87 protein-coding genes and 2 pseudogenes (1 of these 89 cut by a window edge) are annotated in these 49,405 nt (G+C 72.8%); 70 read left to right on the plus strand and 19 right to left on the minus strand.

Features of this window, described 5'->3' with window-relative positions; all coding sequences use genetic code 11:
* Positions 1–736: pseudogene (locus BM242_RS17770) on the minus strand (DUF3631 domain-containing protein); the annotation flags it as partial.
* A 236-nt stretch (positions 737–972) separates the two neighbouring features.
* Positions 973–1,203 carry a hypothetical protein gene (locus BM242_RS17775; protein WP_175541468.1) on the minus strand — a complete coding sequence of 77 codons (231 nt, stop codon included), beginning with the start codon at positions 1,201–1,203 and terminating at the stop codon, positions 973–975.
* Positions 1,204–1,295: 92 nt separating this feature from the next.
* Between BM242_RS17775 and BM242_RS17780 the strand changes: the two genes are divergently transcribed.
* From BM242_RS17780 to BM242_RS17795, 5 genes are all read left to right on the plus strand, one after another.
* Positions 1,296–1,997, plus strand: a complete 702-nt coding sequence (locus tag BM242_RS17780; RefSeq protein ID WP_093839856.1) for a helix-turn-helix domain-containing protein — start codon at positions 1,296–1,298, stop codon at positions 1,995–1,997.
* Positions 1,994–3,538, plus strand: a complete 1,545-nt coding sequence (locus BM242_RS17785; RefSeq protein WP_093839857.1) for a site-specific integrase — start codon at positions 1,994–1,996, stop codon at positions 3,536–3,538. The genes BM242_RS17780 and BM242_RS17785 overlap by 4 nt, the downstream gene beginning before the upstream one ends.
* A gap of 134 nt (positions 3,539–3,672) precedes the next feature.
* Positions 3,673–4,173: a hypothetical protein gene (locus BM242_RS30360; protein WP_245834243.1), complete on the plus strand. Its 501-nt coding sequence runs from the start codon at positions 3,673–3,675 to the stop codon at positions 4,171–4,173.
* Positions 4,174–4,186: 13 nt separating this feature from the next.
* Positions 4,187–4,312, plus strand: a complete 126-nt coding sequence (locus BM242_RS30870; protein WP_281254695.1) for a hypothetical protein — start codon at positions 4,187–4,189, stop codon at positions 4,310–4,312.
* Positions 4,309–4,614, plus strand: a complete 306-nt coding sequence (locus tag BM242_RS17795) for a hypothetical protein (RefSeq protein ID WP_093839858.1) — start codon at positions 4,309–4,311, stop codon at positions 4,612–4,614. The genes BM242_RS30870 and BM242_RS17795 overlap by 4 nt, the downstream gene beginning before the upstream one ends.
* 105 nt (positions 4,615–4,719) lie before the next feature.
* Here the strand turns inward: BM242_RS17795 and BM242_RS28940 are convergent, their stop codons facing one another.
* The 12 genes and pseudogenes from BM242_RS28940 to BM242_RS29485 all read right to left on the minus strand — a co-directional run bounded on the left by BM242_RS28940 (position 4,720) and on the right by BM242_RS29485 (position 10,496).
* The gene (locus BM242_RS28940) at positions 4,720–4,917 is read right to left on the minus strand and encodes a hypothetical protein (RefSeq protein ID WP_139238353.1); all 198 of its coding nucleotides are present in this window, start codon (positions 4,915–4,917) and stop codon (positions 4,720–4,722) included.
* 17 nt (positions 4,918–4,934) lie between these two features.
* Positions 4,935–5,441: a glycine-rich domain-containing protein gene (locus BM242_RS17800; RefSeq protein ID WP_245834245.1), complete on the minus strand. Its 507-nt coding sequence runs from the start codon at positions 5,439–5,441 to the stop codon at positions 4,935–4,937.
* Between the two features lie 152 nt (positions 5,442–5,593).
* Positions 5,594–5,833: a hypothetical protein gene (locus BM242_RS17805; RefSeq protein ID WP_093839859.1), complete on the minus strand. Its 240-nt coding sequence runs from the start codon at positions 5,831–5,833 to the stop codon at positions 5,594–5,596.
* Positions 5,830–6,090, minus strand: a complete 261-nt coding sequence (locus BM242_RS17810) for a hypothetical protein (RefSeq protein ID WP_093839860.1) — start codon at positions 6,088–6,090, stop codon at positions 5,830–5,832. Before BM242_RS17810 ends, BM242_RS17805 begins: the two co-directional genes overlap by 4 nt.
* A gap of 285 nt (positions 6,091–6,375) precedes the next feature.
* A complete protein-coding gene (locus BM242_RS17815; RefSeq protein WP_245834247.1) occupies positions 6,376–7,344 on the minus strand; it encodes a transcriptional regulator in 969 nt (322 codons plus the stop codon).
* Between the two features lie 18 nt (positions 7,345–7,362).
* Positions 7,363–7,539, minus strand: a pseudogene (locus BM242_RS31200) (helix-turn-helix transcriptional regulator); the annotation flags it as partial.
* A 234-nt stretch (positions 7,540–7,773) separates the two neighbouring features.
* A complete protein-coding gene (locus BM242_RS17820) occupies positions 7,774–8,412 on the minus strand; it encodes a hypothetical protein (RefSeq protein ID WP_093839862.1) in 639 nt (212 codons plus the stop codon).
* Positions 8,409–8,909 (minus strand): hypothetical protein, encoded by a 501-nt coding sequence (locus BM242_RS17825; protein WP_093839863.1) that lies wholly within the window; start codon positions 8,907–8,909, stop codon positions 8,409–8,411. The genes BM242_RS17820 and BM242_RS17825 overlap by 4 nt, the downstream gene beginning before the upstream one ends.
* 12 nt (positions 8,910–8,921) lie before the next feature.
* Positions 8,922–9,068: a hypothetical protein gene (locus BM242_RS29480; RefSeq protein ID WP_175541469.1), complete on the minus strand. Its 147-nt coding sequence runs from the start codon at positions 9,066–9,068 to the stop codon at positions 8,922–8,924.
* 86 nt (positions 9,069–9,154) lie between these two features.
* Positions 9,155–9,889 (minus strand): hypothetical protein, encoded by a 735-nt coding sequence (locus BM242_RS17830; protein WP_245834249.1) that lies wholly within the window; start codon positions 9,887–9,889, stop codon positions 9,155–9,157.
* Positions 9,886–10,233, minus strand: coding sequence for a hypothetical protein (locus BM242_RS17835; protein ID WP_093839864.1), 348 nt, complete (start codon positions 10,231–10,233; stop codon positions 9,886–9,888). Before BM242_RS17835 ends, BM242_RS17830 begins: the two co-directional genes overlap by 4 nt.
* Complete coding sequence (locus BM242_RS29485) at positions 10,230–10,496, minus strand: hypothetical protein (protein ID WP_175541470.1); 267 nt, start codon at positions 10,494–10,496, stop codon at positions 10,230–10,232. Before BM242_RS29485 ends, BM242_RS17835 begins: the two co-directional genes overlap by 4 nt.
* Positions 10,497–10,666: 170 nt before the next feature.
* Between BM242_RS29485 and BM242_RS17845 the strand changes: the two genes are divergently transcribed.
* The gene (locus BM242_RS17845) at positions 10,667–10,873 is read left to right on the plus strand and encodes a hypothetical protein (protein ID WP_093839866.1); all 207 of its coding nucleotides are present in this window, start codon (positions 10,667–10,669) and stop codon (positions 10,871–10,873) included.
* A gap of 369 nt (positions 10,874–11,242) precedes the next feature.
* Here the strand turns inward: BM242_RS17845 and BM242_RS17850 are convergent, their stop codons facing one another.
* The 3 genes from BM242_RS17850 to BM242_RS17860 all read right to left on the minus strand — a co-directional run bounded on the left by BM242_RS17850 (position 11,243) and on the right by BM242_RS17860 (position 13,623).
* The gene (locus tag BM242_RS17850) at positions 11,243–12,814 is read right to left on the minus strand and encodes a site-specific integrase (RefSeq protein ID WP_093839867.1); all 1,572 of its coding nucleotides are present in this window, start codon (positions 12,812–12,814) and stop codon (positions 11,243–11,245) included.
* A gap of 1 nt (position 12,815) precedes the next feature.
* Positions 12,816–13,034, minus strand: coding sequence for a hypothetical protein (locus tag BM242_RS17855; RefSeq protein WP_093839868.1), 219 nt, complete (start codon positions 13,032–13,034; stop codon positions 12,816–12,818).
* 151 nt (positions 13,035–13,185) lie between these two features.
* The gene (locus tag BM242_RS17860; protein ID WP_217652524.1) at positions 13,186–13,623 is read right to left on the minus strand and encodes a helix-turn-helix domain-containing protein; all 438 of its coding nucleotides are present in this window, start codon (positions 13,621–13,623) and stop codon (positions 13,186–13,188) included.
* A 271-nt stretch (positions 13,624–13,894) separates the two neighbouring features.
* Here BM242_RS17860 and BM242_RS17865 point away from each other — a divergent pair, with 271 nt between their 5' ends.
* The 28 genes from BM242_RS17865 (at position 13,895) to BM242_RS17995 (ending at position 28,765) form a co-directional block, all read left to right on the plus strand.
* Positions 13,895–14,188, plus strand: a complete 294-nt coding sequence (locus tag BM242_RS17865; RefSeq protein ID WP_245834251.1) for a helix-turn-helix domain-containing protein — start codon at positions 13,895–13,897, stop codon at positions 14,186–14,188.
* Positions 14,185–14,448, plus strand: coding sequence for a hypothetical protein (locus BM242_RS17870; protein WP_093839871.1), 264 nt, complete (start codon positions 14,185–14,187; stop codon positions 14,446–14,448). Before BM242_RS17865 ends, BM242_RS17870 begins: the two co-directional genes overlap by 4 nt.
* A gap of 88 nt (positions 14,449–14,536) precedes the next feature.
* The gene (locus BM242_RS17875) at positions 14,537–14,971 is read left to right on the plus strand and encodes a hypothetical protein (protein WP_139238354.1); all 435 of its coding nucleotides are present in this window, start codon (positions 14,537–14,539) and stop codon (positions 14,969–14,971) included.
* A 142-nt stretch (positions 14,972–15,113) separates the two neighbouring features.
* Positions 15,114–15,608, plus strand: a complete 495-nt coding sequence (locus tag BM242_RS17880) for a hypothetical protein (RefSeq protein ID WP_093839873.1) — start codon at positions 15,114–15,116, stop codon at positions 15,606–15,608.
* Entirely contained in the window at positions 15,605–15,853 is a 249-nt protein-coding gene (locus BM242_RS17885; protein ID WP_093839874.1) for a hypothetical protein, read from the plus strand. The genes BM242_RS17880 and BM242_RS17885 overlap by 4 nt, the downstream gene beginning before the upstream one ends.
* The gene (locus BM242_RS17890) at positions 15,850–16,731 is read left to right on the plus strand and encodes a PD-(D/E)XK nuclease-like domain-containing protein (RefSeq protein ID WP_093839875.1); all 882 of its coding nucleotides are present in this window, start codon (positions 15,850–15,852) and stop codon (positions 16,729–16,731) included. Before BM242_RS17885 ends, BM242_RS17890 begins: the two co-directional genes overlap by 4 nt.
* On the plus strand, positions 16,728–17,693 hold the full coding sequence (locus BM242_RS17895) for an AAA family ATPase (RefSeq protein WP_093839876.1): 966 nt from the start codon (positions 16,728–16,730) through the stop codon (positions 17,691–17,693). Before BM242_RS17890 ends, BM242_RS17895 begins: the two co-directional genes overlap by 4 nt.
* Positions 17,693–18,082, plus strand: coding sequence for a hypothetical protein (locus tag BM242_RS17900; protein WP_139238355.1), 390 nt, complete (start codon positions 17,693–17,695; stop codon positions 18,080–18,082). The genes BM242_RS17895 and BM242_RS17900 overlap by 1 nt, the downstream gene beginning before the upstream one ends.
* Positions 18,079–18,477 carry a hypothetical protein gene (locus tag BM242_RS29490; protein WP_093839878.1) on the plus strand — a complete coding sequence of 133 codons (399 nt, stop codon included), beginning with the start codon at positions 18,079–18,081 and terminating at the stop codon, positions 18,475–18,477. Before BM242_RS17900 ends, BM242_RS29490 begins: the two co-directional genes overlap by 4 nt.
* Entirely contained in the window at positions 18,474–18,746 is a 273-nt protein-coding gene (locus tag BM242_RS29495) for a hypothetical protein (protein ID WP_093839879.1), read from the plus strand. Before BM242_RS29490 ends, BM242_RS29495 begins: the two co-directional genes overlap by 4 nt.
* Positions 18,747–18,851: 105 nt before the next feature.
* Positions 18,852–19,463 carry a hypothetical protein gene (locus BM242_RS17915; RefSeq protein ID WP_093839880.1) on the plus strand — a complete coding sequence of 204 codons (612 nt, stop codon included), beginning with the start codon at positions 18,852–18,854 and terminating at the stop codon, positions 19,461–19,463.
* The gene (locus tag BM242_RS17920; RefSeq protein ID WP_093839881.1) at positions 19,460–19,870 is read left to right on the plus strand and encodes a hypothetical protein; all 411 of its coding nucleotides are present in this window, start codon (positions 19,460–19,462) and stop codon (positions 19,868–19,870) included. Before BM242_RS17915 ends, BM242_RS17920 begins: the two co-directional genes overlap by 4 nt.
* Positions 19,867–19,995 carry a hypothetical protein gene (locus BM242_RS30875; RefSeq protein ID WP_281254696.1) on the plus strand — a complete coding sequence of 43 codons (129 nt, stop codon included), beginning with the start codon at positions 19,867–19,869 and terminating at the stop codon, positions 19,993–19,995. The genes BM242_RS17920 and BM242_RS30875 overlap by 4 nt, the downstream gene beginning before the upstream one ends.
* Entirely contained in the window at positions 19,992–20,477 is a 486-nt protein-coding gene (locus BM242_RS30880; RefSeq protein ID WP_093839882.1) for a hypothetical protein, read from the plus strand. The genes BM242_RS30875 and BM242_RS30880 overlap by 4 nt, the downstream gene beginning before the upstream one ends.
* A 28-nt stretch (positions 20,478–20,505) precedes the next feature.
* On the plus strand, positions 20,506–20,739 hold the full coding sequence (locus tag BM242_RS17930; RefSeq protein ID WP_093839883.1) for a hypothetical protein: 234 nt from the start codon (positions 20,506–20,508) through the stop codon (positions 20,737–20,739).
* Positions 20,736–21,563, plus strand: coding sequence for a DNA-methyltransferase (locus tag BM242_RS30370; protein WP_093839884.1), 828 nt, complete (start codon positions 20,736–20,738; stop codon positions 21,561–21,563). The genes BM242_RS17930 and BM242_RS30370 overlap by 4 nt, the downstream gene beginning before the upstream one ends.
* Before the next feature lie 84 nt (positions 21,564–21,647).
* The gene (locus BM242_RS17940; protein WP_093839885.1) at positions 21,648–22,121 is read left to right on the plus strand and encodes a hypothetical protein; all 474 of its coding nucleotides are present in this window, start codon (positions 21,648–21,650) and stop codon (positions 22,119–22,121) included.
* A 20-nt stretch (positions 22,122–22,141) separates the two neighbouring features.
* Positions 22,142–22,534, plus strand: a complete 393-nt coding sequence (locus BM242_RS17945) for a hypothetical protein (protein WP_093839886.1) — start codon at positions 22,142–22,144, stop codon at positions 22,532–22,534.
* Positions 22,531–22,866 carry a hypothetical protein gene (locus BM242_RS17950; protein WP_093839887.1) on the plus strand — a complete coding sequence of 112 codons (336 nt, stop codon included), beginning with the start codon at positions 22,531–22,533 and terminating at the stop codon, positions 22,864–22,866. Before BM242_RS17945 ends, BM242_RS17950 begins: the two co-directional genes overlap by 4 nt.
* The gene (locus tag BM242_RS29890) at positions 22,863–23,678 is read left to right on the plus strand and encodes a hypothetical protein (protein WP_217652527.1); all 816 of its coding nucleotides are present in this window, start codon (positions 22,863–22,865) and stop codon (positions 23,676–23,678) included. Before BM242_RS17950 ends, BM242_RS29890 begins: the two co-directional genes overlap by 4 nt.
* Positions 23,678–24,028 carry a hypothetical protein gene (locus BM242_RS17960; RefSeq protein ID WP_093839888.1) on the plus strand — a complete coding sequence of 117 codons (351 nt, stop codon included), beginning with the start codon at positions 23,678–23,680 and terminating at the stop codon, positions 24,026–24,028. The genes BM242_RS29890 and BM242_RS17960 overlap by 1 nt, the downstream gene beginning before the upstream one ends.
* A gap of 173 nt (positions 24,029–24,201) precedes the next feature.
* On the plus strand, positions 24,202–24,384 hold the full coding sequence (locus BM242_RS17965) for a hypothetical protein (RefSeq protein WP_093839889.1): 183 nt from the start codon (positions 24,202–24,204) through the stop codon (positions 24,382–24,384).
* 9 nt (positions 24,385–24,393) lie between these two features.
* Positions 24,394–25,386 (plus strand): DUF5131 family protein, encoded by a 993-nt coding sequence (locus tag BM242_RS17970; protein ID WP_093839890.1) that lies wholly within the window; start codon positions 24,394–24,396, stop codon positions 25,384–25,386.
* Between the two features lie 71 nt (positions 25,387–25,457).
* Entirely contained in the window at positions 25,458–26,108 is a 651-nt protein-coding gene (locus tag BM242_RS17975; RefSeq protein ID WP_093839891.1) for a 3'-5' exonuclease, read from the plus strand.
* A complete protein-coding gene (locus BM242_RS17980) occupies positions 26,105–26,500 on the plus strand; it encodes a hypothetical protein (RefSeq protein WP_093839892.1) in 396 nt (131 codons plus the stop codon). The genes BM242_RS17975 and BM242_RS17980 overlap by 4 nt, the downstream gene beginning before the upstream one ends.
* The gene (locus BM242_RS17985; RefSeq protein WP_093839893.1) at positions 26,500–27,018 is read left to right on the plus strand and encodes a hypothetical protein; all 519 of its coding nucleotides are present in this window, start codon (positions 26,500–26,502) and stop codon (positions 27,016–27,018) included. Before BM242_RS17980 ends, BM242_RS17985 begins: the two co-directional genes overlap by 1 nt.
* A complete protein-coding gene (locus tag BM242_RS17990; protein WP_175541472.1) occupies positions 27,018–28,514 on the plus strand; it encodes a DNA cytosine methyltransferase in 1,497 nt (498 codons plus the stop codon). Before BM242_RS17985 ends, BM242_RS17990 begins: the two co-directional genes overlap by 1 nt.
* The gene (locus BM242_RS17995; protein ID WP_093839894.1) at positions 28,511–28,765 is read left to right on the plus strand and encodes a hypothetical protein; all 255 of its coding nucleotides are present in this window, start codon (positions 28,511–28,513) and stop codon (positions 28,763–28,765) included. Before BM242_RS17990 ends, BM242_RS17995 begins: the two co-directional genes overlap by 4 nt.
* A gap of 2 nt (positions 28,766–28,767) precedes the next feature.
* On the opposite strand, the gene BM242_RS18000 is transcribed toward BM242_RS17995, so the two are convergent.
* Positions 28,768–29,070, minus strand: a complete 303-nt coding sequence (locus BM242_RS18000) for a type II toxin-antitoxin system prevent-host-death family antitoxin (RefSeq protein ID WP_093839895.1) — start codon at positions 29,068–29,070, stop codon at positions 28,768–28,770.
* A 701-nt stretch (positions 29,071–29,771) separates the two neighbouring features.
* Here BM242_RS18000 and BM242_RS18010 point away from each other — a divergent pair.
* The 22 genes from BM242_RS18010 (at position 29,772) to BM242_RS18105 (ending at position 40,542) form a co-directional block, all read left to right on the plus strand.
* The gene (locus BM242_RS18010; protein WP_093839897.1) at positions 29,772–30,128 is read left to right on the plus strand and encodes a hypothetical protein; all 357 of its coding nucleotides are present in this window, start codon (positions 29,772–29,774) and stop codon (positions 30,126–30,128) included.
* Complete coding sequence (locus tag BM242_RS18015) at positions 30,125–31,567, plus strand: replicative DNA helicase (protein ID WP_093839898.1); 1,443 nt, start codon at positions 30,125–30,127, stop codon at positions 31,565–31,567. The genes BM242_RS18010 and BM242_RS18015 overlap by 4 nt, the downstream gene beginning before the upstream one ends.
* A complete protein-coding gene (locus BM242_RS18020) occupies positions 31,564–31,974 on the plus strand; it encodes a hypothetical protein (protein ID WP_093839899.1) in 411 nt (136 codons plus the stop codon). The genes BM242_RS18015 and BM242_RS18020 overlap by 4 nt, the downstream gene beginning before the upstream one ends.
* On the plus strand, positions 31,971–32,165 hold the full coding sequence (locus BM242_RS18025; RefSeq protein WP_093839900.1) for a hypothetical protein: 195 nt from the start codon (positions 31,971–31,973) through the stop codon (positions 32,163–32,165). Before BM242_RS18020 ends, BM242_RS18025 begins: the two co-directional genes overlap by 4 nt.
* A complete protein-coding gene (locus BM242_RS18030) occupies positions 32,165–32,425 on the plus strand; it encodes a hypothetical protein (protein WP_093839901.1) in 261 nt (86 codons plus the stop codon). The genes BM242_RS18025 and BM242_RS18030 overlap by 1 nt, the downstream gene beginning before the upstream one ends.
* The gene (locus BM242_RS18035; RefSeq protein WP_093839902.1) at positions 32,425–32,622 is read left to right on the plus strand and encodes a hypothetical protein; all 198 of its coding nucleotides are present in this window, start codon (positions 32,425–32,427) and stop codon (positions 32,620–32,622) included. The genes BM242_RS18030 and BM242_RS18035 overlap by 1 nt, the downstream gene beginning before the upstream one ends.
* Positions 32,622–33,002, plus strand: coding sequence for a hypothetical protein (locus BM242_RS18040; protein ID WP_093839903.1), 381 nt, complete (start codon positions 32,622–32,624; stop codon positions 33,000–33,002). Before BM242_RS18035 ends, BM242_RS18040 begins: the two co-directional genes overlap by 1 nt.
* Entirely contained in the window at positions 32,999–33,835 is an 837-nt protein-coding gene (locus BM242_RS18045; protein ID WP_093839904.1) for a DNA adenine methylase, read from the plus strand. Before BM242_RS18040 ends, BM242_RS18045 begins: the two co-directional genes overlap by 4 nt.
* Positions 33,832–34,848 (plus strand): DUF6085 family protein, encoded by a 1,017-nt coding sequence (locus tag BM242_RS18050; RefSeq protein ID WP_093839905.1) that lies wholly within the window; start codon positions 33,832–33,834, stop codon positions 34,846–34,848. The genes BM242_RS18045 and BM242_RS18050 overlap by 4 nt, the downstream gene beginning before the upstream one ends.
* A complete protein-coding gene (locus BM242_RS18055; RefSeq protein ID WP_139238356.1) occupies positions 34,841–35,392 on the plus strand; it encodes a hypothetical protein in 552 nt (183 codons plus the stop codon). Before BM242_RS18050 ends, BM242_RS18055 begins: the two co-directional genes overlap by 8 nt.
* Positions 35,385–35,612, plus strand: a complete 228-nt coding sequence (locus BM242_RS18060) for a hypothetical protein (protein ID WP_093839907.1) — start codon at positions 35,385–35,387, stop codon at positions 35,610–35,612. The genes BM242_RS18055 and BM242_RS18060 overlap by 8 nt, the downstream gene beginning before the upstream one ends.
* Positions 35,609–36,043: an SLOG family protein gene (locus BM242_RS18065; protein ID WP_093839908.1), complete on the plus strand. Its 435-nt coding sequence runs from the start codon at positions 35,609–35,611 to the stop codon at positions 36,041–36,043. Before BM242_RS18060 ends, BM242_RS18065 begins: the two co-directional genes overlap by 4 nt.
* Positions 36,040–36,282, plus strand: a complete 243-nt coding sequence (locus BM242_RS29500; RefSeq protein ID WP_175541473.1) for a DUF6011 domain-containing protein — start codon at positions 36,040–36,042, stop codon at positions 36,280–36,282. Before BM242_RS18065 ends, BM242_RS29500 begins: the two co-directional genes overlap by 4 nt.
* Positions 36,279–36,713 carry a response regulator transcription factor gene (locus tag BM242_RS29505; RefSeq protein ID WP_175541474.1) on the plus strand — a complete coding sequence of 145 codons (435 nt, stop codon included), beginning with the start codon at positions 36,279–36,281 and terminating at the stop codon, positions 36,711–36,713. Before BM242_RS29500 ends, BM242_RS29505 begins: the two co-directional genes overlap by 4 nt.
* Positions 36,710–37,111: a hypothetical protein gene (locus tag BM242_RS18075; RefSeq protein WP_093839910.1), complete on the plus strand. Its 402-nt coding sequence runs from the start codon at positions 36,710–36,712 to the stop codon at positions 37,109–37,111. Before BM242_RS29505 ends, BM242_RS18075 begins: the two co-directional genes overlap by 4 nt.
* Complete coding sequence (locus tag BM242_RS30375) at positions 37,108–37,548, plus strand: hypothetical protein (protein WP_245834253.1); 441 nt, start codon at positions 37,108–37,110, stop codon at positions 37,546–37,548. The genes BM242_RS18075 and BM242_RS30375 overlap by 4 nt, the downstream gene beginning before the upstream one ends.
* A complete protein-coding gene (locus tag BM242_RS18085; protein WP_093839911.1) occupies positions 37,545–38,228 on the plus strand; it encodes a hypothetical protein in 684 nt (227 codons plus the stop codon). The genes BM242_RS30375 and BM242_RS18085 overlap by 4 nt, the downstream gene beginning before the upstream one ends.
* Positions 38,225–38,437, plus strand: a complete 213-nt coding sequence (locus BM242_RS18090; protein ID WP_093839912.1) for a hypothetical protein — start codon at positions 38,225–38,227, stop codon at positions 38,435–38,437. Before BM242_RS18085 ends, BM242_RS18090 begins: the two co-directional genes overlap by 4 nt.
* Positions 38,434–39,351 carry a hypothetical protein gene (locus BM242_RS18095; RefSeq protein ID WP_093839913.1) on the plus strand — a complete coding sequence of 306 codons (918 nt, stop codon included), beginning with the start codon at positions 38,434–38,436 and terminating at the stop codon, positions 39,349–39,351. The genes BM242_RS18090 and BM242_RS18095 overlap by 4 nt, the downstream gene beginning before the upstream one ends.
* A gap of 3 nt (positions 39,352–39,354) precedes the next feature.
* A complete protein-coding gene (locus BM242_RS18100; RefSeq protein ID WP_093839914.1) occupies positions 39,355–39,540 on the plus strand; it encodes a hypothetical protein in 186 nt (61 codons plus the stop codon).
* Positions 39,537–39,677, plus strand: coding sequence for a hypothetical protein (locus tag BM242_RS29510; protein ID WP_175541475.1), 141 nt, complete (start codon positions 39,537–39,539; stop codon positions 39,675–39,677). Before BM242_RS18100 ends, BM242_RS29510 begins: the two co-directional genes overlap by 4 nt.
* A gap of 70 nt (positions 39,678–39,747) precedes the next feature.
* The gene (locus BM242_RS18105; protein WP_093839915.1) at positions 39,748–40,542 is read left to right on the plus strand and encodes a hypothetical protein; all 795 of its coding nucleotides are present in this window, start codon (positions 39,748–39,750) and stop codon (positions 40,540–40,542) included.
* Between the two features lie 75 nt (positions 40,543–40,617).
* Here the strand turns inward: BM242_RS18105 and BM242_RS31205 are convergent, their stop codons facing one another.
* A complete protein-coding gene (locus BM242_RS31205; RefSeq protein WP_425443879.1) occupies positions 40,618–41,175 on the minus strand; it encodes a DUF6907 domain-containing protein in 558 nt (185 codons plus the stop codon).
* A 615-nt stretch (positions 41,176–41,790) separates the two neighbouring features.
* Here BM242_RS31205 and BM242_RS18115 point away from each other — a divergent pair.
* From BM242_RS18115 to BM242_RS29520, 14 genes are all read left to right on the plus strand, one after another.
* Complete coding sequence (locus BM242_RS18115) at positions 41,791–42,540, plus strand: GntR family transcriptional regulator (RefSeq protein ID WP_093839917.1); 750 nt, start codon at positions 41,791–41,793, stop codon at positions 42,538–42,540.
* 187 nt (positions 42,541–42,727) lie between these two features.
* Positions 42,728–42,940 (plus strand): helix-turn-helix domain-containing protein, encoded by a 213-nt coding sequence (locus BM242_RS18120; RefSeq protein WP_245834255.1) that lies wholly within the window; start codon positions 42,728–42,730, stop codon positions 42,938–42,940.
* An 81-nt stretch (positions 42,941–43,021) separates the two neighbouring features.
* Positions 43,022–43,411, plus strand: a complete 390-nt coding sequence (locus BM242_RS18125) for a hypothetical protein (protein ID WP_093839919.1) — start codon at positions 43,022–43,024, stop codon at positions 43,409–43,411.
* A complete protein-coding gene (locus BM242_RS18130) occupies positions 43,408–43,596 on the plus strand; it encodes a hypothetical protein (RefSeq protein WP_093839920.1) in 189 nt (62 codons plus the stop codon). Before BM242_RS18125 ends, BM242_RS18130 begins: the two co-directional genes overlap by 4 nt.
* The gene (locus BM242_RS18135; RefSeq protein ID WP_093839921.1) at positions 43,593–43,868 is read left to right on the plus strand and encodes a hypothetical protein; all 276 of its coding nucleotides are present in this window, start codon (positions 43,593–43,595) and stop codon (positions 43,866–43,868) included. Before BM242_RS18130 ends, BM242_RS18135 begins: the two co-directional genes overlap by 4 nt.
* The gene (locus tag BM242_RS18140; RefSeq protein ID WP_093839922.1) at positions 43,865–44,104 is read left to right on the plus strand and encodes a hypothetical protein; all 240 of its coding nucleotides are present in this window, start codon (positions 43,865–43,867) and stop codon (positions 44,102–44,104) included. Before BM242_RS18135 ends, BM242_RS18140 begins: the two co-directional genes overlap by 4 nt.
* Positions 44,101–44,328, plus strand: a complete 228-nt coding sequence (locus tag BM242_RS18145; RefSeq protein WP_093839923.1) for a hypothetical protein — start codon at positions 44,101–44,103, stop codon at positions 44,326–44,328. Before BM242_RS18140 ends, BM242_RS18145 begins: the two co-directional genes overlap by 4 nt.
* Before the next feature lie 157 nt (positions 44,329–44,485).
* Positions 44,486–44,677, plus strand: a complete 192-nt coding sequence (locus tag BM242_RS18150) for a hypothetical protein (RefSeq protein ID WP_093839924.1) — start codon at positions 44,486–44,488, stop codon at positions 44,675–44,677.
* Entirely contained in the window at positions 44,674–44,934 is a 261-nt protein-coding gene (locus tag BM242_RS29515; RefSeq protein ID WP_175541467.1) for a hypothetical protein, read from the plus strand. The genes BM242_RS18150 and BM242_RS29515 overlap by 4 nt, the downstream gene beginning before the upstream one ends.
* On the plus strand, positions 44,931–46,238 hold the full coding sequence (locus tag BM242_RS18160) for a hypothetical protein (protein ID WP_093839926.1): 1,308 nt from the start codon (positions 44,931–44,933) through the stop codon (positions 46,236–46,238). The genes BM242_RS29515 and BM242_RS18160 overlap by 4 nt, the downstream gene beginning before the upstream one ends.
* Positions 46,235–46,432, plus strand: coding sequence for a hypothetical protein (locus tag BM242_RS18165; protein WP_093839927.1), 198 nt, complete (start codon positions 46,235–46,237; stop codon positions 46,430–46,432). The genes BM242_RS18160 and BM242_RS18165 overlap by 4 nt, the downstream gene beginning before the upstream one ends.
* 15 nt (positions 46,433–46,447) lie before the next feature.
* A complete protein-coding gene (locus BM242_RS18170; RefSeq protein WP_093839928.1) occupies positions 46,448–48,565 on the plus strand; it encodes a P-loop NTPase family protein in 2,118 nt (705 codons plus the stop codon).
* A 200-nt stretch (positions 48,566–48,765) separates the two neighbouring features.
* On the plus strand, positions 48,766–49,290 hold the full coding sequence (locus BM242_RS18175; protein ID WP_093839929.1) for a hypothetical protein: 525 nt from the start codon (positions 48,766–48,768) through the stop codon (positions 49,288–49,290).
* A 10-nt stretch (positions 49,291–49,300) separates the two neighbouring features.
* On the plus strand, positions 49,301–49,405 hold the 5' portion of the coding sequence (locus BM242_RS29520; RefSeq protein WP_175541476.1) for a hypothetical protein. 63 nt of this gene lie beyond the right edge of the window; only the first 105 of its 168 coding nucleotides appear in the window; its start codon is at positions 49,301–49,303; the stop codon falls past the right edge of the window.

Genomic DNA, 49,405 nt, shown 5'->3' on the forward strand with positions numbered 1-49,405 from the left:
GCAGCAGGGGGGCGTCGGTGGCGAAGCGGAAGGACTCCACACTCTCGCCCTGGGCACGGCGGCGCATGCGGATGACGATGGAGCGGTCCATGATCGTGTCGGGCAGGTCGCCGATCCCGGCCAGTGCCGCCATGGCGAAGGTGGCGAACTTCACCGGGGTGTGCTCGTTGCCGACGACCCGCAGGGCGGGCCGGTTGCGCTGGTGTCCGGCGTTGAGCAGGCCGCGCAGTTCCTCGTTGCGCTCGGCCGCACGCGGGGAGCCGAAGAGGGTGTCGACTTCATCCACCAGGAGGGTGGGCGGGTTCTTGGCGTCGATGGAGCGGAAGATGGCCGCGGGGCTGGCGTTGACGGTGATCAGCGGGTCGTGCACCGTCTCGATCAGCACTTCCAGCAGGCGGGACTTCCCGCACCGCTTGAGCGGGCCGACCACCGCCAGACGCGGCGCGTGCTGCCACGCCGGCTGCAGATGGGTGGCGGCCACCCACAGCGTCACCGCCGACAGCGCCTCAGCGCTGGGCAGCACCACATACCGCCGCACCAGCGCGGCCAGATCATCCAGCACCCGCGCCCCATCGGCGGCGGCAACGCCTCCGTCCGGCGCCTGACCGCCGAGCTGGTCCGCCTCTTCCGGAGCGCCTTCGGCGGCGTTCGTCACAGGTCCGGCGTCTGCCGGGGCGGGGGAAGGGGCTGGGTGTATGTCGCTGGTATGCGGGACGCCAGGAGGCGTAGGTTGCACAGGGCAGCTCCTTGTCTGGCGGCAGGGTTTGCGCACCCGTGCCGCTTGCTTCGTGGGTTTCGGGCCATGCAGGGGTTTGCCGGGCCTCCGGCGTTGCGCCGCCGGAGGCCCGCCTCTTCTTCTCGACCGCGTCGCCGGAGTGCGGGCGGCGGACCAGGGACAGTACGGTCGGCGCTCGCCACAGTCCAGCGAATCTGTGTCAGCTCAGCGCAGAATCCTGAGCACCGGTCTGCCGGTTACGCGGCCAGCCCCAGCAGGGCGAGCAGGTCGGCCGTGATCACGCGATAGGTGTTGCCCAGGCGCAGGACCTTGCAGGGATACTGGCCCCGCTTGGCCAGCTCGTATCCCTTGCTCCGCCCCAGCCCGAGAGCCCGGTTGCCGGTCTCCAGGTCAACGGTGGCAGGCAGCGCCAGCAACTCCTCGCGGCCCATGCCCCGTGTCCAGCGTGTGCCAGACCTGTCGGTCATACGTGCTCCTCACAACTGAGCCCTCGGCGAACGTGGCCCTCACGTCCGTCTCCAGGCGTCGTAACTACTGTGAATAGAGCTACTGTGTCTTCATGACACAGTCACGCTTGGACGATGGAAGTGATGACGAAGACGATGTTCCGGAGTGGGCGGACCAGGTCCACGCCACGGTGGCCCGCGAGGTGCGGCGGCGCAGGAAGGAACTGGGCATGAGTGCTCAGGACCTGGCCAACGCGTGCGACGAGATCGGATATCCCATCCCGCGCAACGTGATCGCCAACATGGAGTCGGGCAGGCGGGCGTCCATCCCCCTGGTCGAGCTCATGGTCCTGGCGAGAGCGCTGCACACGTATCCGATCTGCCTGCTCTACCCGGTCGGGTATGTCGAGGAGGTCCAGCGCCTGCCGTTCCTCTATCCGGAGCCGACCTGGGAGGCCATGCAGTGGTTCACCGGGGACGCCACGCGCGAGGTGCACACGGAGGACGAGATGCTGCGCTGGTTCCGGGACCACATCGACCACCAGCGCATCGCCCTCGCCGCGTTGGAGAACGCGGAACGCGAGCAGTGGCGGGCCGAGACCGCGAGCAACCCGGTCCAGCGCGAAGAAGCGCTGCGCGCCCAGGCGCAGTACGCGGAACGGGCCACCCTCGCCAAGTACCGGCTCCGTCGCCTCCGCGCCTTCATCCGCGAGGACGGCGGAACCCCACCACCCCTGCCGGCAGCCCTCGCCGACGTCGACCCCCTCACCGTCGACCCCTTCACCCCTGAAACCAGCCTGGAGGACCGCCTTTGAAGGGCTCCACCCACCGCCGCTGCTACTGCCGCGATCCCAGGACCGGGAAGCCGCTCGGCAAGAAGTGCCCCAAACTCGCCAGCCGCAAGCACGGCTACTACTCCATCCGCCAGGAGCTGCCTCCCCGCGAGGACGGCACCCGCCGGTCCTTCAGCCGCGCCGGGTACGAGACGCTCAAGGCGGCCCAGGCCGACCTCAACCACCTCCGGGCCCTTCTCAATCTCCCGGACCCCGAGGATCCCGAGGACATTGCCCGGCTCGTGGCGCTGCTGGAGGAAGTCGCGGAGAAGAAGGCGCCTTTGCCGGATGTCGAGGAGACACGTCGGCGTCTACGGGCCGGCCTGGACCTCACGGGCCGGCACACGGTGGGCGAGTGGCTGGACCAGTGGCTGGCGTCCAAGAAGACCCGCAGGACGACCACCAACGGCTACGCCTCCCACGTCCGTGTCCACCTCAAGCCGCAACTCGGCAACATACGCCTCGACCGACTCAACGTCGGCCACCTCGTGCGAATGTTCGACGCCATAGCCGACGCCAACGAGGTGATCGCGGCCGAGAACCTCGCCCGCCGGGAACAGATCGCGAGGTGCAAGCCCAGCAAGCCGGGACGTCCCGTGGCGACGGAGCGCGCGCGGCTCGCGGCCGAACGGGCCAAGCTCGCCACGATGCCCCCGTTCCGCCGGACAACCGGCCCCGCCACCCGCCAGGCCATCCGACGCACCCTGCGGGCAGCGCTCAACGCGGCGATCAGCCGACAGCTCATCACCTTCAACCCGGCGGCCCACGTCGAGCTGGAGTCCGGCAAGCGCCCCAAGCCCTTGCTGTGGACCGAGCAGCGGGTGGCTCGCTGGCGTATCACCGGCGAGAAACCCTCAGCCGTGATGGTCTGGACACCGGAGCAGTTCGGTGCCTTCCTCGACGCGGCCCAGGACGACCGCCTGTACGCGTTCTTCCACCTCTCCGGCACACGTGGCCTGCGGCGCGGCGAAGCAGTGGGCCAGGACTGGACCGATGTCGACCTGGACGCGGGACTGATCACGCCATCCAAGGAGATCGTCGTCGACGGCTGGGACCCCTACGAATCCGCCCCCAAAACGGACGGCAGCGCCAGCACCATCGCCCTCGACAGCCTGAATGTCGCCGTGCTCCGCGAACACCGCAGGCGCCAGCTCAGGGAGAAGGAGGAGTGGGGGCCGGCCTGGCAGGACACCGGCAAGGTGTTCACGCGAGAAGACGGCTCCTGGCTCCACCCGGAGATGGTCTCGGACACCTTCCGCCGCATCCTCGCGGGCACCGACCTGCCACCCATCACCCTGCGCGACCTCCGGCACGTCTCCGCGACACTCACCCACGCCGGCGGCGGTGACCTGCACACGATCAAGGAGACGCTCCGGCACTCCACGATCACCCTGACCTCGGACACTTACACCAGCCTGCTCCCCGAGGTCGACCGGAACGCCGCCGAAGCCGCAGCCCGTCTGATCCCCCGCTCCCGGCCACCCGCAGACGAAACGGACGACGAAGAAAGCCAGTCGGCGTAAACCCTCGGTGGGGGGAGCGTCCGGGAAGCCGGGCGCTCCCCCCACCGGGGTCGGCACCAAGCCGTCCGCCACCGAGAAGCACCACTTGCCCGGTTCCCGCACCCTGCGCCATCCCGCCGTGACACCCTCGGTGCGTGGGACGAAACAGTCAACGCCGCCGCAATGCCCGCGCTGGGCGGAGCACCGCCGTCAGCGCCCCGGATCTCTCCGAGATCTCCCGTGTCCGAACGGCCAAACGCCTGCGGGCCGATATAGCCACCTGGCTCCAGAACCCGGAACAGGGACCAGGGGCGTCCTTCCTCGACGAAGAAGGCCCCTCCGACCCCCTGATGGTCTTCAGCACCCTCATCCACTGGCTCGTCGCGGCCCGCGAACAGATCACCGAGGAGCAGGCCCGGGAGGCCGTCCAGTGGGTCTCGGACACGCTCAGGGTCGCGCAGGACGACCTCGTGTACGCCGCCGGGCTCATCGGGCACCCCGACGCGCCTCCGGTCACCCTCAACGAGGGCATGGAGCACTACGGCGAGAACCCGTTGACCTTCGTGCTGTACATGCTGCTGCTGAGCGGCGCCCTGGTGGCCACGGTCGGCGACGGCAACCCGGACTGGCTCCGGCAGTTCGATCTGGCCGGCTGACTCCGCCGCCGGCGTGGCCGCGCTCGCCACAGTGCTGACCGCCGTGGCCGCCTCCGGCGCCGGACCGGACGGCCCGGGCCTGACCGAGACCGCGGTACCCCGCGCGTCCCGGCTGCGCGGCTACCTGGACCGGCGGTGACCGAGGCCGGGGAGGGCAGGATCGCGCAGGAGCTGGGCCGAGTCCATGACGTCCTCGATGTCCTCCGCGAGGCCGTGGGGGAGGTCAAGACGCTGTGCGCGGTACTCGTGTCCCGGTCGGATCGCACCGAGCGGGATGTTCGTGACCTCCGGCGCGAAATGGAGGAGGAGACCGGCGCGATCCGCCAGGAGATGGAGGAGCTGAAGCGGGGCCAGTGGATACGCGTCGGATGGGCTGCCGGCGCGGGGACCGTGTTCGGCGGCGTCGGGACCTACGTCGTACAGGCTGTGCTGGGCGCCTGAACGCCCTACAGTGGCACCTCCGGGGGTCAGCCGGCGGGGTCCAACCCCGAACGCCCCCCTGTCCTCCTTCGGGAGAGCAGGGGGGCGCTTTTCGTGTGCCCGGGCTCAGTCGGCGCCGCCACCGCAGCACAGGCACGGGATGGACACCGGGCCGTCCTTGGTGGCCATGACGGTGACGCCGCCGCCGGGGCACCAGCCGCGGCCCGGCTGGGGCTTCCGCCGCTTCTTCTTCACCTGGTGCAGTCGGGCGCGCATCTCAGCGGCGGCGGCCGACCGCTGCTCAGGCCCTGGGCTGGTGCTCATGCTCGCAGCCTACGGGCCTAGTGGCCCGGTCCGGACCCGTTCGAGCTGGAGTCACACTGCGGGGTCTCGCACGGGTGGTCCTCGCATTTCGGCGGGAGGTGCTGGCAGTCTGCGGACACCGTGATGGTGGTGTCCGTGGACGGGCGCCACAGCTCCGGGTCCGGCGGGTAGCCGGCGGCCTCCATGGCGGCGCGGGTGCGCTCCAGGATGTCCGTCGGGCCCGAGGCGTCACCGGGCTGCGGGACATGGTGCACATGCCGGCCGAGGTCCGCGCACAGCTGGGCGTAGGTGCGGGTGTGCAGGATCAGGGCGTGCCAGCCCTCATCGACCACCCGGGAAGGGGCCATGGTGTGCTCGGTCACCGCCGAGGTGGCCACGAACTTCAGGGCCTCGGCCACGATCCGCTCGGCGGTCTCCTGGTCCAGGCCCGGGTTGGCGCGCAGCACGGTGCCGACGACGGCCGCGAACTCCTCGGCGGTGATGAGTGCCCGGGGGTCGGCCCGGTCTACGGTAGGTGTGCTCACTGCATCCTCCTCGTGAGATGTGGTGATGCACCGCCCCGGCGCCTGTTCCTGGCAGGGAGAGCGCCGGGGCGGCACGGTGCCCGTGCCGGACTTGGCACGGGAGCTGAAGGGCCGCCCGCCCGCGCCCCAGTGCAGCGGGCGGACGGCCCGGTCTATCGGGGGATGGCCGCGTCGCGGTCGCGCTCGGCGAGCTGCTGCTCGCCTGCGCGCGCCAGCCGTTCGGCGCACTCGGCGCAGACCAGCAGAGCGGCGGTGCCCTGGGGCAGCATCAGCGGGCCGAGCCAGTGCAGGGCGGCGGCCGTCCGGCCGCACCACAGCATGCAGGGGCCGGTCTGCTGCATGTCGGCGCCCGGCGGGCGCAGCGACGTGCGGACCCGGGCCGCGGTGCTCATGACGCGGCCGGCCCGGGCCCGGGGCTGACGGACTCCGTGGCGCCCCGGTGTGCGTCGAACAGCACGCGGGCGACGGGGCAGCCGGGTCCGTCGGTGGTGCCGCGGCAGGGGTCGCAGCGCAGGGTGTGGTCCATCAGCGCGGCCCACAGCCCGGCCCGGTCCAGGTACCGGGCCGCGTCCTCGGGGCAGGTGTAGACGGTCCAGCCCGGCCCGCTGTTCTGATGCACGCTGCCGACCGCGATCGGGGTGTCGGTCATCTCCTTGCAGTGCGCGCACATCCGGCGGCCGGGAACCACGGGACGGGCGGGGTCGTGGCCCTCGGGGCCGTCACCGGCGGCAGCATCCGCGAGGAGTGCGCGCCGGGCGGCCTGGCCGGGTGACCGGCCGGGAAGAGATCGGGGAGACATGGGGACGCTCCAGTGATGGGACGTGTACGGTCCGTCTCCACCGACCGTATGGGCGGCGCGAGCCACGTCTCAATGGCCAGCCGATAGCAGTCTGACCAGACCTCACGCCGAAGTGCTACAACGCCTGTTCGCGGCTCAGGCCCGAAGCCTGACCGCCCGGGCCAGCGCCTGCATCTGAGGCGTCAGTCTGCGCCGCCTGGCCACCACCTCGGCCATGATGTCCGTGGCATACCGCTGCTGGGACAGCCACTCAGGCGCCTGCTCCCAGATTTCCCACAGGGTTCCCACCGCCTCGTCCCGCTGCCGAAGCTGCGCCTGGGCGCTGGCGACGTCCAGCAGGTGACGCCGACCCGAGTTGCCGTTCTTGGCATCCCGGGGGATGCCCTCGGCGATGGACAGCACCTGCTCCGGCCGTTCTCGGACAGCTGCGCACTCGGCGGCCTTGTACTGCACGTTGATGACGCTGAACGTCAACTCGGGGTCCTCCGGGTGCCCTTCCATGGCCTCGGCAGCCACCCGAGCCCACCGAAGGGCGGTACGGACTTCGCCGCGGCGGTTGTCGCGGGCCGCCGCAGCGGCGACGTACATGAGCATCCAGCCCCAGGCGGCCAACTCCTCCGGGGTGGCCCGCGTGATACGTCGCGGCTCGATCTCATCGGCCCAGCGGACCGCGAGTTCTCGGGCCTCGGCGAGCTGCCCGCGGCGGAGGTGCAGCCAGCACTGGTTCTTGACGATGGTGGCGGCCTGGGTGTGCGACTGGGCAGCGTCCAGGGTGGATTCCACGACGGTTTCGGCGATGTCGAATTGCCGGTGCTGCACGAGCACACTGCCGACGAGCTGCATCAGCCGGGTGTGCACCGCCTGCCCCTCTGGCTCCAGGCCGGCCAGCGTCTGGGCGTCACGGATGAGCGGCGGGAGGGCGGCGGCCAGCTCGGCGTATTCGGCATGCCGCGAGTGCAGTACGGCCGCCCGGAGTGCCTGCCGAACTCCGGCGACCGAGGGGGGTTCGTCCACCGGGTCCTCGGGGCGGGTCAGTGCCCGGATCGTGGGCTGCCACATCTGTGTCGTGTCCAGGTCGGCGCCGTGCTCTGGGCCCTGGGTCATCAGCCGGGTGGTGGGGATGCGGAGCGCTCGGGCAAGTCGGTGCGCGGTCTCCAGCCTGGCGGTGCTGTGGGCTCCTTGCTCCAGCTTCCGGACGGTCGCCACGGAAACCCCGGCTGCCCTCGCCAGTTCCGTTTGCGTCAGGCCGGCGATGACTCGCGCATTGCGCAGACGCTCTCCAAAGGTGTTGCCGGGCATGGTTCAATGCCTCTCGTCTGACCGTTCGTGGCTCGCACTTCGGACGGTACCGCCGGAGTACGGCCGGCGGGTAGCGAACGGCCCCCGCGGGATCACCCGCAGGGGCCGTTGCGCTGCGTCCGGTATAGGCGGTATAGGCGTTTCAGCCGTGGCGGTGGCGTTCGGGGTACCACCAGCCGCACACCTGGCAGTAGAACGTCTCCCAGGCCCGGCGGACGGCGGTGAAGCGGCGGTTCATGCGCTCTTCAACCCCTCTCGCTCGCCACTCTCGGCCCGAGAACTCCGCTGGTCAGGGCCGCTCTCGGTGGCCTGGGAGGGGCAACTCTCGCCCGGGGGAGGGGAGGCGTTGAGCAGCTGCTCGACGGCCGCCCGTCGGACGCCGGACCGGCCCGCCACACCGGCCACCGTCAGGGACCGCTCCACAGGCACGCCGTAGTGCGCCAGGGCGGCGCGCAGCTCGGGGTCCGACAGGTGCGCGAGGGCGGGCCGATCACGCAGCCGCGCGTACAGCGGTCTCAGGTGGATGCCGTTGGCCTGGCCGATCTCGGCGAGCAGCCACCGCAGCAGCACCCGCCGGCGGGCGGCGCAGGGCACGGTCTCGGCGCGCTCCTGGCCGTCGTCCTGCGGCCAGGCTCCGGCGCGCCAGCACGCCGCCGCGTACAGGGTGGTGGCCGGCCACATCAGGGCGGGGGCGTAGTGCGCGGTGGCCAGCGCTGCCCACGCCAGGCCCAGCACGGCGGGTGAGCGGACCAGGCCGGGCGGTACCCGGTGGCCGGGCAGCCGCCCGGGCGCGGCCCAGTCCCCCAGGGCGGCCCACAGCTCGGCGTGCCCGTCCGCCAGCCGGTCCGCGGCCCGGCGGTGCCAGGCGGTCACAGCAGGCCCGCGATCAGGTCGCCGGGGATGTTCACGGCCGGGGCCAGCACCACCGCGGCCCATCCGGCGATCCCGCCGGACAGCCCCAGGCAGATGCCGGTGATGATGCCGGCCGGGACGCGCCGCCCGCGCAGCTTCCCCGAGAACTTCCAGATGCCGGCCAGCACGACCGTGGCGAGGAGGACCAGGACGTGGCCGCCGGGGGTGAGGGTGAGCGGGGAGGAGCGGGTGACGTCCGGCGCGGTGCCCCCGACGCCGTACTCAAGGGCCGCCGCCCCGGCGGTGTTGCCGCCCCACAGGGCGACTCCGGCGACGGCGCCGAGCAGGCCGCCGGTGGACAGCACGATCAGGATGCCGTAGCAGGCGGACAGCAGGTAGGGGGCGATCGCGGCGGGCTTGTGCTTGTCGCGCATCCACCAGGCCGTCAGGGTCCAGGCCAGGATGCACAGTCCGATGGTGACGCCGCCGAGGCCGACGGCGCGGGTGGTGAAGTCCATGAGGGTGCTGCCTTAAGGGAGTACGGCCGCGATACCGGCGGCGCAGAGCAGGATGAAGACGGTCGTGGCGAGGACGGGGGCGACGGCGGTGCGCTCCACGGCGGCCAGGCCCAGCAGCCCGGCCGCTGCGGTCAGCGCCCACCCGATGGCGGGCCACACGGGCTACCGCCCGGCGAGCACGGCGCGACGGACCCGCCGGCCGTAGGAGTCCGAGGCGCCCAGGCGCGCACCGATGGCGGTTCCGGTCAGTTCCGGCTCCTCGGCGAGCCAGTTCCGGGCGCGCTCGACGTGGGCGCGGAAGCGGGTGTTCTCGCTCGGCTCGGACTCGATATCGGCGGCCCCGGAACCCGGCGCGGTTCCGCCGGTTCCGGACGTGGTTCCGGACGCGGTTCCGCCGGTTCCGGACGTGGTTCCGCACCGGTTCCGGCCGGAACCGGCGGGCGGGAAACGGCCTGGCCGAGGGCGGTTCCGCCGAAGGCCGGAGGCAGTTCCGGCAGGGGCGAGAACTCGCCCAGCACCGGCGCCTGGGCGCGCTCCAGCCGCACCGCCGGAGCCCCGGCCGGGGGCACCACCGGCAGCAGCCGCGCACCGGGCGGAACCACCGGAACCGCCACGGGTTCCGCCGGTTCCGACACCGGCCGCCCGCCGGTTCCGGCCGGAACCTCCCGCAGGGCGTGGACCCGCCACAGCACCAGCGGAGCGATCGCCGAGACGGCAGTCACCAGGTGCCAGGTGACCGGGATCAGCCCGGCCGCCACCAGGTGCGCCGCCGCGTTCACGCCGATCATCGCCAGCACCACCGCGAACACATCCCGGTGGGCGCGCAGCGCGCGGACGGCGTAGATGTCCAGCGCCGCCGGCACCCCGGCCGCCACGATGGGACCGAACCCGCACGCACGGGCGAGCTGGTACTCCGCCGACGCCGTCACCACGATCGCCGCACCGAGAGCGGCCCAGCCCAGCCAGTCACGGCCCTTCACCGCTCCTCCCCGGCCTGCTGGTCGAACAGGTAGCTGCCGTGGTGGATGCAGACGGGCACGCCGTCCACTTCCGTCTCGGCGGTCAGGCTCCGGTACGGCAGCCGGCCGTCGGTGACGGACTCCTCCACCGCGGCGCCGAGGAGCGCCGCCCAGGCGTGCACGTTGTCGTCGTCGGCGGCGTGGATGTCCAGCACGGTGCAATTGCGGACGGCGTCCCGGAAGGGCCCCATCGCGTAGACGGGCATGTCGGGGTGTTCGGCGATCAGGCGCCGGGCGAGGGTGCCGATGCGGAACAGCTCCACCTCGGCGGCCAGCAGGCCGGCCAGCGGGTCGCGCTCGCTCATCGGCCCTCACCGACCCAGACGGAGGGCGGCAGCTCCAGGGCGGCCCGCAGCGCGGCCGTGGCGTCCTGGTCCCGGCCCCCGGGCCCGGTGGTCAGCCGGACGTCGCACAGCTCGGCGAACAGCCGGGCGGCGTGCGGCACGCACCCGTCCACCTCGGTGCCTCCGGCGTCCACCACCGTCACGGCGTCCGGGACGCCCAGGCACGGGGTGGGGTCACTCTCGTGCGCTGCCGAGCAGCGCTCGGGCATGGCAAGATCAGCCATAGCCGTCTCTCCTTGCTGTGATCAGGGAGGTTCGGTCAGGCCCCGGCCGGTGGTGAGGTCACCGAGCCGGGGCCGTCGCGCGTCCGGCGCCGTGAGGTGGCGCCGGGTGGCACTCCACCACAGTAGCGCGCTGCCTAGACGGTGGCAATCCACCATGCGAAGATGGCCGCATGCCCCACGGAGTCCACAGGAAGCAGGCGCGGACCTACCGCCCCGACTCGCCCGAGCTGTACGAGCGAGCCAAGGAGGCGGCGGCGGCCGTGGGCTCGGACATGAACAGCCATCTGAACGCGTTCCTGCGGTGGCTCACGCGCGAGACGGACGAGCTTCCGCCCCGGCCGCCGGCACCCGGCGCGGGGGAGAGTCCCGAATCATGATCGTTTGCACTTCGAGTGAGCATCGAGTGAGCTAACGATCTTCGACACCCCTCAGGGACCACGAAAGCCCCGGCTCAGATTCACTGAGCTGGGGCTTAGCGGTAGGCCGTGTGGGACTCGAACCCACAACCAACGGATTAAAAGTCCTCACCACCCCGAGAAGGGTGCGTATTGCTCAGTGTGGGTGAGTGTGGGGGCAGGTGGAACAAGCTGGTCACGGCGCATGAGCCGGTACGTGCCGTCACCACGGTACCCGGACGCGTATGGCTCAGTGTGGGTGAGTGTGGGGGCGTTCGGCCGAGCATTGGCCGAGCAAAAGGGCCCCACCACCTGCGGTGATGGGGCCCTCCGGCTGCACTCCAGTGTAGATCAGGCAGCCTCTTCCGGCGCTGCCGGCGGCTGGCCCGGCGGCGACGTCCCGGACCGCGGCACCACCGCCGCGGCCCTCTCGGTCAGCTCCTCCTCGTACTCGGCGAACAACTCCGTATAGGTGTCGGCGGTCAGGGTGACGCTGCTGTGCCGGAGCTTCTTCTGCGCGTCATGGATGTCCCCGCCGCCGGCCTTGACCAAGGACGCCGCCCCGTGCCGCAGATCCCGCAGGCTGATCGGCGGCAGCCCGGCCCGCCGCGTCACCCGCCGATGCGCGTCGCTCAGCTCCTCCGGGTGGATCGGCTGTCCGTCCGGCCGTGTGAGCACCTTGCCGGAGTCCGTCCAGCCCGGCGTCTCCTCCTGCTCCGCCAGCTGCCGCTTGCGGTGCTCCCGGTAGGCGGCCACGGTGCCCGCGTCGATCGCGATCTCCGCCCGGCTGTCCTCCGTCTTGGGGTCGTCGTCGTAGGGCTCCCAGCCGTCCACGGTGCGCGCCGTCGTGACCGCGATCCGGCGCCGGGACAGGTGGACGTCCGCCCATGCCTGGCCGCACATTTCTCCGCGGCGTGGCCCGTGGTAGGCCATGACGTGCAGCCCCAGGTACAGCCGCTCCTCCTGGGCGGCGTCGAGGTAGGCGCCGAGCTGCTGGGGCGTCCAGACCATGACCGGGCTGGGCACCTCGCCCGTCTCCCGCCAGTGGGCCACCCGCTCGTCGGTCCACAGCAGCCCCTTCGGGCGCCGGTGCGTAGCCAGCTCGACATGCCGCGCGGGGTTATGCGTCATGCCGGTCTCCTGCTGCCTGGCCACGCCCCAGTTGAGCGCTGCCCGCAGGGTGCGCAGAATCGCCTGCTTCGTGCCGGGCCCGGTGGTCTTCCGGTACGGCGGCATCTCCGCCAGCTTCGCCCGCTCCTCCGCCAGCCGCTTGCGCTCCTTGTCCGGCGGCCGGCCCGGCTTCCCCCACCGGGCCCGCTCCTCCTGCGCCCTGCGCTCCTCGTTCTCCGCCTGGATAATCTCGTTGTGGTCGTCGATGTCGTCGAACAGCTTCTGGCAGGCCGCGACGGACAGCCGGTCCGCGCGGTAGTCGCCGAGGGCCGGTTTCAGGTGCAGGCGGATGTGGCCTTCGTAGCCGCGGAGCGTGGTGCGCCGCCGGTCGGCGCGCCGCTTGGCCGCCACGAAGGCGTCCAGCAGCTCGGCGACGGTCCAATGGCTGTCCAGGGCCGCGCCGCCCAGGCGTGCCCGCACCTCCTCCGGCGTGGGTATCGGGTCCCGGGCCGGCATCAGGCCCATGAGGAGGTCGCCGACCCGGCGCCGGGTGGCGTCGTCGTCTTTCTTGACGAGCTCCAGGAGCGCCCGGACCTTGCCGAGGTCCGTCTCGGCGTCGTCCTTCGTGGCGTAGCCGGTGCGCCGCCACCGGCGGCGCTTTCCCTCGGCGTCCTCCGGGAGTTCCTGGTGTATCTCGAACCGCGCGTGACCCCGGCGGGACAGCTTCGGGCACTTCGTGCCGAGGCGTTTTCCGTCCGGGCCGCGGCACTCGCATCGCCTGTTGACGCCGCCGCCGCGGCGTGATCCGGGCATTTCAGTTGATCTCCTCTCGCATGCTCCAGTGGCCTTCGGGGCCGGTCTGGAGGTCCGCAATACGGTTGAGGGCGTCGGCCAGGGCTTCGGTCATGTGATCGGGTCGCACGGCGAGGACGAGGCCGTCATCGGTGGTGATAGCAACGACGAGAACCCCTGGCGGGAGGTCGCTGCGGAAAGTGAACCGGCACGTGGCTCTGTAGCTGCTCTTTGTCGACACGCCTGCCTCCCTCGGGCGCGCTGCGGCTGTGCAGGGTGAGCCGCAGCACGGGTGTGCTGTTGAGGCGCCCCCCCAGGCGGATCAGACATATTGCCGCTGTGACACGTGTCACACAAGAGGTTTGTCCGAACCTTACGCTCCGTGCGCTCTGTCAGCCCTCGTCGCTTTCGTCGCCCTCGCGCGGTCTCGGTGCCAACAGTCGCGCGAGCCGCAGGACTTGCTCTAGCGCTTCGTCGTCCAGCCGCTCCAGGTCCGGGACGATGATGCGTACTCGCTGTTGCGGCTCCCATAGAGAGGTCACCCCGTAGAACTGTGCGGCCGTAGCCGTCCGCAGCTCCTCCATGTCGAGTTCCAGCGCAACGCTCAGTCCGCGCAGCCGCCACAGCTCTGGCGGAGGGGTGCGGCCGTGCTCCAGGTCGTGCACCCAGCTCGACTTGACCCGGCGGCCAGTCTTGGGGTCGATCGCCAGCTCTTCCAGCTTGGCGAGGGATAGACCAAGGGCGCGTCGTCGTGCGCGCACGAGATCGGAGAGATCCCGGCGGTCTGTGCGCGCGGCCGGCGTGCCGTCCCGGTCGGTCATGAGGTTCATCCTGCCACTCCGTGGGCGTGGGGTGTCCATGGGGCGGGGGTGAGATGGGGTGCGTCCCCGCAGGTCGCGCGCATCCGCCTTTGCATGCGCTGGACAGAGTGTCCAGGAATTAGGACGGCCTAACAAGGGCGCACGGGCGCACGGGGGGCGACCGGCATAACTCCCCCATGGGATCCATCCGAACTTCTGGACAGAGCGTCCGGGATTTGCCATGCTTCTACTGTCCGGATTTTCGGATGACTCATCGCTTCAACCGGATGCCGAGGTTCCCGTGAGCACACCCACACCCAGATACCGGCTGGTCAGCCCGGACCGGCTGCGGATGCTGATGGAGCGCACCGCCACCGGCGGCCCCATGAGCGTCCGGCAGCTCGCCGACGCGGCCGGCGTGCAGAAGAGCACGATCGACGGCCTCCTGCACCAGCGACAGGAGACGGTCAGCGCTGACCGGGCGCATGCGATCGCCGAGGCGATCGGCGTGGATCTCCTCGTCGTCTGGCAGCCGGTCGGCCGGGTCACGGGGGATGCGCGGATCGCCTCGGCGCCGAGCGAGGTCCCGGCGTGAACCGGCCGGAGATGACCGTCGGCGAGCTGCTGGCGCTGCCCGCGATGGTCGAGGTCTGGCCGACCGTCGGCCGGATCTACGGCATCTCCCGCTGGCAGACGTACTACCTCGCCCGCACGGACGGCCTGCCCGTGCCGGTGCACCGGGTCGGCGAGCGGACCCTGCGCGTGCGCACCGCCGACCTGGTCGCGGATCTGGGGCTGGACTCGCTGGCCGCCATCAAGGCCGCAGCCGAGCCGGACGCGGCCGACGCCGCCTGACACATGCAGATGGGCCCGCCGTGCGAGGGCGGGCCCGGGGTGACCCCACCCCACTCCACCAACCAGGAAGAGAGAGAGGTAAGGCCAGATGGCTGAGCTTACCCAGAAGACTCCGCCGGGGGACCGCCCGGCGCCGGACATGCAGGGCCTGCTCGGCGTGCTGGGCTGCGCGCTGGACATGACGGCCGGCATCCCGGAGGTGCAGGACCCGGACCGGGCGGCCTGGTCGATCGGCTATCGGCCGGTCGCCGGGATCTGCGTGGAGGTGACCTTGCATGACCCGGTGTCTGTGGAGCTGCTGGAGCGGATCGCCGCCGCGCTGGGCGGTGGCGAGGTCCGGGACACGGGCACCGTGTCCGGCGCCGTGCGGCTGCACGAGGTGGCGGGGCGGCTGGGTGACATCCCGGTGCGGGTGTCCGGCTGGGTGCCGCTGCCGAGCGAGCGTGAGGCGCTGCTGGCGCGGCTGGCGGAGCTGGACGCGCGGGAGGCGGCCGGCGACGCCGGGGCGGGGGTGTCCCGGTGATGCCGTCGTGGGACGTGGTCGGGCGGAATCCGGAGGGCCGGGCGCGCCGGTCTTCGGCGGGGACGCGCCGGAAGAAGACGAAGCGGGCCCGCGCCCGCCAGCTCGTGGCCAGCACGCAGCAGCGGGGACAGGAGGTGTCCCGGTGAGTGAGCTGAGCGAGCGGGTGGCGGCCCGGCTGTACGGGCCCGACTGGCAGGCCCACCGGACGCTCCGGGTGGCGCACGGCGCGCTGGAGCTGGCGGAGCTGGCCGGGTTCCTGATCGACCCGGAGGAGGCGGAGCGGATCCGCGCGGAGGCGGTGCAGGACCTGCGGGACCAGCTCGCCGCCGCGCGCCGGACGGTGGAGGAGCAGCAGCGGGAGTTGTCCGCGCTGCGCCCCCCGCACCGGCCGGACGGCGACGCCGCGGTCTGGCGCCTGGAGCAGAACGAACACCTCGTGGTCTGCCGCCGCACCCGGGCGGAGGCGCGCGCCGATGGCGAGTACCTGCTGGCCAAGGCCGGTGTCGCGCCGGGCGCGTCCGTGCGGTGGCGGCAGGTCGACGGCCGCACTGAGGTGCTGGAACACGTCATCGAGGGCGGCGACTGGGTGGAGACCGCGTGGCGGATCGTGTGCGAGGCGCCGGAGGTGCGGCCGTGATCCGCGAAGGGCTGGTCCCGCTGCTGGCCGGGGGCGGGGCGGCCGTCGTGCTGGCCGCCGAGGCGCTGCTGATCCCGCAGACGGACCGCATCAAGGCCGCCTGCGGCCGGGCCGCCGCCGGGGTGTCCCGGGCCGTGCGCACCGCCGTCGGCCTGCTGCTGTTCGAGGCCGCCGTGTTCCGGCTCGCCCACCCCGTCCACCGCCCGGCCGGCCCGGGCCACCACCGCCGAGGAGGCACACGATGACGGACACCGCGCCGGCCGGGGCCACCACGGCCCCGGCCGCCGGGCCGGTCCAGCCCGGCCAGTACGACATCCCCGCCGAGCAGTACCACGCTGACCCGGTCCCGGGCGGCTCCCTGTCCTCCAGCGGAGCGCGCCAGTTGCTGGCGGAGTGCCCGGCGAAGTTCGCGCACGACCGGGCCCACGGCAGCACCGGCACGCGGGCCATGGAGTTCGGCACCGCCGCCCACACCGCCATCCTTGGCATCGGCCCGGACATCGTCCGCGTCGACGCCAAGGACTGGCGCACCAAGCAGGCCCAGCAGCAGCGCGACGCCGCCCGCGCCGAGGGCGCGGTGCCGCTGCTGGCCGCCGAGTACGACCGGCTGCTCGCCATGGCCGACGCGCTCCAGGCGCACCCCCGGGCAGCGGAGCTGTTCGCGCCGGGCGGGGAACCGGAGCAGACGTTCATCTGGCAGGACGGCGAGACCGGGGTGTGGTGCCGCTCCCGGGTGGACTGGCTGCCTCCGGTGGGCGGCGGCCGGCTGACGCTCACGGACTACAAGACCACGGTCAGCGCGTCGCCGAGGGCGATCGCGGAGGCGGTCTACCGGTGCGGCTACCACCAGCAGGCCGCGTTCTACCTCGACGGCATCCGCGCGGTGCTGGGCGTGGACGCGGTGTTCGAGTTCGTGTTTCAGGAGAAGACGCCGCCCTACGTGGTGACGGTGGCGCGGCTGGACCTGGAGACGCTCCAGCTCGGCGCCGCCCGGAACCGGCGCGCCCGCCACATCTTCGCCGAGTGCCAGCGCACCGGCATCTGGCCCGACTGGGGCCCCGACACCCACTTCCTGTCCCTGCCGCCGTGGGCGGCGTTCCGCGACGCCGAGGAGTACCTGTGACCCTGCCTCCCCCCAAGCGTGCCGCCCAGCAGGCGGCCGACAGCAGCGAGTTCGACGGCGGCACCTTCACCTTCCAGGCCGCCACGAAGGAACAGACCAAGGCCCGCGTGGCGCTGATGGGCGTCTCCGGGTCGGGCAAGACCTGGACCGGGCTGGCCGTCTGTCACGGCCTGGCCGCCGGCGGCCGGTTCGCCGTCATCGACACCGAGCGGGGCGCCGCAGCGAAGTACGTCGGCATCAACGGCATCACCTTCGACGCCTTGCAGATGCACCGCTACGACCCGCGCGACCTGGTCAAGGCGCTGGCCGCCGCCGCCAAGGCGGGATACCCGGTGGTGATGGTCGACTCCCTGTCCCACTTCTGGAAGGGCACGGACGGCACCCTCGACCAGGTTGAGAAGGCCAAGCGGAAGTACGGCGGCAACAGCTTCGCGGGGTGGAAGGACGGCACCCCGATGCAGAACGACATGGTCGACGCCCTGCTGACCTACCCCGGGCACGTGGTCACCACGATGCGCTCCTACACCGAGTGGTCGCTGGAGAAGAACGAGCGCGGGGTGCTGGAGCCGGTGCGCAAGGGCACCCGGCCGGAGCAGCGCCGCGGTGTGGAGTACGAGTTCGACCTGGTGGCGTCGATGGACGTGGAGAACCGGCTGACGGTCATCAAGTCCCGCTGCCCGGCCCTGCACCGGCGGGTTGTCGAGACCCCGGACGGCACGGCGGTGGCGAAGGAGCTGCTGGCGTGGCTGGACGACGGGGCACCGGCGGCCGACCCGGCGGCCTACGTCGACCGGGCGACCGCGGAGGACGCCTCCTATGCCGGGCTGCTGGAGCTGTACCGGGAGGTGGAGGCGCGCGGCCTGCTGGCGACGCCGATGCTGCACCCGGACACGGACGAGCCGACCAGCCTTGGCGAGTACGTCAAGGCCCGCGGCAGCGCCCTGAAGGTCGGTGAGCGGTGATGCAGTGGCCGTGGGTGCGCCGGTCTCGGCTGGCGGAGGCATGGGAGGAGGCGTCGCGCGGGTGGGCTGCGGCCCGGGACGCGCGCGCGGAGGCTGCGGCAGCAGGGGACGCGCCCACGGTGGTGCACCGGCAGCAGGAGTCCGCCGCCAGCGTGGCGGTGGACGAGGCACGGCGGCCGGACGCCGCCGAGCGGCGGGTGCGCGAGCTGGAGTCCGAGCTGGCGGTGCGGGACCGGCGGATCGAGACGCTGGAGAAGCAGTTGGCGGACGCCGTCGGCCGGGACGATGCGGCGCTGGATGCGGCCGGAGCTGCGTGGCTGGGTCACGCGGCCACTGAGTATGGGTGGCAGGCCAAGAGCGACGAGGCCGCGAAGCGGGGTGCGTCGTGAGCCCTGACGACTACGAGCGGCTGTACGACGAGGCCCGCGAGGAGCCCGCGTTCTGCAACGGCACCGAGGCTGAGGACTGGATCAGCGCGAACTGCGCCGTCTGCGTCCACGACCGCCCGGCCCGGCTCGGGGACGACACCCGGGGCTGCCCGCTGATCCTGATCTCGCTGATGGACCGGCGGCCGGTGCAGTGGCTCGACGGGCCGCGGGACGCGGAGGGCCGCTACTCCATGGCCCGGCAGTACACCTGCATCGAGTTCCGGCACGAGGACGACGAGGACCCGGAGCCGCGCCCGACCCCGGACCCGCCGGGGCAGGGCGTGCTGATGCCGCGGGAGCCGTACACGGGCGTGCGGATGCTGACGGCGCTGCCGGAGGGGGTGAGTGCCCCGTGAGGCCGGAGGCGTGGAGCCCGGAGGTCGTGGTCCTGCTGGTGGTGGTGGGCACGGTGTGTCTGGTCGCGTGGACGGTGCGGCTGCGCGCCACGGGCCGTCACCGGGCGGTCCCGGAGCCGGACCGGCCCGGCGCGACTCTCGACGCGGCCGTGCGGGATGCCCTGGACGGGGCCGTCCCCAGCAGGCCCCTTCTCACCGCGCGTGAACGGGAGGCCATCGCCGAGGCGGTCGCTGAGGCGTTCCGCAAGGGGGGTGAGGGCCGTGGCTGAGCCGACGCCCGCACCGCCCCCGCCGCCGTCCGGCTGCCCGCACGTCCGGTGCCCGGGCGCGTGCGACTGGTGCCGCGTGGAGGACGCCCTCCGGAGGGCAGAGCGGTGAGCGCGGACCGCGCCCGGCGCCGCGTCATCACCTGTGCCTGCTGCGGGCAGACCGCGGCCCACCGCGGGCGCGGGTACTGCGTGGCCTGCTACACCCGCTGGGTCTACCACGGCCGTCCGGCCAGCGGGCCGCCCGCGCCCGGGGCGACGCCACCCAAGCCCCGCGCGGCTGCGGACCTGTTCATCCCCGCACGCTGCCGCCACGGCCACGTGCTCGGCTCGGCGAACCTCCGCTTCACCCCGGCCGGGGTGCGGTACTGCCGGGCCTGCCGGGGCGACGCCGAGCGGGCGTACCGGGAGCGGCAGTTCACGGACCGCCACGAGGGCCACGACGTGATCCCGACCCGGGACGGTCGACGCTACTGCCGGACCTGCAACCGGGGCGACCACGACGTGGACGAGATCGCTGTCGAGCGCGCCGCTGGCGGCGACGCCCGTGGCATCCGGCTGACGCCTGCGGAGCGGGAAGCTGCCGTGCTCCGGCTGCGCGCCTATGGCCACCCGTACTGGCTCATTGCCGAGCGGGTCGGCTGCGCCCTGCATACGGCGTGGGCGATCTGCCACCGTAACGGGCTGACCGTGTCTCGGCGCCGGAGGGCCGCCCGGTGAGCGCCCCGGCCGTCGTCGAGTACCTGTACGCGATCGAGGCGGAGGGGTGGGACGGCGACGACAGCCGCTTTCACCGCCCCGCCCGGGTGCTGGAGATGCCCGTCGTCCGGCGGACCGCGCGCCGTATCTACTACCGCCGCCCCGGCCCCGGGGAGCAGATCGGCTACGTCGACCGGCAGGCGATCGAGGAGGCCGGGGAGGTGTGGCGCCGGTCGGCGGGCTGGTGGGAGCCGGACATCCGGGTGTACCGGGACCGGCCGACCCTGCCGGACCACGGCCGGCGCCCGGATCTGGCCGCGCTGCGCGCGGAGATGGCCGCGGCGCACCCGGACCGGGGCGGCACCGAGGCGGCGTTCATCGCCGCCCGGGAGCGGTACGAGCGGGCACGCCGGAGGGCCGCCCGGTGAGCGCCGTCCTTCTCTTCCTGCTGCTGCCGCATCTGACCGGGTGCCGGGCCGTGACCGCCCCCGGCCCGGCACCCCACCAACCACCCACCCACCCACCCACCCACCTGCTGAGGAGCACATCGTGACCACCTTCGCCGACGAGATGCCCGAGCCCTGGGTGCGGGCCCTCGCCGACCACATCGAGGCCGGCGGCTGGGGCCTCGCCGACGCCCACGAGTCCGCCATCGCCGTCCACCTCGGCGACACCGCCCGGGGCGCCCTCGGCGCGGCCGACACCGACCGCTACCTGGTCATCGGCTGGTCCGCGGCCGGAGCGGACTGGGGCCTGGCCGCGTCCCGCGGGCACGTCCCGCACCCGCAGCTGCTGCCCGGCGACACGCCGGTGCAGCTTGCCGCGGCGGTGGGGCGGCTGATGCGGACCGGCCGCGCCGAGCCGCGCGAGATCCGGCACGCCGTCCCCTACGGCGCCCCGGGCGAGGCGTGCACCTGCGAGCGCATCACGGCGTGCCGGGGCCTGATCCCGGACGCGGACTGCCCGGAGCACGGCGACCGGCGCAACCCCGCCATGACCTGGCACTGGGAAGCGCTCTGTCCGCCCGGCGCCTGACCGTTCACCCCCTGATGAGAGGTATGCGATGACACCCGATGAGGCCCGCGCGCAGGTGCGCTACTCCTGCCCGTCCGCCTGCGACTTCGAGGCGGTGCGGGGTGAGGACGGCGCGGTCCTCGGCTACACCTACGCCCGGACGGGCAGGCCCGACACTGATTTCGGCTGGGTGACGGCCGGCGGCCAGGTGGCGGCGGCCGGGGACTGGTACCGGTCGCAGGCGGAAGAGGTGCTGCGTCTCGCCGCCGGTGGTGCGGCGTGAGCGCCCCGGCCCGAGACGACGCCCAGGCGCACGGGACGCTGGACCTGCCGCTGGTGCCGCCGCCGGGCGGCACCGTGCTGCACTCCTCCGAGCGGGCGACCGTCATCTGGGGTGACTGCCGCGACCCCGCCGTCATCGCCGCCGTCCCGGACTGGTACGGACTGCTGTGCACCGACCCCCCATACGGCAAAGCCTGGCACAACGGGTACCACCGGCGCGTCCCGTTCGAGCCGCTGGCCGGGGATGACGGCTCGGTGGACTGGCCCGCCGTGCTCGCCGAGTGGGTCGGCCCGACCGGCACCTACAACCAGGGCCTCGCCTCCTCCCGGCATGTCTACGTCTTCGGCTACCGCCCCGAGGCGCTGGCCGAGCCCCTGCGCCTCGGTCGCGCCGCCGCAGAGCTGATCTGGGACAAATGCAAGACCGGGCTCGGCAGCCTGGAACAACCGTGGGGGCCGGCACACGAGGTGCTCACCTTCGGGGTGCACACCAAGTCGCGGGCGGGCCGCGCCAAGGGGGAGGGCACCGTGGCCGCCCGGATGCGCAAAGGGTCGGTGCTGCGCGTCCCCCGGAAGAACTCCACGCAGGTCAACCGCCACCCCACGGAAAAACCGGTCGCCCTGATGCAGGAGTTGATCGAGTCCTCCACGGTGCGGGGCGACCTGGTGGTGGACCCCTGCGCCGGGTCCGGCTCCACCGGCGTCGCCGCCGTGCTCGCCGGCCGCCGCGCGCACCTGGTGGAGATCGACCGCCGCTACGCCGAACTCGCCGCCGACAGGGTGCGCGCCGCCGAGGCCGTGGCCGCCCAGATGGACCGCCTCTAACCCCACCGACTCCCGGCCGGGCCCGTCGCCCCCGGCCCGGCCGGGACCACCCCGCACCGACCACCACCGACCGAGGAGCACCCGATGACCGACACCCCGCCGCCCGCCTACACCCGCGCCGACCTCATCGCCGAAGCCGCACGCCAGCACAAGGCGTCCACCGAGGACCCGGACTGGACCGACATCGGCGAGGCCATGGAAGGCCAGCCCATCACCCCGGCCGACTACCCGCCTGGCGTCATCCCGGCCACCTGGGACGACCTCGACCCGGACGCCCGCGAAGACGCCCAGGCCGCCATCAACAAGCTGATCTGCGGCGCGGCCGACACCTCCGAGTGGGCCGTCAACCTCGGCGCCGCTGGATTGGAGCCCTACCGGTCCATCGGTTACCGCGTGACGACCGGCGGGTGGGCTGCCGCTGTCCATCTCGCCGTTGACCCGGGCTACCCGGAGGAGAAGCGCGCCGAGCTGCTGGCGGAGCTGACTACCGCGTTCTCGGACGTCGTGCACCGCGTGCTGGGCCTGGCCCCGGTCGCCGTCACCGAGGTGTCGCGGTGACCGCGGCGAGGAGCACCCCGATGACAACTCCGCACCTGTGGGAGATCGACCACCCCTACTACTGCACCGAGGGCAACTACTACGCCCGTCCCTCCGAGGGACTGCACACCGAGTACGAGACCTGGCAGGACTTCCACGCCGACTGGGGCTCCCTCGACCCCGACCTGAACTTCGTGTGGCGCTGGGACTGGAAGCGCGCCGATCCGTCCCACTACGAGGACGGCGAGGAGATGCCGCCCGACCGGCTGCTCGTGTTCTGGGTCTTGCAGCGCAAGGCCATCCTCCGCTCCACCGAGTGCACGGTCACCGAGGCCGACGAGCCGGCCGTCCGGGAGTGGCTGGCGGAGAAGGCGGAGTGGGTCCGCGCGGTCTGGGAGCCGTTCCTGCCCGTCCCGGAAGGGGCCGCGTCGTGACCGCGGCGTGGCGTGGGCGCCGCGCCGCGCGGCGCCGCCTGGCCCGGATGGACCGGCGGATCGCGACGGAGCGGGACCCGGGCGCGCGCGGGGCGTGGCGCATGCTGCGCCGCCGCGCCGCCGAGGACCTGGAGGACCTGGACGCCGACCGCTACCGGCCGCGCCCCCGCCACTGGGCCGCGGTGGCCGCCGCTCTGGCCACCGTGCTGGCGCTGGCCGCCGGACCGGCCGCCTGCCAGCCGGACCAGACCGCCCGCCCCACACCCACACCCACACCCGCACCCCCGCCGTCCGAGGACGCCCTCGGCGGCACCCGAGGAGACACCCCATGACCACCGCAGCCCGCTACCGCAAGAAGCCCGTCGAGATCGAGGCGATCCACTTCGACGGCAGCAACGCCAGCGTCCTCGCCGTCATGCACTTCGTGAATGCCGGACACGGCACCCGCGAAATCAAGATCCACGCCGCCGAGGACCCGGCGAAGACCCACATCACCATCCCCACGCTGGAAGGCGACATGCGCGCCACCGCTGGCGACTGGATCGTCAGGGGCGTCAAGGGCGAGCTCTACCCCGTCAAGCCGGACATCTTCGAGGCCACCTACGAGGCCGCCACTGGTCCCGACCCTGCCGGGCACGGCCCGCTGTGGCGCCTGCTGGACTGGTCGTTCTGGGGCGCCGGGATGGGCGACACCTTCCGGGAGCCCCTGGCCGACGCCATGCTCGCGGCCATCCCCGCCGAGACGATCGCCCAGGCCGAGGCCGTGATGGCGGAGTTCATCGAGCGGCGGCAGATCAAGAAGACCGGCGTGACGCGCTACCAAGAGCAGCGCGACGAACTGGAGCGCCTGCGCGCCGCCTTGGCCGCGCGGCCCGACCCCGCCACCGCGCTCCGGCAGGCCATCGAGGTGGCGCGCGCCACCGGCGACCGCCTCCGCGCACGCGGCTACGAAGACCGGGCATGGGGCGCCTACGGCGTCATGGAAGAACTCGGGCGCCGCCTGGCCGACGGGGCGGAGCCCGCCGCCGCCCCGGACGGCGACACCCAGCCCTGCGGCCACGACGACTACCACGACCCCCACCCCTGGCCCGACAAGCCGCACACCTGGTGCCCCGGCCACACCAGCGGCGACGGCGGTGCGTGATGGAAGACATCGCCCTGCTCGCCGACCTCCTCGGCCTGCTGCCCACCAGCGCCGAGGACTGGGCCGTCGTCGCCGCCATCGCCGTGGTGCTCATCGTCCCGTGGGCCGTGGGCGCCGCCCTCATCCTCGGCGCCGCCACCCACGGCCTCCTGCGGCTCCTCCACATCCGTCCGGCCGAGCCGCAGGCCGAGCCGGAGCACGCCCGGCCCGGTGCCGTGCCTCGCGAGCAACTCCTCGCTGCTATCGCCCGGGAACGCACCGCCCGCCGCCGCGCCGAGCAGCGGGCCGCAGCGCTCCTCGCAGCCCACGCCGACACCCAGCCGCTGCCCCGCGCGGAGGCCGCCTCATGAGCGACATCGCCATCACCTGTGCCTGGGTCGCCGCCGCCGGCGCCGGCTGGCTGGTCCTGTCCACCGCCTTCGGCCTGCTCCTCGGCCGCGCCATCCGCCGCAACACCGACTACTGACCCGCGCCCTGTCCCGGCGCCCATCCGGGACAGGCCACCCACCCGAAGGAGAACGCCATGACCAACCAGCCCGAACCGCAACCGATACCGGCCCGGCCGGCCGTGTGCCCCACCTGCGGCCACCCCGCCCCCAACCCCCTCACCGGTATCCGGCCCGGCGGCGCAACCCCCACCAGCCTCCCCGGACCCACCACCCCCGTCGTGATCCCGCTCCACCACGCCCCCTTCGCACACCACTGAGGAGACACCGTGAGCTCCACCACCGGCATCGAGTGGACCGATGCCACCTGGAACACCGTGACGGGCTGCACCAAGGTGTCGCCCGGCTGCGACTCCTGTTACGCCGAGACGTTCGCCGAGCGGTTCCGGGGCGTACCCGGCCACCACTTCGAGAACGGCTTCGACGTCACCCTCCGCCCCGAGCGGATCCTGCTGCCGCTGAAGTGGCGCAAGCCCCGCCGCATCTTCGTGAACTCCATGTCCGACCTGTTCCACGACCAGGTCCCGGACGAGCACATCGCCGAAGTGTTCGCCGTCATGGCCCGCACACCGCAGCACACCTACCAGATCCTCACCAAGCGGCACGGCCGGATGCGGTCCCTGCTGTCGAACCCCACCTTCGGGCACCTCGTTGCTGAGCAAGGCCGCGCCGGCCTGATCCGTTGCTCCGAAGACTGGATGGCGGTCGGCGCGATGCTCCTGGGCAAGCCGCTGCCGAACGTGTGGCTCGGGGTGAGCGTAGAGGACCAGAAGCGGGCTGAACTCCGTATCCCCGTGCTGCTGGAAACCCCGGCCGCCGTCCGGTTCCTGTCCTGCGAACCGCTGCTCGGGCCGGTGGACCTGACCCGCATCGCCGCTGGCTCGAAGCAGCAGCCGGACATGGTGTACGACGCGCTGGGTCAGCGGTACGGCGTGCCCGGCCGGTGGCAGGCCGCGACGTCCGCCCGGGTGGACTGGGTCATCGTCGGCGGTGAGAGCGGCAGGGCAGCGCGCCCCATGAGCCCGGACTGGGCCCGCTCCCTGCGCGACCAGTGCGCCGACGCCGGAGTGCCCTTCCTGTTCAAGCAGTGGGGGGAGTACGCGCCGACCGGCTACATGGCGATCGGTCGCACGGAGCCGGGCCGCGTCCACGTCGGCGACCCGCTCGACGAGCTCGGCCACCGCTGGGAGATGCGGCGCCTCGGCAAGCACCGCGCCGGCCGTGAACTCGACGGCCGCACCTGGGACCAGTACCCCGCCTGACCCGCCGTTGGCCGCCCCCGCCCGAATCGGGGGCGGCCACCACCACCGTACCCACCACCCCGGAGGACACCGTGAACACCACCACCGCCGCGCCGCTGATCTCACTGGACACGGAAACAACCGGCCTGGTCCCGGGCCACCACATGCCCTGGGAAATCGCGATCATCCGCCGCGAACCCGACGGCACCGACACCGAGCACCTCTTCCAGATCCGGCCCTCCGATGCCCACCTCCGCCACGTCGCCGACCCCGAATCCCTCAAGATCAACCGGTTCGCCGAGCGGTTCGCCATCCCCGACGGCCACGATGCCGCCGACATGCTCACCGGCAACAGCCCGGCCCCTCTCAGCTTCTTCGAAGCCTGCGCCCGCATCCACGCCCTCCTGTCCGGCGCCGTGGTCATCGGCTCCAACCCCAGCTTCGACACCGCCCACCTCAGCCACCTCCTGGGCGTCGGACCCGGCCGCCCCGAACCGTGGCACTACCGCGTCGTGGACGTCGCCGACCGCGCCGCCGGCTACCTGACCGGCCTCGGCCCGCAGCGGTCCGGCCTGACACCGCCGAAGCACGCCACGCTGATCACCCCGCCGTTCTCCTCCAAGGCCCTGTCCCGCGCCGTAGGCGTCGAACCCCCCGGCGACGGCGACGCCCACACCGCCCTCGCCGACGCGAAGTGGGCGATGGCTGTCTACGACGCGGTCACCGCTGGGGGTGCACGGTGACCCAGCTCCAGATGCCGTTCACCCCCGACGGCGCCCTCGACCCCACCCTCGGCGAGCACGCCAAACAGGCCGGCATGGCCCAAGCCGAAGCCGCCACCGACCCCGACTGGGCCGCCACCTGCGACGAAGCCATAGAGGAAATGGCCCGCCGCGGCCAGCCGTTCCAGGCCAGCGACCTCGTCCGCGCCGGACTCGTCGGCGAACCCGATGACCACCACAGGTGGGGAGCCCGCTTCGGCCTCGCCGCCCGCCGCGGCGTCATCGAGCACCACCACGCCGACAAGTCGGGCCGCGCGACCTCCCGCCGCAGCCTCCTCAACACGTGGATCGGCACCGACACCTACCGCCAGCAGGCCGCCCGGGCCGAGGCCGGTGAGGGGAGGGCCGCCTGATGACCACAGACCGCTGCCGCAACGGCCACCCCCGCACACCCGAAACCGTCCGCATCACCAAACAAGGCTGGCGGATCTGCCGCACCTGCGCCACCGAGCAGCGCGCCCGCCAGCACGCCTGGCGCCTCAACAAGAACCGCGCCCGCCGCAACCGCGAGTTCGACCGCCGCCACACCGGCCACCAAACGCGCCTCGACACCCTCGGACGCCGCCGCTGCCTGGACTGCTCCACCAACCGCAGCGATCCCCGCATCCACGCCGCCGCCACCGCCCTGCGCGGGCTGCTCACCGCTGCCGAGATCGCCGACGTCCTCGCTATCTCGGAGCGGACCGTCAATCGCATCCACGCCCGCGCAAAGACCACCGCCACCGCGCCGGTACCGGCACCGCCCGAGCCCGACGAGGACGACGTCGACCTGGTCGCCGTGCGCCGCTGGATCGCCGGCGACACCACCATCCCCCTCACCCGGCCCGAACGCATCACCGCCGCCCACCTCATCTGGAAGGACGCCGCCTGATGTACCGCCACGACAACCACATCTGCACCCTGACGGACCTGTTCTGCGGCGCCGGCGGCTCCTCCACCGGCGCAATCCAGATCCCCGGCGTCCAGGTCATCATGGCCGCCAACCACTCCCGGCACGCCATCGACACCCACCAGGCCAACCACCCCAACACCCGACACGACTGCGCCGACATCTCCCAAGTCGTCCCCCAGCGCTACCCCCGCACCGACATCCTGTGGGCGTCCCCCGAGTGCACCAACCACTCCGTCGCCAAAGGCAAGAGCCGGGACCACGGCGAATGGAACGACGGCCTGTTCGCCCCCGACGGCACCAACGAAGCAGAGATCCGCTCCCGCGCCACCATGTGGGACGTCCCCCGCTTCTGCGAAGCCCACAACTACAGCCTGGTCATCGTCGAAAACGTCGTCGACTCCCGCTGGTGGGGACCCAAGACCCGGCCCGGCGCCATCTACGACTCGTGGCTGTACACCATGAAGCACGGCCTCGGCTACGCACACCGCGCCGTGTACCTCAACAGCATGTTCGCCGCCGCGGCCGGCGACCCCGCGGCCCAGTCCCGCGACCGCAAGTACGACGTGTTCTGGCTCCCAGACCAGGTCAAGCACGCCCCCGACTTCGACAAGTGGCTGCGCCCCACCGCCGTCTGCCCCATGCACGGCCCAATCCGCGCGATCCAGGCATGGAAAACCACAAGGGTGTGCACGCCGGCCAACCCCTGGGGCCGGTACGGCAAGACAGGCCAGTACCTGTGGCGCTGCCCTCAGGTCGCCTGCCGCAACTCGGTCGTCACCCCGGCCGTCCGCCACGCCGCCGAGATCATCGACTGGGGGCTGCCCGCCAGGACCATCGGGGAACGCAAGGGCACCAGCGACGAGCTCGCGCCCAACACCCTGCGCCGCATCACCGCCGGGTACAAGAAGTTCTCCCGCCCGTTCCTCGTGCCCAACGAGGGCCGCGAGAAGCCCCCGATGGACATCCTGGAGCCGCTGCGCACCGTCACCACCCGCAACGAGACCGGGGTGGCGCTGCCGCCCTACGTGGTCGAGCTGCGCGGCGGCGGCTCCTCCCACCGGGCCGTCACCGAACCACTGTCCACCGTCACTGCCGGGGGCAACCACCACTTTCTGGTGACCGCCCCCGACATGGTCCTGCCGTACTACAGCAGCAGCATCGCCCGGCCGGCCACCGAGCCGCTCGGCACGGTGACCACGACGGAAGGGCACGCCGCGATCTACGGCGGCCCGGTGCGGTCGGTGGACGACTGCCGCTACCGGATGCTGGAGCCGCACGAGTACCAGGCCGCGATGCACTTCCCGGCGGACTACATCCTCACCCCCCGCGACAAGCGGACCAAGGTCAAGATGCTGGGCAACGCCGTTACCCCGAACGCGGCCCGGGACCTGGTCGCCATGGCCGTCGAGGCGCTGACCGGGCAGGAGCTGGAGCCCGCCGCACCGCCCACGGCCGCGGTGGGGGTGGCGGCGTGACGACGGCAACCACCACCGCACACAACCGCACACGCCGGCCGGTCACCGCCACCGCCTGGCTGACCGTCCACCTCGGCACCACCACCCGCACCGGCACCTGGCACCCGCGGCCCCGCTGGATCACCCCGCCGGCCGCCGACTACCGGTGCCGCTGCGGATGGCACGACACCGCCGCCGGAGACGCCGTGGCGGCGTTCGCCGCAGAGGTCCGCGGCCGGCACGCCAGCCAGTGCAAGGCGGTGCGGCGATGACGTCAGGACTCGGCGCCAGCGCCTTCCTCGTGGATCAGCTCGAGCAGCCGGTCGTAGAGCGACTTCGCGACCGCTCCGCGCTGCTCGTCGGTCAGGTCCCCAAGCGCCCGGGCGATCGCCTCGGCCGCCTGCCGGTCCCGCTTCGCCTGCTCGTAGAAGGCATAGCTGACGAGGACGGCGGCTTCCTTGCCGCGGTTCATGAGGATCGTGGGTTCGCCGGCGAACCGGGCGCGCGCGATGACCTCTCCGAGGACGTTGCGGGCCTCGGCGATCTTCGCGCGGTGCTCGGTGCGGGGCGTGGTCATGGCTACAGCGTAGCGGATTCGCTACAGACCACAACATCGCCAATTCGCTTTCTTAGCTATGATGGGCATGTGAGGGTTCGCGAGGCGCCGCCTCCCTGACCTGCAATTCGACTCGCCCGCAAACCCTCAGCCCCACCCCCGAGAGAAGGACGCACGTGAGCCTCGACGCCATGCACTGGGTGTGGAACCACTCCCAGACGCGAGGGAACGCCCGCCTGGCCCTGCTCTTCGTAGCGGACCAGGTGCGTACCCCGGCGTGCGAGGTGCGCGTCAGCGTGGCCGACCTCATGTGCGCGCTGAACGCCTCCAGGAACACCGCGAGGGAGGCGATCCGGGCGGCCGAGGAGACCGGGGAACTGGAGACGATCGAGCCGGCATCGGGTCGCCGCGCGGCGCTGTACCGGCTCCCGAAGGCGGTCGGGCACGTCCAGCCGAGCTCTCGTAGAGGGTCAGAACTTGACCCTCTAGAAAACCGTAGAGGGTCAGAACTTGACCCCCTACGGCCCGGCCCCTCCCCCCGTAGAGGGTCAGAACTTGACCCCCTAGAAAACCGTAGAGGGTCAACTTTCGACCGTAGAGGGTCAGAACTTGACCCCCCTTACCCACACCCAACTACTAACCAGCAAGCAGGCACGGGCGCGGGTGAGGCCAGCAGCGACCAGACGGACGTCTTCACCGTCTGCGGTCCGCTCATCCAGGCGATGACCGACGCCGGGATCACCGTCTCCTGGGACATGTCCACCGAGCAGTGGATGGAGACCGTCCGCGTCGTCCAGCGCGCCGGTGTCGACGCCATGGTCGAGTTCGCCCTCAAGACGATGCCGACCGCCAAGACGCCGGTCCGGTTCGCCAAGTTCTTCCTCGCCGCCGGATGGCGCGGCCTGCCCCCGGCCAGCGCCCGTCAGCCGTCGCAAGCCCGAATGCCCCGTTCGCTGCCGCCGCATTGCGGTGAGTGCGACCCGGACACCCGCCTCCGCTCCGGCGAGACACCCGACGGATTCCGCGTCGTCGCCCCCTGCCCCGACTGCCACCCGAACCGTGAAGGAGCCGCCGCGTGAGCCACCAGTACGCCGCCGAGCCCGGCTACGCCCCCGCCGGACCCGAGCCCGACATGGAGCCGGAGCTGGCCGCTCCGGCGCTGCGGATACCGCGGGACGAGGCCGCCGAGAAGGCGGTCCTGGGCGCCATGCTCATCTCCCCGGCCGCCGTCAACGACGCCGAGGACGTCCTCGGCGACGGCAGAGCCTTCCGCCACTCCTCCGCCGCCCACCCGCTGATCTACCGGGCGATCCTCGCCGTCCACGGCCGCCCGGGAGTGGACGCCGACCCCATCACCGTCGCCGACCAGCTCCGCGCCACCGGCGACCTCGACCGCGCAGGCGGACCCGGCTACCTCCACCGCCTCGCCGGGGAGGTGTCCACCGCCGCGAACTGCGCCTACTACGCCGAGATCGTGCAGGACAAGCACCGCCTCGCGGAGATTCTCGCCGTGGCGATGCGCACCATCGGCCGGGTCCACGAGGCCGGGGCCGAGCCGGAGCAGATCCTGGACGAGCTGACCACCGAGTGCCACGCCCTGCTCGCGGCGAACGCCGGCCAGACCGAGAAGCTGTCCGTGGCGGACCGGTGGGAGGGCTTCGTTGACGAGCTCTCCGCCGGTAAGGACCCGGACGCCATGGACACCCCGTGGCCCGACCTCAACGACAAGATCGTCTTCAAGCCGAAGGAGCTGGCGGTCGTCGGCGCCGCGACCGGCGGCGGCAAATCCATCCTGGGGCTGAACCTCGGCGCGCACGTCGCGCTGCGCCGCGGCCAGCCGGCCGCGGTGTTCTCCATGGAGATGTCCGGCAAGGAACTCCTCGCCCGCCTCACCGCGGCCGAGGCCGAGGTCGACCTGAGCCACCTGATCCACCGGCGCCTCACCGACTCCGACTGGCAGCGCATCGCCCGTGTCGAGGAGCGGATGCGGAACGCCCGGCACTTCATCCTCGACGACCAGCCCGGGTTGACCGTCGGGAAGATCCGGGCCCGGGTGCGGTGGATGACGGCGCAGGGCATGCGGCCGGGCCTGGTGGTCGTGGACTACATGCAGCTCATCACCCCCGAGGCCACACGCTCGGAGGCGTCACGGGCGCAGGAGGTCGCGAAGATCTCCCGGGGTTTGAAGCTGCTGGCGGCCGAGGCCGACGTGCCGGTGATCGCCCTGGCCCAGTTCAACCGCGCCTCCGTGGGGCGCAAGCCGCAGGTCACCGATTTCAAGGACTCCTCGCAGATCGAGCAGGACGCCAGCGTGATCCTCCTGCTGCACCGGCCGCTGGCCGAGGACGGCTCGGATGTCGGGGAGCGGGCCGGGGAGGTCGACGTGATCGTCGGCAAGAACCGCAACGGCCCGCAGGGCACCGAGATCCCGCTCGCGTTCCAGGGCCGGTTCGGCCGGCTGTCCTCCCTCGCCCCGAAGTCTTGGGCTCCGACCGACGCCATTGGAGGCGCAGCATGACGACGACCCACAATCCGCTGCCCGTGCTGGGTCTGTGCCCGGTGTGCGAGGGCGAGGCCCGCATCCGCAAGACCGGCCGCCTGTACGCGCACCGCTGCGCCGGCGACGGCCGCCCGCCCGCCGCGCTGCTGACGCCGACGTTCGCCCACTGGCTCCACGCCCAGATCACCCGCCGCGACCCCCACGTCAACCCGGTCACCGCCCTGGCTGTGCGGGAGTTCCACGGCTGCAGCCGTCGCCGCTCGCCGGCGGATGTGCCGTGGTCCACCGCGGAGGAGCTGCACACCGAGATCCACGCCCGCAGCCGGACCGCGGGCGCGGGGCCGTGCTGGTGGCTGTGCGACGACATCGCCCGTGCCGGAGAGATCCACGCCGGGCTGCTGGCGCAGGTGGGTGGTGGGTCGTGACGGACAACTGCCCGCGGTGTGGCCGGAAGGCCGCCGCGACCCCGCGCGGCCGGCAGGTCCGCGCCCGCTACCGCTGCCCGCGCGGCCACACCTGGACCACCAGCTACGACCGCGCCGCCTACGGCTTGACCGACGACACCCCACCCGCCCACTGGACCACCGCCCTGGCCGACACCGAGGAGACCCGCTGATGAGCACCACCCGCCCCAGCGCCGCATTCGACCCGGCCGCGCCGCTGAACACCCGGCCCGGCATGCCGCTCGGCCACCGCAGCTTCGGCGCCCACTACGACCCGGCATCGACACAGCGCGTCATCGGCCGCCACGTCTACGTCTTCCGGCGCCTGCCCGGGCGGCTGGATGTGTGGCGCAGCGAGCTGCGGGACGCCCGCGGCGGCTACCGGTGGACCCTCGCCCACCGGTTCGCGACGGCCGGGAAGGCGGACCGCTGATGGCCGCCGCGGAGTTTCCGCTGCGGGTGCGGCTGTACGGCGGGCGGCTGGTCCACGCGGGGCGGGAGACGTCGGTGACCCGCCTCGTCCTCGGGTGCGGCGCGAATGCCGACGCCGCGTCCCGTGCCCCGCTGCTCCTGCCGTCCGGCACGGCGGTCACCTGCCGCCGCTGCGAAGCCCGAGAGGACGCCGCCTGATGACCCGTGGATACGGCCGCACGCGGGGCTACCGCCCGCAGGACAGCGAACTGCGCCCCGGCAAGACCGTCGTGCCGTTCGGCGAACGCACCACCATCTGCCCCGCCTGCCGCAAACACAAGCACGCGTCGTGCTGGGCGCACATGGCCGCGCTCGGCATCGGCGGCGAGGACGGCTGCCCCTGCGGCTGCCACGAGCCGCTGGACGAGCCCGAGCTGACGGACGAGGCGATCGACGATATGGCCGCCCACGGCACGCTCGCCGAGCACGTCAAGGCGCGGAAGGCGTGGGCTCTCGGCAGCGGCCCGGCGCACTTCGGCGAGCCGTGCCGCCGCTGCGCCGCCGCAGCAGCCGTCCGCACCGCCGGAGGTGCCCGGTGAAGCCGCCCGTGCCGTACTTCGGCTCCAAAGCCCGCGTCGCCGACTGGATCGCCAGCCTGCTCCCCCCGCACCGGCACTACGTCGAGCCCTACGCCGGCGGCCTGTCGGTGCTGCTCGCCAAGACGCCCTCGGTGATGGAGACCGCCAACGACCTCGACCACGAGCTGGTCACCTTCTGGCGCGTGCTGCGGGACCGGCCGGCCGAACTGCTGCGCGCTTGCATGCTCACCCCGCACTCCCGCGCCGAACTCGCCGCCGCGCACGAGCCCGCACCGCCCGGCGACGACCTGGAGCTCGCGCGCCGCATCTGGTGCCGCCTCGCCCAGGGCCGGGCCGGGACGCTGCGGAACACCGGCTGGCGGCACTACATCGACCCCGCCGGGTCGGCGACCGGCATGCCCGGCTACATGGCCGCCTACCGTGACCGGCTCGCCGCAGCTGCGGAGCGGCTGGCCGCGGTATCGCTGGAATGCCTGCCCGCTCTGGAGATCATCCGCAAGTACGGCGCCGCCGAAAACGTGCTGCTGTACGTCGACCCGCCGTACCTGGGCAGCACCCGCCCGTGGTCGAACTACCGGTGCGAGATGCGGGGCGAGGGAGAGCACCGGGAGCTCGCGGCCGCGTTGGCCGGCTGTTCCGCGGCGGTGGTGCTGTCGGGCTACGACTCGCCGCTGTACGCGGAGCTGTACGCGGGCTGGCACCGGGCGGAGCGCCGGACGATGACCGGCAATGCGACCCGCGGTGACAAGGGCCGGGTCGAGGTCCTGTGGTCGAACCGGCCGCTCACCGTGCCGGAGCCGGCCGCCCTGTTCGCGGCAGAGGCCGCCCGATGACCTACGCAAGCGTGCCCGCCCCGGGGGTATCGGGGCGGGCGCCCACCTACCACACCACACCGGAGGACCTGATGCCCGAGTACTACCCGAACGGGGGCGCGGCGCAGGGCGCTGCGATGGAGCACAACGCCCGCCTCGCCGCCCGCACCCGCCACACCGGCCCCGCCACGCCGCCCCAGGGCGGCTCTGAGCGCCCCGCAGCCCCTCCGGTGACCAACGAGACGTCCGGGGCCGGGAACGGCCCTCAGGCGGGCGCTGAGCGCCTCGGCGACCACCGCTGCGGCAACTGCGATGGCATCGACCCCGCCTCGTGCGCCCTCCGGGGCACTCAGCCGCCGTCTGGCGGCCCCACAGCCCTCCCGGCGGACGTGGAGCCGCACGAGGGCGCCCCGGGCCGTCAGACGGGCGCTGAGGCGCTCACGGTCGCCGATTTCCCCGGGCGGCCCGGCGTCGCCCTGATCACCCTCCGCGCCGTCGAGTACGTCGACACCCAGCCCGGCACCGTCGAGATCGGCCTCGACACCGCCGTGATCCCCGAACTCCGCGCCGCTCTCGCCCAGCACGGCCGTCCCGCCGGTGGCCTGGACTATCTGGTCGGCCGGCTGCTGCGCGCGGCCGACGCCTGGGAGCGGCGGTTCCCCGACGCCGTCCGCACCGCGACCGTGGCCGACGCCGTCCGCGCCATGGCCGAAGCCGCCCTCGCGCGCCGCGACACCACCGACCCGTCGCCGGACGTACAGGGCCGCTGCCCCGCCTGCGGCAAGCCGTCGCTGTTCCTCGGCGCGGGCGGCCACGTCACGTGCCGCCGCCTCGACTGCCCCAACCCCAGCGCAGCCGACGACCTGCTCCACGCCGGACCGCAGCCGGACCCGGCCACGCTGACGGACGTCATGGCCGGCCTGCACCGGCTCGTCGCCGACTGGGAAACCACGCCCGGCACCGTCTCCTACGCCGCCGCGGCCGGAGCCCTCCGCCTCGCCCTCACCCGCACCCAGGAGACCCGCCGTGCCTGAACCCGAGAACACCCCACGCCAGCACGTCGAGTGGTTTGTGCAGGAGCAAATGCCCGATGGCACGTGGGATCAGGCATCCCGTGCCATCCTCGACCGCCCGGCCGCCGAATACCGCAGAGAGCGGCTGGCCGACCGCTACGCCGGCGTGCGGTTCCGGGTCGCCCGCCGCACCACCACGGTCCTGATGGAGCCCGAGCCCGACGACAGCGTCACCGTCCGCCCGACCCGCTACGAGGTGAGCCTGCTGCCGCCCGGCCACGACGCCTACCCGCACTACCGGCTGTGGGTTGAGGAGCTCGACCGGTACGGGTGGACGGTCCACGACGGGCACGCCTGCCTCGGCGCCGTTGACGACGACGGGCGCCTGTGGTGGTCCATCGGCACCAGCGTGTACGGCCGCGACGACGCCTGGACCGCCCGCTACCGCCACCCGGACCTGGACACGGCGCTGCGCCTCGCGGTGGCCGCCGCACCCCACCTCAACGTCAACGTCCGCACCGCCGCACAGGTACTCGCGGACGCAAAGGAAACCCGCCATGCCTGACACCCCGCGCCCCGGAGACGTCTACCACTCCTGCGACCCCCGCGGTGGACCCAGCATCCGCATCGAGTCCATCGACCACACCGGCCGCTACGCACACATCGTCGACGCCGCCACAGGCAAACGCCGCCGCCGCATCCTCCTCACCGCACTCCACGACAGCCCGACCACCCACACCGGCCGGCCCCGCCGCACCGGCTACGCCTTCGAGGAGCGTCCGTGACCGACTTCCGCCTGATCATCACCGGCTCCCGCGACTGGACCGACACCGCAGCCATCCGCGACGCCCTCGACTACGCCATGTGCTACATCCAGGAACGCCGCCTCGTCGTCGTGCACGGAGCCTGCCCCACCGGAGCAGACCGGCACGCCGACCAGCTCGCCCGGCAGATGCGCGCCCGGGGCATGCCCGTGGACATCGAGCCCCACCCGGCCGTCGGGCACCCCACCGAGGATTTCGGCCCCTGGCCCGGGGCGGGGCCACGCCGTAACGCCCACATGATCGCGTTGGGTGCGGACGCCTGTTACGCGTTCATCCGCCCCTGCGCCAAGCGGCGCTGCCGCCATCCGGGGCCGCACGGCTCTCACGGCGCCACCGGATGCGCCGACCGAGCGGAAGCCGCCGGGATCCTCGTGCGGAGGTGGACCGCATGAGCAGCCCGGCCCCGGAACAGCAGGAGCGTCCGGTGTGCGCGGACTGCCGCCGGCCGCTCGTGGACCCCGCGTCCGTCGCGGCCGGCCGGGGCCCGGTGTGCGCCGCGAAACACCACCCCGCCGCCCGCGCACCGCAGGCGCGCCGCGCCGCTGCCGTTCCGGGGCCGGGCCAGACCTCGCTGCCCATCGCCGCGCAGACCGCCATCACCACCCTGCACATCAACCGGAGCTACCTGTGAGCCGCACCCACCTCAGCCCACGCCAACGCCAAGTCCTCACCCGCATCGCCCACGGCGCCACCTACCGGCAAGTCGCCACCGAACTCGGCGTCAAGGAAGCCACCGTCCGCGGCCACGTCCACCGCATCCTGACCGACCTCGGCGCCAACTCCTCCGCCCACGCCATCCACATCGCCCACCAGCGCGGACTCCTCGACACCACCGAGCGGCCAGCCGCCCGGTACGCCACCGAGCTGCTCCTCACCGCGCAGGGCCTGACCGCTGAGCAGGTCGCAGACCGCCTCGGCATCACCCGCGGCGCGGCAGACGACCGCCTCCGGCAGGCCCGGCGCCTCCTCCGGGCGCGCACGATCGCGCACGCGATCGCCCTCGCCATCCGCTCCGGCCTCGTCCATCCCGACCAGATCACCGAACAGGACACCGCCGCATGACCGACAAACTGGCCGGCCCGGATCTCCTCCGCGCCGCATCCGCACGCCTCCGCCAGCTCGCCGACGCTGCCACCGAAGGGCCGTGGAGCACCCGATGGAACGGCCAGGACTACGAACTGGTCGGCGCGGGCGAGGTGATCGTCTCCTGGCTCTACACCGTCTCCACCACCGAGCCGCACGCCAGCCAGCAGCGTGCCGAGTGCGACACCGCGGACGCCGACTACATCGCCGCCATGCACCCGGGCGTCGGCACCGCGCTGGCCGACTGGCTGGACTCAGTCGCGGATGAGGCCGACCGGCACGCCGCCGGAGGGTGGGGCAACGACGCCACCGAAATCACCGACGGCCACCCGATCACCCTTGCCCGCCAGATCCTCAACACCAAGGAGTCGAAATGACCGCCCTTCCCCGCCGCTTCCACCTCCACCGCACCGTCGATGTCACCGGAGCCAGCGGCACCGGCCGCGTAGCCGACGGCGTGATGTGGCCCGACGGCACCGTCAGCATCCGCTGGCGCGGCCCCCGACCCTCCACCGTCACCTGGAACAACCTGGCCGACGCCGAACACGTCCACGGTCACGGCGGCCACACCACGATCGTCTGGGACGACCCCGAACCCGCGCCGGACATCTACCTCGGCTCCCCTGGCTGCCCCCATTGCCCCGACGGGCACACCCCGCCCGAACACGGCCAGCCCTGGGTCGCCCACGTCGGCCCCGAACGCGACAGCGACGGCCAGCCCACCCACATCCACGTGCAGCGGTCCGGCCTCGCCCACGTCGCCGACTCCGACGCCCAGTGGGCCGCCGACCGACTCAACGGCACCGCGCCGTGACCGCGCCTGGCCGCCTGCCGCTGCGCCCCGGCCGGCCCCTCGTCCACCGCCGCCCCAACGGCGCCTGGGGCCGGACCTGCCACTGCGCCGGACGAGGCCCCCTCCACGCCACCACCAGCGAAGCCCACAACCTCCCCTGGTGGGTGGCACTCGCCGCCGCCCTCGACCACGCCACCCACCGACACCCGGAGCAGCCGATGAGCATCTACGCCTCCTACCCCGGCATCAGCGACGACCCCGACAGCCCCACCGGCCCGCCCTGGATCTACCAGGGCTCTCACGTCCTCCCGCACGAAGACGACCCCCGCGGCGGCGGCGTCGGACTCGCCGGCATCCCCCCGCACATCACCCGCGACGGCCGCGACGACCGGTCCGAAAACGAACTCCCGCACCCCTGGCTGCGGCTGTCCCTGGACATGCTGCCGACGGACGACCCGGCGGTCGTCCTCAACCCGGCGCAGGTGAGGGAACTCATCGCCCAGCTCACCGGCTGGCTCGGCGCCGTCGAGCCCGGCCGGCACATCTACCTGTCCACGTCCTGTCTCCACGGCCGGCACGGCCGCTGCTCCGCCCCCACCGCCACCAGCGACCACGGCGAGACCTGGACCAAAACCCCCTCCGTTTGCAAGTTCTGCAAATCCCCTTGCGTCTGTCCCTGCCACCCGAAGGGCCGGACGTGACCTACCTGCTGCTCGCCACCGCCGTCCTATACGCCGCCCGCCACCTTGCCACGGTGGAGCACCGGCACGCCGGGGCCGCCCCGGCGCCCGACGCCGGACAGTACGCCGTCGGCGCCGTCTACGGCCTCGGCGCCGCCCTCGTCTGGCCCGCCACCCTCCTCACCCACGCCACACGCCGAACCGCACCCACGAAGGACACCTGCCAGTGACCGCCACACCCGACTTCGCCGAAACCCACCGCGCCCTCATCGCCGAGCACCTCGGAATCTCACCCGACGCCGCATGGGCCGGCATCCACTCCCGCGCCGCCAGCATCCGCCGGGCGCTGAACGGCGCCACCCTCCGTGCTTCCAGGGCTGAGAAGAAACTGCTCCGCGTCCGTCGCCTGGTCGCCGAGGTCCGCAACGAGCGCAAGGCGCAAGGTCTCAGCGTGGACGGAGTCATTCAGCGCCTTGAGGACATCCTCGGCGATCCCGAGCGGCTCCGGCCAGTGCCGGAGCCCACCGTCGAGACCCTGCCGCCGGCCGACATCGCCGCAGACCTCCGCGACCTGGCCGCCCACGCCCTCAACCCCCAAGTCACACGGGGCGAGCTGAACGCCCGGCTGCGCACGCTCTCCGACATCGCCCGCGGCCATGAGCCGGTCCACTACACCGCGCCGGGCGAGTGCGGTCCGGAGTGCTCGGAGGCGCACACCTACACCGGGCCGTGCGCGGCCCGCAGCGCCAGCACCGAGCCGCCGGCCCCGGCCGCCAGCACGAACCTGCCGCCCGCCGCCCCCGGCCACACCTTCACCGTCGAGTACGGCGGCGGGGAGCGCCGCCAGCTCGACTGGACCACCGCATGGACCATGGACGGCACCGCCCGCGCCACCTGCACATGCGGGCTGGACACCGGATGGACGAGGTACGACACCGCCCACGCGATCGTGCGCCTCCACCTCCCCGACCACTGGCCGGCCGCGCCGCTCACCGCCGACCAGCTCGGCCGCCTGATGCGCGCCGCCGAACGCGGAGGCGACGACGGCAAATGGCACGACATCGGCGAGCCGTGGCGCGAGCACTACCGGCAGCACGCCGCCTACCTGCTGGAACGCCTCCACATCACCCCGAAGGAGGGCTGAGCCATGGACACACTCGCCCTGATCAACGTCGGCGCCCCGTGTCCCCTGTGCGAGCAGCTCATTCCGCTGCCGTTCACCCACCACACCACCGAGGCCACCCGGTACGGCGCCGCAACCGCAGCCCAGGTAGACCCCGCGCCACTGTTCGACCACATCAACACCGAGCACACCGAGGAGCAGCCCCGATGACCTACATCGACGACACCCGCAATGCACTCGCCGCCAAACCCCCCGGCGAGGCCCCCGAACTGCTGGACCTGTACACACTGCTCACGCTGGTCAAGGGCCCAGCCGTCACTTGCCCCAACTGCCTCAACCTGCTCTGACCCAGGCGCCCGGCCGACCCCGCCGGCCGGGCACCCGCACCCGCCCGACCCGCGCCATCCGGAGCCGACCATGACCACCCCGCCCACCACCGAACCGGCCGCCGCGCCCCGCTGCGTCGCCTGCAACCGCCGCCTCCACCCCACCCAAGCCACACGCTGGGCATGCGACGACTGCGAGACCCAGGCACGCGAACACCTCGGCGACATCCCCCGCTACTACCGCGCCGTCACCACCGCCCCCGTCGCACTCGGCTCCAACTGGGGCGCCGCACTCGGCACCACCATTCCCGGCTCCCGAACCCCGCCCGGCTTCGACCCCGGCACAGCCGACCTCGCCAGCCACGACCCCGTCGGCATCCTCCCCGCCCTCCACCAGGCGGTGCAGGACTGGGTACGCGCCGCCCGCGACACCGGCACCGCCCTGGAGCCGCCTGCGGGCCCGCCCTCGCCGCTCGCCCGAGTGGCCGTGTACTGCCGGTGGCTGCGCTGGCACCTGAACTGGGCCTGCGGCAACGTCCCCGACATCGACCGCCTCCTCCGCGCCGCCGCCGATGCGCACCGGCAACTCCGCCCCCGCGCCACCGGTGAACGGCCTGAGCGCGTCATATGGCGCGCCTGCCCGTGTGGAGGGCGTATCGGGTGGCGCCTGTCCAAGGACCGGTACCGGTGCGCCGTCTGCGGCACCGCCTACACCCGCGACACCGCCCGCGACCTCCCCCCGGCCCCCCGCACCAGAGCCGCCGCCGTCGACGTCGGCATGACCGAGATCCCTGTCAGCGACATCCCGCTGTGCAGTGACCTCTACGACTTCTGGCCCTACGCAAGGCCCGGGTGGAGCGCGCCCTGGCGCCTCCTCGACCAGTAGTCGGTCCTCGCGCAGGCCGTGCGCGGCACGAAGCGAGTCCCCGCCGGCACCCGCGGCGGGGACTCGCCCGATACGTCAGAAGATCACGCCGGCCGTCGCCGCGCGCAGCACGCCCACCTTGTCCGCCAGCGCTGCGAGGAGCCGCTCGGCCGCCGGCAGGTCCAGTTCCGCCGCATCCCCCGTCGGGTCCGTCACCAGTAGCCGAGGCCCGTGGCCGGGGGACCACCACAGTTCCACGCCCACCCCCGGAGCGACCGAATCGAGCGGGGAGAAGTGCCCGATGTCGCCGAGCTCGGCCACGCGTTGTCCCTCATGGTCCACCCTGCACCACGACGGGCACGCGACCAGCGTCGGCACCCCAGCGACCAGGACCGTCACCGTCCGCGGAACAGCCTGCGATCCTTCAGGGTGCGCCGCCGTGCCGTGTTCCGTGCCCCCGGCTGGGTCACGCCAGGACACTAGACCCCCTGCTACCGTCATAGTCGACTCCGTCTCTTTGAGCTGGGACGAGTTGTTCAGCGGGCTGCGAACCCGCTGGTTCTTGCGGCGGCCGGGTGTTGGTAGCACCCGGCCGCCGTGCAGCCTGGCGACGAGAGCACGGTGGCAGCCGTGGATACCGAAACGCCAGGACATTCAGGTGGACATTTCCAATGTCCGGTCAGATGTCCGGTCACATGGCGTGACCGGACATCCAGGGGAACCGTAACCGTCCGCGTGATCAGGCCAAGGTCGCACCGGCGGAACATCGACACCATCAGAACATGGGAATTCTCGTGAAAGTCCAGTTCAACTAGACAAGGCAACCTCCCCACCTGCGCGGACAACCCCCGGATGTCTCCTGAAAAGTGACTTTGGGGGTGCGTGACGATGGCCGAATCGCAACGCATACCAGCCTAGGCGCCGACCGTCATCCACAGGCTGGAATCGGAAGGGTCTCACGCAGCCCTCTGGCCAGCCGATTTGACACATCCGTTAGGCTTCTGGCGCCCCTCCGTATTGCCAGAAAGCTCGCCTCGACCCGCCAGTACAGGCCGGATCTCGTCGTGGCCCCGCCGAATCGGCAGTGCAGGCTCGTCCGCTGCTTCGGGCATGGGTATCCCTCCTTGGAGCTACGCCAAGCTTCCGGAAGTCACCTGCTCCGCGTAGCATCGAGTGTGGCCACTTCTTCGGAGAAGTGCAAGGGATTCGCAGAAGTCGCACCCCAGCGAGGAGGCCGATAGCATCTCCGGAGAACCAAGGGAGGACGTTTTGGCAGGTGATCAGCGGCGCAAGGCGCTCCGGCACGAGGCGATCGCTGCGGATCTGAGCAGCCGCATCGCGAGCGGCGGCCTCCGCCCCGGGCAGAAGCTGCCCAGCGAGAAGCACCTCATGGAGCACTACGACGTCTCCCGGACCACCCTCCGCCAGGCCCTGGACAATCTCCGGGCAACTGGGCTCATCGAGAGCCGACAGGGGGCCGGCATCACGGTCCGGGCCTTCCGGCCCATCAGGCGCTCGGCCGCACAGCGTCTGTCCCAGGAGGTCTGGGGAGAAGGCAAGTCCATCTGGGATGCCGAACTGGAGGATCGGCCGTGGCGGGTGGATGTCGAGGTGGACGAGGTGGTCCCGCCTCCTCGCGTTGCGCGGATCTTCGAGTCCGATGGGCCCGTCTGCCGCCGCAGCCGCCACTTCTACGTCGAGGACAAGCCCGTTCAGCACGCCGTCTCCTACCTGCCGGCCAGTCTCGTGGCGGGGACGCAGATCACCCAGCGGGATACCGGGCCTGGGGGCGTGTATGCCCGGCTCGCCGAGATCGGCCGCCGTCCCACCCGCTTCCGTGAAGAGGTGCGAGCCAGGATGCCGTCGGTCACGGAGACCGCTGAACTGTCCCTCTCGCCTGGCACGCCCGTATTCGACATCACCCGTATTGCAGCGGACGACGAGGGACGCCCCGTCGAAGTCAACGAGATGCTCTTGGACGGCGGAAGCTACATCCTGGACTACGTCTTCTCCGCCTGAACCGCAGCACCCCCCTGTGGCCCCCGGTCTCCTGACCGGGGGCTTTGTCGTTTCAGCTCATGCGGTCCGAGTAAGAGCGGCTACAGCGAACTGGACTTCTTCGGAGAAGTAGGCTTCACTGGCAATGCGCAGGGGAACTCCTCCGAAGGAGTGCGCCCCGCCATGCCACGCCCAGACAGGAGCCACCGTGTCCAGCTCGAAACCCACAGCTCCGGAGAGGATGCTCCGCGCCCGGGAGGTCGCCGAACAGCTCCGGGTGCACGTGTCCACCGTCTACCGGCTGACCGAGTCGGGACGTCTCCGCGCGCACCAGATCGGCGAGGGTGCACGGCGCCGACGTGGTCTGCGCATCCCCGAGTCGGCCGTGGCGGACTTCCTCGACGACTCACGCGTCGCCTGAACAGAAAAGCCCTGGCCGGAGATAGCAGCTCCGGCCAGGGCCAGTGACCTGCCTCACCTCGGAGAAGACAAGGAGATCACTGTGCAGCGTACCGCCGCACCCACCCCGCAGGGCACCCCCACGCCCATCCCCGAGCCCCTCGCCCAGCGCATCCTCAACCGCATCGGCACCAGCACCAGCACCACCGCCCGCGCCCTCATCACCGGCATCGTCCGCATCGAAGCCCGCCGCTGGTGGCGCGACAACGCCACCGTGCCGCACATGCCCCCGCCCGAGGGAGGCGGCTACTGGGACGACCACGACCGCAGGCTCGACCAGCGCATCGCCGTCGCCCAGGCCGAGCAGGCCGCCGAGGCCGCCGTCCAGCCCCTCGTCGACCACCTCCACGCCACCCTCCCCGTTATCAACACCCGCGCCCAGTACCACACCGCCGTCCTCGACACCCTCACCACCCCGGCGGTGGCCGCATGAGCACCCAGCCCGTGACCCCGGAGCCCGAGCTCCCCGTTCCGCACGCGGCTTCCCCGTCCGGTATCCGCCGCCGCATCGCCACCCCGCCCCCCGGGGCCCTCGCCGAACAGCGGCACCTCCTCGACGAGCACGACACCGCGTTCGCCTCCCTCGCCCCCGGCCACCCCAACGGAGGCACCCGATGAGCGCTCTGTTCTGCGGCGACACCGCCGCCACCGACCTCGGCCGCCGACGCCGCGCCGCAGTCACGATCGCCGACCTCGCCGACGACCAAGCCGCCCACGAGCGCGCAACAATCCTCCACGCCTGGCTCGCCGCCCAGGGCAACCCGGCCGCCGAAATCCGCGCCATGGCCGCCGCCACCCAGTACGACGCCCAGCACCCCGACGACGACTCCCTCGCCGAGGAACTCGCCGCCACCACCGCCGGAGACGACGCGACGGAGGCGGCAGCATGAAGAACCTGTTCCGCCGCACCACCCCCGCGCCGGCCACCGAGCCCTGGCCCAACGGCGTCATCGCCCGCTACCTCACCCTCGCCAGCGCGACCGTGGACATCCACGACAACGAGACGGCGGCCTGCACCGGCTGCGGCAACGACCTCACCCTCGGCGCAGAAAGCGCACTCCGCGCCTGGGCCCAGACCCACGCCGAGAAATGCCGCGCCCTGCCCCGATGGGAGGTGGCCCCGTGATCGGCCGCCGCCGCACGCCGGAGCCGTGTGAGGCACTCGCCGCCGAAGAGCAGGCCCGAGGCGACAACACCGCCGCGTTCCTCGCCTCCATCACCGGCAACCCCGGCTACAGCCCCACCACCCTCGACGCCTACCGGGCCAGCATCCAGGACGCCTTCGGCAACGCCGCCGCCGCGACCGCCCAGCCTGCCGACGTGCCGCGCAAGAAGCGGTGGGGCCAGTGACCTTCGAATGCCCCGCGTGCGGGACCCGCACCGCGCACCCCGTCACCTGCGGCGGATGCGGCGCACCCCGCCCCCACTAGCCACCCCTCCCACCGCCGCCCGCCGGGCCCCACACCCACACCCGGCGGGCGGCCACCCCACCGCCCAGGAGACCGCCGTGCCCACCCACAAGATCAACGAATCCGCCGCCGGATACCACGCCGGCACCACCGTCTCCGTCCGCCCCCTGCGCACCCTGCCAGGCGGCCTGACCGAGGTCCAGGTCGAGGACTGCGGCACCGCCCTGCGGCAGGGCCAGACCCTCACCGTCCCCACCACCGAGATCCGCCCCTGGTGGTGGCGGCCGTGATCCCCACCGCAGAGCACCGCGCCGGCCAGGCGCTGCTGGACCGGCTCCACACCGCGCCCCTGTGGCGCCTGCTCCTCGCGGTCCCCGTCCTGCTGGTCCTGATCGCTCTCGCCTCCGCCGCTCTCGCCGTCGCCGTGTTCGGGCTCGTCGGCTGGCGGCTGCTGCTCTACGCCACGACCGAAACCACCCCCGCCACCGAACCGGCCGCCCGGGGGGCCCACACCCGCTACCGCACTGAGGAGGTGCCCGCCACATGACCACCATCACCGCCGCCAACGGCACCGCTCCCGCCCCCGCCTCCGAGCACCCGGCCCCCGGCACCGAGCCGTCCGAGGCCGAACTCGCCTCCTACACTCTCGCCGCCGCCCGGGCTGAGGCGATCCGACGCGAGGCCGAAGCCGCCGCCGAGGCCCAGCGGATCCGCGCGGAGGGAGAGGCCGAAGCCGCCCGCATCAAGGCTGCCGAGGAAGCCGAGCGGCAGCGCCTCGCGAACGAGCGCGCCGCGATGCGCCTGGAGAAGGAACGAGCCGACCACGAAGCCCGCATGGCGGAGGCCCGCGCCCGCAAGGCCGCAGCCGAAGCCGCCGCCGCCGAGCAGCGGCAGGCCGCCGAGAAGCAGGCCGCCGCCGAAGCCGCCGCCGCACAGAAGACCGAGAAGGCCGCCACCCGCTGGCGCCGCACCGCGATGGGCTTCTACGCCCTGTGCGCCGCCGTGGCACTGCCCGTGCAGATGGCCGCCTTCTACGACCCCTACCGCATGTACCTGCTGCTGGCCCCCGTGCTGATCGAGGTGAGCGCGCTCGTCGTCCTCATCGGCGCCGCCGCCGCGGTCACCGACCGGCGCCCGCACTGGCACTACCGGCTCATCGCCTGGGGCTGCGCCTTCGTCGCCGCCGGCATCAACTTCACCCACGGGCTGGAGGCGTTCGACACGGCGACCGCCGTCGGCACCGCGATCGCGTCGATCGCCGGGCCCGGCATCTGGGACCTGCATGAGCACGGCCGGATCCGGGCGCGGGACGGCAAGCTGTCCTGGACTCAGCGCCGCGCCGCCCGCACCGCGGCCAAGGCCGAGGCGAAGCGCCGCGCGGAGGAGAGCGCCCGCGCCGAGGCCGAGAAGCAGGCCGCCGAGGAGGCCGCCCGCGCCCGCGCCACCGAGCTCGCCGCGCAGCGGCAGGAGTCGTACCCCGAGGAGTGGAAGCGCGCCCTGGAGCTGGCCGCCGCCCTCGGCGAAACCGACGTCACCGACACCGTGTGGGCCCGCGCCTGGGACGACCTGCACGCCCTGCCGCCCGGGCAGACCGTGGACTCCATCCGGGGCCGGAACCAAGCCGCGCGCCGTGTCATCGCCGCCAAGTCCGAGGCCCCCGGAGAGACCCCGCGCAAGATCACGTCGGGGCAGGTCGCCACCCAAATGCCCACCCCCCGAACACGCGCACGCACCGGCCCCAAGCCCACCCCGCCCGTGCGGCGCCGCGGCGACACCCCCCGCTACTCCACCGGAGCCCGCCGCGCCGCCTCCATCACCGCCAAGCAGGCCACCCAGAAGGAAGACAAGTGACCGCCCCCGCCGGCCGCCGGCCGACCCTTCCCGTCATCGTCGTCCCCGCCGCCGCCGCGGCCGCCGGGACCGCCGCCTTCGGGCTCGTACCCGCCCTCGGCCTGCTCGCCGCCCTCGCCGCATCCGCAGCCCTCATCCTCGCCGGACTCGCCATCGCCGCGATCCCCGCCGCCGTCGCCCGCTTCCGCCGCTGACCCCGGAGCCACACCATGTCCCAGCCCGCCGAGATGCCCCAGGACGCCGAGGTGTACGACCTCACCACCCGCCTCCCGCACCCCACCGCCGGGACCGCGCCGGTCATCAAGGAGCCCGCCCCGCCCGCCCGCCGCGACATCCCCGCGGCACTGCGGGGAGCCGCCTACACCACCGCCGTCGGCACCGGCCACGCCCTCGGCACCGCCTGGGACTACCTCCGCGCCCGCGACGCCTCCTACGCCATCCACCTCGCCCACCAGGCCCTCGAAGACCTCCGCCGCCAGATCAACGCGGGCCAGATGGAGCCGGACGAAGGCCGCGCAGCAGTGCAGGAGCGCCGCACCGAGCTGGAACGCCTCCGCGCCGAACGCAAAGCCCTGCGCCGCGAACGCCTCCGCGAACCCGGCACCGTCACCTGCCTGTCCAGCGCCGCCTTCTACATCGGCCTGGCCGCCGGCGCGGTCGACGCGTTCGGCGCCCTCACCCTCGCCCCCTGGCTCACCATCCCGGCCCTCGCCGCCTGGCTCGCCGGACGCCGCGCCCTCACCCGCCGCAACACCCTCCCGCGGGTCGTGCCCGGCCAAGTCGTCAACACCCGCGACGAACCGCAGCACACCGCGATCGACGGGGACACCACCCGTACCGACGCAGACACAACGGCCTCTGACGACGCCCGTATCGTCGCCGCCCTCCGCGACATCAAACTCATCACCGACGCCCAGAGCATCCGGCCGATCGGCATCCCCCACCAGGACGAGCACGGCAACACCATCACCGAGTTCACCCTCCCGCCCGGCATCGTGTGCGAAACCCTCCAGCGCAAGGCCAAGCCCTTCGCCGGCGCCCTCGGCCTGTCCGCCGACCGCATCGACATCGCCCAAGGCGACGCCGAAGGCGACGTCCGGCTGTGGATCGCCACCCGGCCCCCCTTCTCCGGACCCGCCCCAGCCTCCCCCCTCACCACGGCCGACCGCTGGTCCGTATGGAACGGCGTCCCCTTCGCCACCACCCGCAAGGGCGAGCGCAAGACCCTCCAGCTCCTGTGGTCGTCGATGCTGTTCGGCGGCGCCCAGGGCTACGGCAAGACCACCGCCATGCGCCTGCCCGCCGCCGCAGGCGTCCTCGACCCCCACTGCCGCCCCCTGCTCGCCGACTTCAAGGGCGGCGCCGACTGGGAGGAGATGGAGCAGGTCGCCCACACCGCGATCATCGGCGCCGACCCCGACGCCATCGACGCCTTCATCGCCCTCATCGACGACCTCATCGACGAGATGGACCGCCGCTTCGCCGCGATCCGCGCCATGCCCAAGGCCAAGCGGCCCGACATGCGCATCACACCCGCCATGGCCCGCGAACACAACATGCCGACCATGCTGCTCCTCATCGACGAACTCCAGGAAGCCTTCGGCGCGATCGCCGCCCGGGGCGCCGACAAGGAGACCGGCACCCCGCCCGGGAAGAAGCAGCTGGAGCTGCTGGTGGAGAAACTTGCCCGGCTCATCCGCCGCGGCCGGGCCTGCGGCCTCATCGTCATCGCCTCCGGGCAGCGGCCCGACGCCGACAGCGTGCCCACCGCCTTCCGCGACGTCATCCTCACCCGCTACAGCGTGCACACCGTCGACGACACCAGCTCCGACATGATCCTCGGCTCCGGAGCGGCCCGGCAGGGCGTATCAGCCGCCGGGATCGGCCGGATCGGGGTCGGCGCCCTCATGGAGCCCTCCGGCGGTGAACTCGTCCAGCCCGACCTGATCACCCCGCAGCAGTTCGAGGCCATCTGCGCCCGCGGCCGGGAACTGCGGGCCGAGGCAGGCACCCTGACCGGCCACGCCGCCGGGCAGACCGGCGACCGGCCGGCCGGACTGCTGGGCCTGCTGCTGGCCGTGTTCGCCGCTGCCGGAGATCCGGAGTACCTGCGCACTCCCGACCTGCTGGCCGGGCTCACCGCCCGGGAGCCGGAGCCGTGGGCGGCCGTGGCCGCCGGGGACCCGCGGGCGGCTGGCCGGGAGCTGCGCGAGGCCCTCACCGCCGCCCTCCCGCCAGGCCGGACGCTGGCGCCGGTCGAGCGTTCCTGGGGCCGCGGCTACCTCCTCACCGACGTCCGCGCCGCCGCCGGGATTGCCACGAAATGATCCACGCGACGGGCACGCGACACCACGCGACGGTGCAGGTCAGCGACGCGACACCCCACGCGACACCCGGCGCGCCGACGCGACGCCATCGCATGACCAGAGCCCTGCATCGCATGCCCATCGCGTCCCTGACCAGCAGCGTCGCATCCCGCGCCGCCGCCCATCCCATGCCCAAACCCGTACAAACCGGAGGCCCGCCGATGAGCCAGCCCACGCCCTACGAGACCCCCGCCTACACCATCACCACCGCCCCCGACACCCCCGGCACAGCCCTGACACCCGCCTCCGGCCACGCCCCGGCCCTGGCGCCCGGCACCCAGGTCGTCACCCTCCCCACCGGCGAACACGCCCTCGCCCACCTCCACCCCGGGCCACCCGAACCCGCCCCGCCCCAGGCCGCCCAGCCCATCCCCGCCTGGGCCAAGGGCACCGCCCTCGTCACCGGCGCCGCAGGAGCCGGCATCGGAGCCGCATCCGCCGGCCTCTCCCTCCTCGTGCCCACCCTCACCAGCGCGGCCCCCGCCCTGGCGGCCCCCGCCCTGGCGGCTGCCGGCCTCGGTGTCGCCGCGGCCGGAGCCGGGATCGCCGCCGCAGCCCGAGCACTCCGCGCCCCCACCACCCCGACTGCTGACACCGGCCCCGACATCGCCGTCGCCACCGCCCACGGACGCGGCCCCCTCGGCCGCCGCATCACCGCAACCGCAACCGCCACCATCCGAAAGTAGGAGAACCGCCATGCCCACCGACTACCTGGCCCAGTACCGGCAGGCCATCACCGACGGCAACCACGACTTCGCCCGCACCATCCTCACCACAGCCGTCAGCGCCGCCCAGGCCGGA

Source organism: Streptomyces aidingensis, assembly GCF_900112355.1.
In the GTDB taxonomy this organism is placed as follows: Bacteria; Actinomycetota; Actinomycetes; order Streptomycetales; family Streptomycetaceae; genus Streptomyces; species Streptomyces aidingensis.

What these genes read in the sequence shown, in the direction of transcription:
- BM242_RS17890 (WP_093839875.1), top strand. Translation starts at nt 15,850, where the DNA reads ATGACGGACACCGCGCCGGCCGGGGCCACCACGGCCCCGGCCGCCGGG.
- BM242_RS18040 (WP_093839903.1), top strand. Translation starts at nt 32,622, where the DNA reads ATGACCCGTGGATACGGCCGCACGCGGGGCTACCGCCCGCAGGACAGC.
- BM242_RS18030 (WP_093839901.1), top strand. Translation starts at nt 32,165, where the DNA reads ATGAGCACCACCCGCCCCAGCGCCGCATTCGACCCGGCCGCGCCGCTG.
- BM242_RS18160 (WP_093839926.1), top strand. Translation starts at nt 44,931, where the DNA reads ATGACCACCATCACCGCCGCCAACGGCACCGCTCCCGCCCCCGCCTCC.
- BM242_RS18035 (WP_093839902.1), top strand. Translation starts at nt 32,425, where the DNA reads ATGGCCGCCGCGGAGTTTCCGCTGCGGGTGCGGCTGTACGGCGGGCGG.
- BM242_RS18135 (WP_093839921.1), top strand. Translation starts at nt 43,593, where the DNA reads ATGAGCGCTCTGTTCTGCGGCGACACCGCCGCCACCGACCTCGGCCGC.
- BM242_RS17805 (WP_093839859.1), bottom strand. Translation starts at nt 5,833, where the DNA reads ATGAGCACCGCGGCCCGGGTCCGCACGTCGCTGCGCCCGCCGGGCGCC.
- BM242_RS18100 (WP_093839914.1), top strand. Translation starts at nt 39,355, where the DNA reads ATGGACACACTCGCCCTGATCAACGTCGGCGCCCCGTGTCCCCTGTGC.
- BM242_RS17945 (WP_093839886.1), top strand. Translation starts at nt 22,142, where the DNA reads ATGACAACTCCGCACCTGTGGGAGATCGACCACCCCTACTACTGCACC.
- BM242_RS17835 (WP_093839864.1), bottom strand. Translation starts at nt 10,233, where the DNA reads ATGAGCGAGCGCGACCCGCTGGCCGGCCTGCTGGCCGCCGAGGTGGAG.
- BM242_RS29510 (WP_175541475.1), top strand. Translation starts at nt 39,537, where the DNA reads ATGACCTACATCGACGACACCCGCAATGCACTCGCCGCCAAACCCCCC.
- BM242_RS17900 (WP_139238355.1), top strand. Translation starts at nt 17,693, where the DNA reads ATGCAGTGGCCGTGGGTGCGCCGGTCTCGGCTGGCGGAGGCATGGGAG.
- BM242_RS18000 (WP_093839895.1), bottom strand. Translation starts at nt 29,070, where the DNA reads ATGACCACGCCCCGCACCGAGCACCGCGCGAAGATCGCCGAGGCCCGC.
- BM242_RS29485 (WP_175541470.1), bottom strand. Translation starts at nt 10,496, where the DNA reads ATGGCTGATCTTGCCATGCCCGAGCGCTGCTCGGCAGCGCACGAGAGT.
- BM242_RS17780 (WP_093839856.1), top strand. Translation starts at nt 1,296, where the DNA reads ATGACACAGTCACGCTTGGACGATGGAAGTGATGACGAAGACGATGTT.
- BM242_RS18170 (WP_093839928.1), top strand. Translation starts at nt 46,448, where the DNA reads ATGTCCCAGCCCGCCGAGATGCCCCAGGACGCCGAGGTGTACGACCTC.
- BM242_RS17960 (WP_093839888.1), top strand. Translation starts at nt 23,678, where the DNA reads ATGGAAGACATCGCCCTGCTCGCCGACCTCCTCGGCCTGCTGCCCACC.
- BM242_RS30375 (WP_245834253.1), top strand. Translation starts at nt 37,108, where the DNA reads ATGACCGCCCTTCCCCGCCGCTTCCACCTCCACCGCACCGTCGATGTC.
- BM242_RS17860 (WP_217652524.1), bottom strand. Translation starts at nt 13,623, where the DNA reads ATGAACCTCATGACCGACCGGGACGGCACGCCGGCCGCGCGCACAGAC.
- BM242_RS31205 (WP_425443879.1), bottom strand. Translation starts at nt 41,175, where the DNA reads ATGTCCTGGCGTTTCGGTATCCACGGCTGCCACCGTGCTCTCGTCGCC.
- BM242_RS18060 (WP_093839907.1), top strand. Translation starts at nt 35,385, where the DNA reads ATGCCTGACACCCCGCGCCCCGGAGACGTCTACCACTCCTGCGACCCC.
- BM242_RS17810 (WP_093839860.1), bottom strand. Translation starts at nt 6,090, where the DNA reads ATGACCGACACCCCGATCGCGGTCGGCAGCGTGCATCAGAACAGCGGG.
- BM242_RS18105 (WP_093839915.1), top strand. Translation starts at nt 39,748, where the DNA reads ATGACCACCCCGCCCACCACCGAACCGGCCGCCGCGCCCCGCTGCGTC.
- BM242_RS18140 (WP_093839922.1), top strand. Translation starts at nt 43,865, where the DNA reads ATGAAGAACCTGTTCCGCCGCACCACCCCCGCGCCGGCCACCGAGCCC.
- BM242_RS18020 (WP_093839899.1), top strand. Translation starts at nt 31,564, where the DNA reads ATGACGACGACCCACAATCCGCTGCCCGTGCTGGGTCTGTGCCCGGTG.
- BM242_RS17940 (WP_093839885.1), top strand. Translation starts at nt 21,648, where the DNA reads ATGACCGACACCCCGCCGCCCGCCTACACCCGCGCCGACCTCATCGCC.
- BM242_RS28940 (WP_139238353.1), bottom strand. Translation starts at nt 4,917, where the DNA reads ATGAGCACCAGCCCAGGGCCTGAGCAGCGGTCGGCCGCCGCCGCTGAG.
- BM242_RS17775 (WP_175541468.1), bottom strand. Translation starts at nt 1,203, where the DNA reads ATGACCGACAGGTCTGGCACACGCTGGACACGGGGCATGGGCCGCGAG.
- BM242_RS17990 (WP_175541472.1), top strand. Translation starts at nt 27,018, where the DNA reads ATGTACCGCCACGACAACCACATCTGCACCCTGACGGACCTGTTCTGC.
- BM242_RS18050 (WP_093839905.1), top strand. Translation starts at nt 33,832, where the DNA reads ATGACCTACGCAAGCGTGCCCGCCCCGGGGGTATCGGGGCGGGCGCCC.
- BM242_RS18130 (WP_093839920.1), top strand. Translation starts at nt 43,408, where the DNA reads ATGAGCACCCAGCCCGTGACCCCGGAGCCCGAGCTCCCCGTTCCGCAC.
- BM242_RS17850 (WP_093839867.1), bottom strand. Translation starts at nt 12,814, where the DNA reads ATGCCCGGATCACGCCGCGGCGGCGGCGTCAACAGGCGATGCGAGTGC.
- BM242_RS17845 (WP_093839866.1), top strand. Translation starts at nt 10,667, where the DNA reads ATGCCCCACGGAGTCCACAGGAAGCAGGCGCGGACCTACCGCCCCGAC.
- BM242_RS17815 (WP_245834247.1), bottom strand. Translation starts at nt 7,344, where the DNA reads ATGACCCAGGGCCCAGAGCACGGCGCCGACCTGGACACGACACAGATG.
- BM242_RS18175 (WP_093839929.1), top strand. Translation starts at nt 48,766, where the DNA reads ATGAGCCAGCCCACGCCCTACGAGACCCCCGCCTACACCATCACCACC.
- BM242_RS29890 (WP_217652527.1), top strand. Translation starts at nt 22,863, where the DNA reads ATGACCACCGCAGCCCGCTACCGCAAGAAGCCCGTCGAGATCGAGGCG.
- BM242_RS17930 (WP_093839883.1), top strand. Translation starts at nt 20,506, where the DNA reads ATGACACCCGATGAGGCCCGCGCGCAGGTGCGCTACTCCTGCCCGTCC.
- BM242_RS18010 (WP_093839897.1), top strand. Translation starts at nt 29,772, where the DNA reads ATGACCGACGCCGGGATCACCGTCTCCTGGGACATGTCCACCGAGCAG.
- BM242_RS17825 (WP_093839863.1), bottom strand. Translation starts at nt 8,909, where the DNA reads ATGGACTTCACCACCCGCGCCGTCGGCCTCGGCGGCGTCACCATCGGA.
- BM242_RS18075 (WP_093839910.1), top strand. Translation starts at nt 36,710, where the DNA reads ATGACCGACAAACTGGCCGGCCCGGATCTCCTCCGCGCCGCATCCGCA.
- BM242_RS17985 (WP_093839893.1), top strand. Translation starts at nt 26,500, where the DNA reads ATGACCACAGACCGCTGCCGCAACGGCCACCCCCGCACACCCGAAACC.
- BM242_RS17965 (WP_093839889.1), top strand. Translation starts at nt 24,202, where the DNA reads ATGACCAACCAGCCCGAACCGCAACCGATACCGGCCCGGCCGGCCGTG.
- BM242_RS17875 (WP_139238354.1), top strand. Translation starts at nt 14,537, where the DNA reads ATGGCTGAGCTTACCCAGAAGACTCCGCCGGGGGACCGCCCGGCGCCG.
- BM242_RS29500 (WP_175541473.1), top strand. Translation starts at nt 36,040, where the DNA reads ATGAGCAGCCCGGCCCCGGAACAGCAGGAGCGTCCGGTGTGCGCGGAC.